General features: G+C 60.2%; 39 protein-coding genes. 33 read left to right on the top strand and 6 right to left on the bottom strand.

Going from position 1 to position 57671, the window contains the following annotated elements:
- On the bottom strand, positions 1 to 3512 hold a 3512-nt coding region (locus tag GIW04_RS02895; protein ID WP_236270228.1), incomplete at its 3' end, for a retention module-containing protein.
- A gap of 336 nt (positions 3513 to 3848) precedes the next feature.
- Between GIW04_RS02895 and GIW04_RS02900 the strand changes: the two genes are divergently transcribed.
- The 11 genes from GIW04_RS02900 to GIW04_RS02950 all read left to right on the top strand — a co-directional run bounded on the left by GIW04_RS02900 (position 3849) and on the right by GIW04_RS02950 (position 19180).
- Positions 3849 to 5204, top strand: a complete 1356-nt coding sequence (locus GIW04_RS02900) for a TolC family outer membrane protein (protein ID WP_034135884.1) — start codon at positions 3849 to 3851, stop codon at positions 5202 to 5204.
- 41 nt (positions 5205 to 5245) lie between these two features.
- A complete protein-coding gene (locus GIW04_RS02905) occupies positions 5246 to 7402 on the top strand; it encodes a type I secretion system permease/ATPase (RefSeq protein ID WP_003187441.1) in 2157 nt (718 codons plus the stop codon).
- Positions 7392 to 8756 carry an HlyD family type I secretion periplasmic adaptor subunit gene (locus tag GIW04_RS02910; protein WP_003187442.1) on the top strand — a complete coding sequence of 455 codons (1365 nt, stop codon included), beginning with the start codon at positions 7392 to 7394 and terminating at the stop codon, positions 8754 to 8756. The genes GIW04_RS02905 and GIW04_RS02910 overlap by 11 nt, the downstream gene beginning before the upstream one ends.
- Positions 8757 to 8971: 215 nt before the next feature.
- Positions 8972 to 9844, top strand: a complete 873-nt coding sequence (locus tag GIW04_RS02915) for a TauD/TfdA dioxygenase family protein (protein ID WP_034135883.1) — start codon at positions 8972 to 8974, stop codon at positions 9842 to 9844.
- Positions 9845 to 9904: 60 nt separating this feature from the next.
- Complete coding sequence (locus GIW04_RS02920) at positions 9905 to 10825, top strand: LysR family transcriptional regulator (RefSeq protein ID WP_003187445.1); 921 nt, start codon at positions 9905 to 9907, stop codon at positions 10823 to 10825.
- 226 nt (positions 10826 to 11051) lie between these two features.
- Positions 11052 to 12587: an MFS transporter gene (locus tag GIW04_RS02925; protein ID WP_120247767.1), complete on the top strand. Its 1536-nt coding sequence runs from the start codon at positions 11052 to 11054 to the stop codon at positions 12585 to 12587.
- A gap of 15 nt (positions 12588 to 12602) precedes the next feature.
- Entirely contained in the window at positions 12603 to 13661 is a 1059-nt protein-coding gene (locus GIW04_RS02930; RefSeq protein ID WP_120247768.1) for an HlyD family secretion protein, read from the top strand.
- Entirely contained in the window at positions 13658 to 15103 is a 1446-nt protein-coding gene (locus tag GIW04_RS02935; protein ID WP_120247769.1) for an efflux transporter outer membrane subunit, read from the top strand. The genes GIW04_RS02930 and GIW04_RS02935 overlap by 4 nt, the downstream gene beginning before the upstream one ends.
- Before the next feature lie 74 nt (positions 15104 to 15177).
- Positions 15178 to 15687 carry a sigma-70 family RNA polymerase sigma factor gene (locus tag GIW04_RS02940; protein ID WP_120247770.1) on the top strand — a complete coding sequence of 170 codons (510 nt, stop codon included), beginning with the start codon at positions 15178 to 15180 and terminating at the stop codon, positions 15685 to 15687.
- On the top strand, positions 15684 to 16634 hold the full coding sequence (locus GIW04_RS02945) for a FecR domain-containing protein (protein ID WP_120247771.1): 951 nt from the start codon (positions 15684 to 15686) through the stop codon (positions 16632 to 16634). The genes GIW04_RS02940 and GIW04_RS02945 overlap by 4 nt, the downstream gene beginning before the upstream one ends.
- A 92-nt stretch (positions 16635 to 16726) precedes the next feature.
- Positions 16727 to 19180 carry a TonB-dependent siderophore receptor gene (locus GIW04_RS02950; protein ID WP_094774276.1) on the top strand — a complete coding sequence of 818 codons (2454 nt, stop codon included), beginning with the start codon at positions 16727 to 16729 and terminating at the stop codon, positions 19178 to 19180.
- Between the two features lie 62 nt (positions 19181 to 19242).
- Here the strand turns inward: GIW04_RS02950 and GIW04_RS02955 are convergent, their stop codons facing one another.
- From GIW04_RS02955 to GIW04_RS02970, 4 genes are all read right to left on the bottom strand, one after another.
- A complete protein-coding gene (locus GIW04_RS02955; RefSeq protein ID WP_236269833.1) occupies positions 19243 to 20499 on the bottom strand; it encodes a type II toxin-antitoxin system HipA family toxin in 1257 nt (418 codons plus the stop codon).
- A complete protein-coding gene (locus tag GIW04_RS02960; protein WP_003187457.1) occupies positions 20441 to 20800 on the bottom strand; it encodes a helix-turn-helix domain-containing protein in 360 nt (119 codons plus the stop codon). The genes GIW04_RS02955 and GIW04_RS02960 overlap by 59 nt, the downstream gene beginning before the upstream one ends.
- Positions 20801 to 21008: 208 nt before the next feature.
- Positions 21009 to 21713, bottom strand: coding sequence for a DUF3142 domain-containing protein (locus GIW04_RS02965; protein WP_120247773.1), 705 nt, complete (start codon positions 21711 to 21713; stop codon positions 21009 to 21011).
- The gene (locus GIW04_RS02970) at positions 21710 to 23872 is read right to left on the bottom strand and encodes an outer membrane assembly lipoprotein YfiO (RefSeq protein ID WP_120247774.1); all 2163 of its coding nucleotides are present in this window, start codon (positions 23870 to 23872) and stop codon (positions 21710 to 21712) included. Before GIW04_RS02970 ends, GIW04_RS02965 begins: the two co-directional genes overlap by 4 nt.
- A 193-nt stretch (positions 23873 to 24065) precedes the next feature.
- Here GIW04_RS02970 and GIW04_RS02975 point away from each other — a divergent pair, with 193 nt between their 5' ends.
- From GIW04_RS02975 to GIW04_RS03070, 20 genes are all read left to right on the top strand, one after another.
- Positions 24066 to 25646 carry a glycosyltransferase family 39 protein gene (locus GIW04_RS02975; RefSeq protein WP_120247775.1) on the top strand — a complete coding sequence of 527 codons (1581 nt, stop codon included), beginning with the start codon at positions 24066 to 24068 and terminating at the stop codon, positions 25644 to 25646.
- 32 nt (positions 25647 to 25678) lie between these two features.
- Positions 25679 to 25972, top strand: coding sequence for a DUF2789 domain-containing protein (locus tag GIW04_RS02980; protein ID WP_120247776.1), 294 nt, complete (start codon positions 25679 to 25681; stop codon positions 25970 to 25972).
- A 49-nt stretch (positions 25973 to 26021) separates the two neighbouring features.
- Positions 26022 to 27494: a Fic family protein gene (locus tag GIW04_RS02985; protein WP_034134573.1), complete on the top strand. Its 1473-nt coding sequence runs from the start codon at positions 26022 to 26024 to the stop codon at positions 27492 to 27494.
- A gap of 211 nt (positions 27495 to 27705) precedes the next feature.
- The gene (locus tag GIW04_RS02990) at positions 27706 to 28125 is read left to right on the top strand and encodes a MarR family winged helix-turn-helix transcriptional regulator (RefSeq protein WP_003187465.1); all 420 of its coding nucleotides are present in this window, start codon (positions 27706 to 27708) and stop codon (positions 28123 to 28125) included.
- Entirely contained in the window at positions 28122 to 30200 is a 2079-nt protein-coding gene (locus tag GIW04_RS02995; RefSeq protein WP_034134574.1) for an FUSC family protein, read from the top strand. The genes GIW04_RS02990 and GIW04_RS02995 overlap by 4 nt, the downstream gene beginning before the upstream one ends.
- Positions 30197 to 30406: a DUF1656 domain-containing protein gene (locus tag GIW04_RS03000; RefSeq protein WP_003187469.1), complete on the top strand. Its 210-nt coding sequence runs from the start codon at positions 30197 to 30199 to the stop codon at positions 30404 to 30406. The genes GIW04_RS02995 and GIW04_RS03000 overlap by 4 nt, the downstream gene beginning before the upstream one ends.
- Positions 30403 to 31293 (top strand): efflux RND transporter periplasmic adaptor subunit, encoded by an 891-nt coding sequence (locus tag GIW04_RS03005; protein WP_120247777.1) that lies wholly within the window; start codon positions 30403 to 30405, stop codon positions 31291 to 31293. Before GIW04_RS03000 ends, GIW04_RS03005 begins: the two co-directional genes overlap by 4 nt.
- A complete protein-coding gene (locus tag GIW04_RS03010) occupies positions 31290 to 32732 on the top strand; it encodes an efflux transporter outer membrane subunit (protein ID WP_003187472.1) in 1443 nt (480 codons plus the stop codon). Before GIW04_RS03005 ends, GIW04_RS03010 begins: the two co-directional genes overlap by 4 nt.
- Before the next feature lie 81 nt (positions 32733 to 32813).
- The gene (locus GIW04_RS03015; protein ID WP_019819550.1) at positions 32814 to 33446 is read left to right on the top strand and encodes a hypothetical protein; all 633 of its coding nucleotides are present in this window, start codon (positions 32814 to 32816) and stop codon (positions 33444 to 33446) included.
- Positions 33447 to 33593: 147 nt separating this feature from the next.
- The gene (locus tag GIW04_RS03020; RefSeq protein WP_003187474.1) at positions 33594 to 35090 is read left to right on the top strand and encodes a YdgA family protein; all 1497 of its coding nucleotides are present in this window, start codon (positions 33594 to 33596) and stop codon (positions 35088 to 35090) included.
- A 336-nt stretch (positions 35091 to 35426) separates the two neighbouring features.
- Positions 35427 to 37907, top strand: a complete 2481-nt coding sequence (gene pgaA / locus GIW04_RS03025) for a poly-beta-1,6 N-acetyl-D-glucosamine export porin PgaA (protein WP_120247778.1) — start codon at positions 35427 to 35429, stop codon at positions 37905 to 37907.
- A gap of 12 nt (positions 37908 to 37919) precedes the next feature.
- On the top strand, positions 37920 to 39917 hold the full coding sequence (gene pgaB, locus GIW04_RS03030) for a poly-beta-1,6-N-acetyl-D-glucosamine N-deacetylase PgaB (RefSeq protein ID WP_034134576.1): 1998 nt from the start codon (positions 37920 to 37922) through the stop codon (positions 39915 to 39917).
- Between the two features lie 2 nt (positions 39918 to 39919).
- Positions 39920 to 41260 carry a poly-beta-1,6-N-acetyl-D-glucosamine synthase gene (pgaC, locus tag GIW04_RS03035; protein ID WP_120247779.1) on the top strand — a complete coding sequence of 447 codons (1341 nt, stop codon included), beginning with the start codon at positions 39920 to 39922 and terminating at the stop codon, positions 41258 to 41260.
- A 2-nt stretch (positions 41261 to 41262) separates the two neighbouring features.
- Positions 41263 to 41739, top strand: a complete 477-nt coding sequence (pgaD, locus tag GIW04_RS03040) for a poly-beta-1,6-N-acetyl-D-glucosamine biosynthesis protein PgaD (protein WP_003187480.1) — start codon at positions 41263 to 41265, stop codon at positions 41737 to 41739.
- Positions 41740 to 42231: 492 nt separating this feature from the next.
- Positions 42232 to 43953 (top strand): ShlB/FhaC/HecB family hemolysin secretion/activation protein, encoded by a 1722-nt coding sequence (locus GIW04_RS03045; protein WP_003187481.1) that lies wholly within the window; start codon positions 42232 to 42234, stop codon positions 43951 to 43953.
- A gap of 30 nt (positions 43954 to 43983) precedes the next feature.
- A complete protein-coding gene (locus tag GIW04_RS03050; protein WP_236269944.1) occupies positions 43984 to 52884 on the top strand; it encodes a two-partner secretion domain-containing protein in 8901 nt (2966 codons plus the stop codon).
- A 140-nt stretch (positions 52885 to 53024) separates the two neighbouring features.
- The gene (locus tag GIW04_RS03055; protein ID WP_120247780.1) at positions 53025 to 53648 is read left to right on the top strand and encodes a hypothetical protein; all 624 of its coding nucleotides are present in this window, start codon (positions 53025 to 53027) and stop codon (positions 53646 to 53648) included.
- Positions 53649 to 53802: 154 nt separating this feature from the next.
- Positions 53803 to 54282: an SMI1/KNR4 family protein gene (locus GIW04_RS03060; protein ID WP_120247781.1), complete on the top strand. Its 480-nt coding sequence runs from the start codon at positions 53803 to 53805 to the stop codon at positions 54280 to 54282.
- A gap of 105 nt (positions 54283 to 54387) precedes the next feature.
- Positions 54388 to 54765: a hypothetical protein gene (locus GIW04_RS03065; RefSeq protein WP_120247782.1), complete on the top strand. Its 378-nt coding sequence runs from the start codon at positions 54388 to 54390 to the stop codon at positions 54763 to 54765.
- Between the two features lie 207 nt (positions 54766 to 54972).
- Entirely contained in the window at positions 54973 to 55422 is a 450-nt protein-coding gene (locus GIW04_RS03070; RefSeq protein ID WP_169913146.1) for a hypothetical protein, read from the top strand.
- 106 nt (positions 55423 to 55528) lie between these two features.
- On the opposite strand, the gene GIW04_RS03075 is transcribed toward GIW04_RS03070, so the two are convergent.
- A complete protein-coding gene (locus GIW04_RS03075) occupies positions 55529 to 55786 on the bottom strand; it encodes a hypothetical protein (protein ID WP_120247982.1) in 258 nt (85 codons plus the stop codon).
- A gap of 344 nt (positions 55787 to 56130) precedes the next feature.
- Here GIW04_RS03075 and GIW04_RS03080 point away from each other — a divergent pair, with 344 nt between their 5' ends.
- Positions 56131 to 56523: a DUF2846 domain-containing protein gene (locus tag GIW04_RS03080; RefSeq protein WP_183043769.1), complete on the top strand. Its 393-nt coding sequence runs from the start codon at positions 56131 to 56133 to the stop codon at positions 56521 to 56523.
- A 73-nt stretch (positions 56524 to 56596) separates the two neighbouring features.
- Positions 56597 to 57289 carry a hypothetical protein gene (locus GIW04_RS03085; protein ID WP_003187502.1) on the top strand — a complete coding sequence of 231 codons (693 nt, stop codon included), beginning with the start codon at positions 56597 to 56599 and terminating at the stop codon, positions 57287 to 57289.
- Positions 57290 to 57671: the final 382 nt, after the last annotated feature.

The following is a 57671-nucleotide window of genomic DNA, read 5'->3' on the forward strand; positions in this document are numbered from 1 at the left end:
CCGATGGTTTCGGTGATCTGGACGGTCTGGGTGCTCTTGTCGATGAACACGTCATCGGTAGGCGCAGGCACGGTTACGGTGCCAACAGTTTCTCCAGCCTTGATGGTGATCGAAGAGCCGTTATCCAGCTTCAAGGTGACGTCAGTACCGGCCTTGTTGCTCAAGGTCGCGGTGTAGGTGATCTGCCCACCTTCGTTCGCCTCGGTCGGAGCGGTCAGTGTCACGGTAGTGGTGTTATCGGTACCCGGTGTATCAGTCACAGTTGTGGTGACGTTATCGGTACCTGGGACCAGATTCTCAAAGTGCTCGCCGCCGGTCACGCCTGTGATAGCAGTAGTGACGGTCTGGTCGCCCTTATACACATCATCAGGAGCCAGAACCGAAACGCTACCGCTCGATTGGTTTACGCCAATGGTGATGGTCTGGCCGTTATCGAGGGTGACGGTCAGCGGATTGGTGATGTTGGTCACCGGCGCACCGTTTTTATCCACAAGGCTGGCGGTGTAAACGATATTGCCGCCTTCGCCAACAGTGTTGGTGGCCGTCAAAACCACATCGACTTTGTCGATGGTGTCGTTGATCGTCGTGGTTGCGCCATTACCTGCAACTTCCAGTTTTTCGAAGTTGCCGCCGATGGTTTCGGTGATCTGGACGGTCTGGGTGCTCTTGTCGATGAACACGTCATCGGTAGGCGCAGGCACGGTTACGGTGCCAACAGTTTCTCCAGCCTTGATGGTGATCGAAGAGCCGTTATCCAACTTCAGCGTGACGTCAGTACCGGCCTTATTGCTCAAGGTCGCGGTGTAGGTGATCTGACCACCTTCGCTCGCTTCGGTCGGAGCGGTCAGCGTCACCGTAGTGGTGTTGTCAGTGCCTGGTGTATCCGTAACGGTGGTATTAACCGGGGTAGTACCAGGAACCAAGTTCTCGAAATGCTCGCCGCCGGTCACGCCCTTGATAGCAGCAGTGACGGTCTGATCGCCTTTATAAATATCGTCTGGCGCCACGGTAGTAACGGTGCCGCTAGATTGGTTGACACCGATAGTAATGGTCTGACCGTTATCCAAAGTCACGGTCAACGGGTTGGTGATGTTAGTCACCGGCGCGCCGTTCTTATCCACAAGGCTAGCGGTGTAGACGATATTGCCGCCTTCACCAACGGTAGTGGTCGCCGTCAGCACCACATCAACCTTGTCGAGGGTGTCGTTGATCGTGGTGGTTGCGCCATTGCCTGCAACTTCCAATTTCTCGAAGTTGCCGCCAGAGGTCTCAGTGATCTGGACGGTCTGCGTGCTCTTATCGATGAATACGTCATCGGTAGGCGCAGGGACAGTTACGGTGCCAACGGTCTCGCCAGCCTTGATGGTGATCGAGGAACCGTTATCCAACTTCAGCGTGACATCAGTGCCCGCTTTGTTGGAAAGCGTGGCGGTATACGTAACCTGCCCACCTTCGTTCGCCTCGGTTGGCGCTGTCAGCGTCACAGTGGTGGTGTCGATCGAATCGGTAATGGTGGTAATCGCTGGCGTGGTGCTCGGCACCAGGCTCTCGAAATTGCCGCCAGTCGCGCTCGCAATCGTCGTACTGACGGTGCTGCCGTTGACGTAGACGTCATTAGCCGGCGTATCAACGACAACGCTGCCTGTCGACTCACCGGCCTTGATGGTGATCACCGAGCCATTGCTCAAGGTGACGTTCACCGGGGTCTGCGCCGGGTTGGTCAATGTGGCGGTGTAGGTGATCTGACCGCCTTCGGTCACGGTCGAACCAGCGGTCAGAGTGACCGTGGTGGTGTCGATCGAATCGGTAATGGTGGTGACCGCAGGCGTGGTATTCGGTACCAGGTTCTCGAAGTTACCGCCCGTTGCACCAGTGATGGTGGTGCTGACCGTCGAACCGTTGTTGTAGACGTCGTTAGCCGGCGTATCAACCACAACGCTGCCTGTCGACTCACCGGCCTTGATGGTGATCACCGAGCCATTGCTCAAGGTGACGTTCACCGGGGTCTGCGCCGGGTTGGTCAAGGTGGCGGTGTAGGTGATCTGGCCGCCTTCGGTGACGGTCGAACCAGCGGTCAGAGTTACCGTGGTGGTGTCGATCGAATCGGTGATGGTAGTAACCGCAGGCGCGGTATTCGGTACCAGGTTCTCGAAGTTACCACCCGTTGCACCAGTGATGGTGGTGCTGACGGTAGAGCCATTGTTGTAGACATCGTTAGCCGGTGTATCAACCACAACGCTGCCTGTCGACTCACCGGCCTTGATGGTGATCACCGAGCCATTGCTCAAGGTGACGTTAACCGGGGTCTGCGCCGGGTTGGTCAAGGTGGCGGTGTAGGTGATCTGGCCACCTTCGGTGACGGTCGAACCAGCGGTCAGAGTCACCGTGGTGGTGTCGATCGAATCGGTAATGGTGGTGACCGCAGGCGTGGTATTCGGTACCAGGTTCTCGAAGTTGCCGCCCGTTGCACCGGTAATGGTGGTGCTGACGGTCGAGCCGTTGTTATAGACGTCGTTAGCCGGAGTATCGACCACAACGGTACCTGTCGACTCGCCAGCCTTGATGGTGATCACCGAGCCATTGCTCAAGGTGACGTTCACCGGGGTTTGTGCCGGGTTGGTCAGCGTGGCGGTGTAGGTGATCTGGCCACCTTCGGTTACGGTCGAGCCAGCGGTCAGAGTGACCGTGGTGGTGTCGATGGTATCGGTGATCTGCGTCACGGCCGGGTTAGGGTCGATGGTCAATACCAGGTTGCCGCCGCCGGTGGTACCGGTAACGCCGACGCTGATCTGGCCCGGGTCGATGTACGGGCTGTCATTAGGGGCCAGAGGTACATTCACGGTGCCGGTTAACTGGCCCGACGGGATGGTAATCACCGCGCCATTGGTCAAAGTGACGGTCAGATCGCTGGTGGAAGGCCGGGTCACGGTGGCGGTGTAGGTCAGCACGCCGCCCGCTTCGGTGATGGTTGGCGTCGCGCTCAGGGTCAAGGTCGAAGGCTGCAGCACTTGGTTGCCCGAGTCCGCCGAGCCTGGTGCTCCGCTCAGGGCGTTGAGTGCTGAAGTGCCTTGGCCGATAGGGGCGGTGGGGAAGCCGATGGTCGGGTCTACACGGCCGGCGGTCGCATCCAGCACCACGAAGCTATGGCCACCCCCGGCGGCACCGTTACCGGCAGCGTTTGCGCCAGCTGCGGTGGCTTCCAGGTCGGTGGTCGGGTCAGCGCCGGCGGCGATGGCTTGTTGCAACTCGGCCACCGATGGCGCGGCTTGCTCGCTGGCCGCCGCCAGGTCGGTGGTGGAGTCCGGCATATCGGCGCTCCACTGGGTGTCACGGCCCAGGTCCAGGATGCGACCGTCGGCCAGCTCCAGGCTCACGGCGCCCGACATACCGGTGTCGATCTGGTCGCCCGCGAACAAGCGATCACCTTCAATGAGGACGCGACGAGTACCTTCCGGAGAAATTACGAAAACTTGACCAACAATGCTTTTGACGGTGGCAACAACACTGCTCATTAAAATTTTCTCCGGCGATCCGTTTCGACAAATCCATTTCGCAGCGCGCTATTAGCGCTGCCAATCTGGGGGCGTAGTCTATAAATGCATTGACGTCAAATATTTGGCTGGATTTTTTAGCTATCTAGTTTGTGCCAAACTATTGACCTTATGGTCGCCATCCTAAACAATCGCCCTAGTAATGTCACATTGATATTTATGCGGCGAACCGTCCTACATGTGTGAAGCAGTTCCGCTTTTCGAACTTTCCGACGTACGGTCATTACGGTAGCCATTATCCGACGCAGCGGTGCCAATCGCTGTGATTTAAGACAAGAAGTCTTGGGGAAATTTTAAATGCGTCTGCACCTGTTCAAGGCAATACCGTTCGCTCTCGCCGCCAGTTTCGTACAAGCCCAGACACTGCCCCAAGCCATGCAACAGGCATTGGACGTACACCCGGAAATTCAGGCGGGTGTTAACAGCCGCATCGCCGCCGATTACCAATTGCGCGCCGCACAAGGTGGCTACCTGCCGCGTGTCGACTTGAACGCCGGTTACGGCCGCCAAGGAACCGACAATGCCACCAGCCGTGCCAATAACCCTGGCGGCAATCACTGGGAGACGCTCAACCGCGGCGAATCCAGCCTGCGCCTGCAGCAAATGATTTTTGACGGTTTTGCTACCTCCAGCGAAGTCGGGCGTCAACAAGCCAACGTTAATTCCCGCGCTTACTCCTTGCTGGGGACTTCCGAGCGCACTGCGCTGACCGTTGCTCAGGTTTACCTGGAAGTATTGACCCGTCGTGAGTTCGTGCGCCTGGCCGAAGACAACCTGCGCAACCACGAGCGCATCTACGATCAGATCAAGTTGCGCACCCAGCGTGGCGTCGGCAACGGTGCCGACCAGGACCAGGCCGAAGCGCGCCTGGCTCAGGCCCGCAACAACTTGATCACCGAGCAGACAAACCTGGCCGACGCGCAGGTCAACTACCTCAGCGCCGTCGGCCAGATGCCCGACGAACTCGAGCGTCCGGCCCCGTTCATGGCCATGCTGCCAGCCGACCTGAACGAAGCGCGCCGTCAGATGCTCGACAACAGCCCGGTGCTGCGTTCGGCCGAGTCGGATATCTCTGCCGCCGAGAAGCAGTACGACGCTGCCAAATCCACATTCTATCCGCGCTTTGACGCTGAACTGGGCACCAACGCCGACAACAACGTCTCAGGTGATCCCAACCACAGCAATGGCTGGGAAGCCATGGTGCGCATGCGCTTCAACCTGTTCGCCGGTGGCAGCAACAAGGCCGACCTGCAATCGAAGTCCTACCAGGCCAACCAGGCGCTCGACATCCGCAACAACGCCTTGCGCCAACTCAATGAAGAGCTAGGCTTGGCTTGGAACGCCCTGAACAACGCCAACGCGCAATTGCCGGTCGCCCAGCAGTACGTGGATCACAGCACCCGCGTACGCACGTCCTACCAGCAACAGTTCAGCCTTGGTCAACGTACTCTGTTGGATTTGCTCGACAGCGAGAATGAATTGTTCACTGCTTCCCGCCGCCTGGAAGAAATCAAGAACATTCAGTTATTTACTCAGTACCGAATCAAGGCGACCATGGGCGAATTGCTCAAGAGCCAGGGAGTGGTTGCACCAATGGCCTCCGTCGTGCAGAACGACGTGAAACCTAAAGTCCAACTGCCTGGGATGAATTGAGCCACCCCAATAGCCCCATCTGTTAGTCGAGAGTGCGCAGCGTGGAACCTGAAGTCAGTCGAGTTCATCTCAGTCATGATCCACGCGCACTGCACGATGACCCGTTACTCGACGGGTTGTTGGCGCTCTGCGCCCTGCATCAGAAACCGGCCAGTGCGGCCATGCTCACCACCGGCCTGCCGCTGCCTTCGCAACGGTTGAGTGCCGAGTTGCTGTCGCGTGCCGCTGCGCGGGCCGGGCTGCAAGGCCGGCTGCTGCAACGCAAGCTGGATCAGATCCCGACCATTGCATTGCCGGCGCTGCTGTTGCTCAAGGACGGTCGCAGTACCGTGCTGGTCGGCTGGCAGGGCGAAGATCAAGCGCGGATCCTGCTCAGTGAAAGCGACGGCGGTGAAGTGCTGATCAAGCGCGAAGCATTGGCCGACGACTACATCGGCAAAGTCTTCTTTGCACAGCCGCAACACAAATTCGACGTCAACCACGGCAGCCTGATTCCACGGGCGCGCTCGTGGTTCCGTGACACCCTCATGCGTTCGCGCTGGCTCTACACCGACGCCATCGCCGCCAGCTTCCTGATCAACATCATCGCCATGGCCGCGCCGCTGTTCGTGATGAACGTGTACGACCGCGTCGTGCCGAACCAGGCCACCGCTACCCTGTGGGTGCTGGCCGTGGGCATCTGCGGTGCCTACCTGTTCGACCTGATCCTCAAAAGCCTGCGCAGCCTTTGCCTGGACCTGGCCGGTAAAAAAACCGACCTGATCATCTCGGCCACGTTGTTCGAGCGTATCGTCGGCATGTCCATGAAGTACCGCCCGGCGCGGGTCGGCAGCTTCGCGCAAAACATCCACGAGTTTCAAAGCCTGCGCGACTTCCTCGCGTCTTTGACCCTCACCAGCCTGATCGACCTGCCGTTTACGCTGCTGATCTTCCTGGTCATCGCCATCCTCGGCGGGCACCTGGTGTGGATTCCGGTGCTGGCATTCCCTCTGGCCCTAGGCATCGGCTACGCCTTGCAAAAGCCCCTGGTCGCGACCATGGAGCGCACCATGGCGCTGGCCGCCGAGCGCCAGTCGAGCCTGATCGAAACCCTCGCCGGGCTCGATGCGGTCAAGGTCAACAACGCCGAGAGCGAGCGTCAGTACGGCTGGGAACAGACCATCGGCACCCTGAGCCGGCTTGAGCTGCGGGTGAAGTTGCTGTCGGGCCTGTCGATGAACATGACCCTGCTGATCCAGCAACTGGCTGGCGTAATCATGATCGTGTTCGGCGTGTACCAGATCATCGACGGCAACCTCAGTATGGGCGGCCTGATTGCCTGCTACATGCTCAGTGGCCGTGCCTTGAGCCCGCTGGCCTCGTTGTCGGGCCTGCTCACGCGCTACCAGCAAGCCAAGGTCACCATGACCTCGGTGGACCAGATGATGGAGCTGCCCCAGGAGCGCAACTTCGAAGAGCGCCCCATGAGCCGTCGCACCCTGCAAGGCGCCATCGAGTGCCGGGGCCTGAACTTCACTTACCCGAACCAGCAGAACCCGGCGCTTAAAAACATCAACCTGGTGATCAAGCCAGGGGAAAAAATCGGCATCATCGGCCGCAGCGGCTCGGGCAAAAGCTCCCTGGCCAAGCTGATCGTTGGCCTTTACCAGCCCGACTCCGGCTCCTTGCTGGTGGATGGCGTGGACGTGCGCCAGATCGACGTGAGCGAGCTGCGTCACAACATAGGCTATGTGGCCCAGGATATTCAATTGCTGGCCGGCACCCTGCGCGACAACCTGGTCAGCGGTGCGCGCTACGTCGAGGATGAAATGGTGTTGCAAGCTGCCGAACTGGCCGGCGTGCACGAATTTGCCCGCCTGCATCCCCAAGGCTACGAACTGCAAGTCGGCGAGCGTGGGCAGAACCTGTCCGGCGGCCAGCGCCAGAACGTCGCCCTGGCCCGTGCGCTGCTGCTCAACCCGCCCATGCTGCTGTTGGACGAACCCACCAGCGCCATGGACAACACCGGTGAAGAACGCTTGAAGCAACGCCTGCAAGCCGTGGTGCAAAACAAGACCGTGGTGCTGGTCACGCACCGAGCCTCACTGCTCTCCCTGGTCGACCGCCTGCTGGTGGTCGACCGTGGGCAGATTCTCGCGGACGGCCCGAAAGCCGTGGTCATGGAAGCGTTGAAGAAGGGGCAGATCAGTGTTGCTTAACTCCATCAAGAGTGCGGTCGGCCGCTACTTCAAAGGCTCCGATTCGCTGCAGGGCCAGCCGCTGCCCGAGGTCAACAAGGCGCTGATCGAAGATGCGCCGCGGGTGATCCGCCTGACCATCTGGGCGATCATCGCGTTCTTTATATTCCTGGTGGTGTGGGCCGGTTTCTCCCAGATCGACGAAGTGACCCGTGGCGACGGCAAGGCGATTCCGTCGTCAAAATTGCAGAAAATCCAGAACCTGGAAGGCGGTATTGTCGCCGAGCTGTACGTCAAGGAAGGCCAGATCGTAGAAGCCGGCGCGCCGTTGATTCGTCTCGACGACACGCGGTTTGTCTCCAACGCCGGCGAAACCGAAGCCCTGCGCCTGGCCATGCAACTGCGCGTCGAGCGTTTGAGCGCGCAGGTGGATGACCGCCCGCTGAACATCCCCGACGACGTGCTCAAGGCCGCGCCGAGCCAGGCCGCCAACGAGCGCTCCTTGTACGAAAGCCGCCGCCAGCAGTTGAAAGACGAAGTCGGCGGCTTGCAGGAGCAACTCGTCCAGCGCCAACAGGAACTGCGCGAATTCACCTCCAAGCAGGGCCAATACCGCAGCCAGTTGTCCCTGCAACGCCAGGAAATCAACATGTCCGAGCCGTTGGTGGCCCAGGGTGCGGTGTCGCCGGTAGAAGTGCTGCGCCTCAAGCGCGCCGAAATGGAAACCCGTGGGCAGCTGGATGCCACCACCCTGGCGATCCCGCGTGCTGAATCGGCGATCAAGGAAGTGCAACGCAAGATCGATGAAACCCGCGGCAAATTCCGCAGCGAAGCCCTGACCCAACTCAACGAAGCCCGTACTGAACTGAACAAGGCAGAGTCCACCGGCCGCGCGCTGGAAGACCGGGTCAGCCGCACCCTGGTTACCTCGCCAGTGCGCGGGATCGTCAAGCAGTTGCTGGTCAACACCGTTGGCGGTGTGATCCAGCCGGGCAGCGACATGGTCGAAATCGTGCCGCTGGATGACACCCTGCTGGTAGAAGCCAAGATCCGCCCGCAAGACATCGCCTTCCTGCACCCAGGGCAGGAAGCGGTGGTCAAGTTCACCGCCTATGACTACACCATCTACGGCGGGCTGAAAGCCAAGCTCGAACGCATCGGTGCCGACACCATCACCGATGAAGACAAGAAGACCACCTACTACATGATCACTCTGCGCACCGACCGCAGCCACTTGGGCACCGATGAGAAGCCGCTGCTGATCATCCCCGGCATGGTCGCTTCGGTGGATATCATCACCGGCAAGAAAAGCATCCTCAGCTACCTGCTCAAGCCGATCATCAAGGCGCGGGCCGAGGCGTTGCACGAGCGTTGATCTTCAGCGCCTGTACCGACCTCATCGCAGGCAAGCCAGCTCCCACATTTGAATGGGTTCACAAATCAAAATGTGGGAGGGGGCTTGCCCCCGATGAGGCCGTCAGCATCACGCTACAGCTCAAACCAAACGCCATATCCATATGCGCTAACGGTATTTAAGCTTCCATCCTTATGCCTATAAATTCACTCCCCTGTCCGCCGGGAATGAATCCAATGTCTGCCACCACCGCCCCCCAAACCTTCGACATCCGCCCCTTCCCCGGCAGTGTAGGCGCCGAGATCATCGGCCTGGACTTGTCCCGCCCAGTCAACGACCAGGACTTCACCCGCATCCATCGCGCTCACCTGGACCACCATGTCATCGTGTTCCGCGACCAACGCATTACCCCCGCACAACAGATCGCCTTCAGCCGCCGTTTCGGTGTGCTGCAAATCCATGTGCTCAAACAATTCCTATTGGCCAACCACCCTGAAATCCTGATCGTCTCCAACATCATCGAGAACGGCCAATCCATCGGCCTGGGGGATGCGGGCAAGTTCTGGCATTCGGACCTGTCATACAAAGAACTGCCTAGCCTGGGCTCAATGCTGCATGCTCAGGAACTGCCCTCTGAAGGCGGCGACACCCTGTTCGCCGATATGCACAAAGCCTGGGAGCACCTGCCAGGCCACCTGCGCAACGCCGTCGAAGGCCGCAGCGCCGCGCATTCCTACACGGCGCGCTACAGCGAGACCAAATTCGAAGGCAACTGGCGCCCAACCCTTACCCCCGAACAGCTCGCTCAGGTTGCCGAAGTGGTGCACCCCGTTGTGCGCACCCACCCGGAAAACGGCCGTAAGGCGCTGTTCGTCAGCGAGGGCTTCACCACCCGTATCGTCGGCCTGCCCGATGACGAAAGCCGAGACCTGCTGGCCCAGCTCTACGCCCACAGCGTGCTGCCGGAAAACATCTACCGCCACCAGTGGCAGCCCCACGACCTTGTGTTCTGGGACAACCGCTCGCTGATCCACCTGGCCGCCGGTTGCCCAAGCCACCTGCGGCGCAAGTTGTACCGCACCACGATTCAGGGGGATGCGCCTTTCTAACCCGATAAAGCCTGCTAGGATTGCGCCCAGTTCACTCTCAACGGACCACGAGTGCTTGGCATGCAATTACCGGACATGAACCTGCTGGTCGCCCTCGACGCGTTGCTCGACGAGGGCAGTGTGGTGGGCGCCGCACGGCGGATGAATCTGAGCCCGGCCGCCATGAGCCGCACCCTCACGCGTATTCGTGAAGCGGTCGGTGACCCGATCCTGGTACGTGCCGGCCGTGGCCTGGTGCCGACGCCCAAGGCGCTTGAGCTGCAAGGCCAGGTGCGCAATGTGGTGGAGCAGGCTGCGTTGTTGTTCCGTTCGGCGGACCAAGTTGATTTGAGCACCTTGCGCCGTCGTTTCAGCGTGCGCGCCAATGACTTTTTCATCGGCGTGTATGGCGGGCGGCTGTTCGACACCATGGAGCGCGTGGCGCCGCTGTGTGAGCTGCGTTTCGTACCCGAAGGCGACACCGACGATGAAGCCCTGCGCGAAGGGCGGTTGGACTTGCGGGTGAGCAACACCATGCCTGCCAGCCCGGAAGTGAAGGTGCAGAACCTGTTCTCCACCACCTTTGTCGGCCTGGCGCGGCAAGACCACCCGTTGTTCGACGAAGAAATCACGGCGGCACGCTTTGCCAGCTATTCCCACATCAGCATCTCCCGGCGTGGCATCGCCCGTGGGCCCATTGATACCGCGTTGAATGCTCAAGGCCTGGAGCGCCGTGTGGCCATGATCGCCCCAGGCTTTCACGGTGCGATGTTCATGCTGCCCGATTCCGACCTGCTGTTGCCGGTACCCAAGGAAGCCCTCCTGAGCGCCAAGCGTCTGAACCTGCCACTGCGCGCATTTGCCCTGCCGATTCCACTGCAAACCCTAGTCCTGGCGCAATCCTGGCACCCGCGCTTCGACAAAGACCCGGCCCATAAATGGCTGCGTGAAACCATGCGCGAAAGCTGTCATGCCACCTGGCTTGAAGCCCAGCCGGTATAAAGCGAACGCAATCAATGTGGGAGCTGGCTTGCCTGCGATAGCGGCGCGTCAGACAACATATTTTCATCTGTCAGGCCGCTATCGCAGGCAAGCCAGCTCCCACAGGGTTCAGTGTTGATGTTCAAAGTTGCGTCTGACGCACTTATAACCTGCCAACAAGTAACTTTTTGTCATGAGAGTGCCCGATTAAACTGCTCAGGTATTTCTCATTCCGAGTTACCTGTTCATGACGTCCCTCGCTGCCCCCGCTATCCAGGCCGCAGCCAAACCTACGGCCCTGAGCCCACCCGTGTTCGGACCGCGCATCATCATCGGCCTGCTTGGCGTATTGCTGGCGGTGCTGGTCTCCGGTCTCAACGAGATGGTCACCAAGGTCGCCCTCGCCGATATCCGCGGTGCGCTGTACATCGGTTTTGACGAAGGCACCTGGCTGGTCGCGGCCTACACCGCCACTTCGGTCGCGGCCATGGCCTTCGCGCCGTGGTGTTCGGTGACGTTTTCCCTGCGTCGCTTCACCCTGTGCGCTATCGGTTTGTTCACCGTGCTGGGCATCCTCTGCCCGTTCGCGCCGAACTACGAAAGCCTGTTGCTGCTGCGCACCGTGCAAGGCCTGGCCGGTGGCGCACTGCCGCCGATGCTGATGACCGTGGCGCTGCGTTTCTTGCCGGCCAACGTCAAATTGTACGGGTTGGCCGGTTACGCACTCACCGCCACCTTCGGCCCCAGCCTGGGCACGCCGCTGGCGGCGTTATGGACCGAATACGTCGGCTGGCAGTGGGCGTTCTGGCAGATCGTCGCGCCGTGCCTGCTGGCCATGGCGGCCGTGGCCTACGGCTTGCCACAAGACCCGCTGCGCCTGGAGCGCTTCAAGCAATTCAACTGGCGTGGCCTGCTGCTGGGCTTCCCGGCGATCTGCATGCTGGTGATCGGCTTGTTGCAGGGCAATCGCCTGGACTGGTTCGAATCGGGCCTGATTACCTTCCTGCTGTGTGGCGGCACAGTGTTGCTGGTGCTGTTCATGCTCAACGAATGGTCGCAGCCGCTGCCCTTCTTCAACTTGCAGATGCTTGGCCTGCGCAACCTGGCGTTTGCCCTGATCGTGCTGGCTGGCGTGCTGATGGTGCTGACCTCGGTGATCATCATCCCGTCCAGTTTCCTCGCCCAGGTCCAGGGCTACCGGCCGCTGCAGACCGCACCGGTGATGCTGCTGATGGCGTTGCCGCAGTTGATCGCGCTGCCGCTGGTGGCGGCGCTGTGCAACCTGCGCTGGGTCGATTGCCGCTGGGTGCTGGGCATTGGCCTGAGTATGTTGGTGCTGTGCTGCCTCGGCAGTTCACACCTGACTTCGGCGTGGATTCGCGACGACTTTTATGGCTGGTACCTGCTGCAGATTTTCGGCCAGCCGATGGCCGTGTTGCCGCTGCTGATGCTGTCCACCGGCAGCATCCAGCCCATCGAAGGGCCGTTCGCCTCGGCCTGGTTCAATACCGTCAAGGGCCTGGCTGCTGTGATCGCCACTGCGGTGCTGGATACATTGACCACCCAGCGCGGGCATTTCCATTCAACCATGTTGGTGGACCGCCTGGGCAATTCGCCCCTTGCCGACGCTGACGCGCCGGGCCTCGCCCACCGCTTGCACGAGCAGACCGTGGTGCTGACCTCTTCGGATCTTTACGTCGTCATGGCCGGTGTCGCGGTGGCGTTGATCCTGCTGATTTTCTGGATGCCCACGCGGATCTATCCGCCTCGCGCTCCGGCCTGACCACAAGGACTTTCCATGAAACGCAAAGACAAAATTGCCGTCTCCGTTATTGCTGTATTTGCCGTCGGCGTGCTGGTTTACCTGGTCGCCCCGGGCGTACTGGGCAGCAAGCACCAGAGCACCAACGACGCCTTCGTCGCGGCTGATTTCACCCTGGTCGCCCCCCGCGTTGCCGGTTTCATCAAGGAAGTGCTGGTGGAAGACAACCAGCGTGTCAAAGCCGGGCAACTGCTGGCGTTGATCGACGACCGCGATTTTCGCGCCGCCGCCCAGGCCGCCGATGCCGACACCCTCGTCGCCCAGGCCCAGCTGAAAAACGCCAGCGCGACTCTGGAGCGCCAAAGCTCGGTGATCGCCCAGGCCCAGGCCACCGTGGCAGCAGATCGCGCCGAAGTGGCCTTTGCCGAACATGAACTGAACCGCTACAACCACCTCGCCGGCGTCGGTGCGGGCACCGTGCAGAACGCCCAGCAAGCCAAGACGCGCATCGACCAGGCCACTGCGCGCCTGGCTAAATCCACCGCCGTGCTGGCCGCCGAACGCAAGCAGGTGGAAATCCTCACCGCCCAGCGTGACGCCGCCGAAGGTGGACTCAAGCGCGTCCAGGCCGCGCTGGAAATGGCCAGTTATCAGCTGTCTTACACGCGCATTGTCGCACCGGTGGATGGCATGGTCGGTGAACGTGCGGTGCGGGTCGGCGCCTATGTGACACCGGGCAGCAAGATCCTTGCGGTGGTGCCACTGGCCGAAGCCTATGTGGTGGCAAATTTCCAGGAGACCCAACTGTCGCACATGCACGCGGGGCAAGCGGTGCAAGTCAGCGTCGACAGTCTTGACGGCGAACTGCTCAAAGGCCATCTGGAAAGCCTGGCGCCAGCCACGGGTGTGACCTTCGCCTCGGTCAAACCCGACAACGCCACCGGCAACTTCACCAAGGTGGTACAGCGTATTCCGGTGAAGATCGTGCTTGAGCCGAACCAGCCACTGACCGAGCGCCTGCGCGTCGGCATGTCGGTGGAAGCCAGCGTCGATATCCGGCCCGTCGAGCAGCAGCGTGAGGTGGCCCAGCAATGAGACACCTCGCCTGGCTCACCTTGAGCCTGATCAGCCTGAGTGCCTGCACGGTCGGCCCGGATTTCCAACGGCCCGATGCCCCGCGCGTCGGCCAGTGGAGCGAACCCCAGGGCCGCCAAGCCGCCAGCCGCGCCGTCAGCGACCCGTTGCAGGAACGCTGGTGGGACGTGTTCCACGATGAGCAGCTCTCGGCCCTTACGCGCCGCGCCCTCAGCGATAACCTCGACCTGAAGCTGGCCAGCAGCCGCCTGCAACAAAGCCGCGCCATCCGCCAGGTGACTACGGCCGAGCGCTACCCCAACGTCGATGCCGGCGGCGCCTACCAGCGCAAGCGCAACAGCGGCAAAGGCTTGAGCGACCCCTCCGGCGAGAATGGCCGCTCGGCCTTCAACCAATGGGACATGGGCTTCTCGGCCTCTTGGGAGCTGGATTTCCGGGGCCGGGTCAAGCGTGAAACCGAAGCAGCCGACGCCACGCTGGAAGTTGCCGAAAACGATCGTCGCGCCGTGTTGTTGTCGGTGCTGGCCGAGACCGCCCAGGACTATATCCAACTGCGCGGCGTGCAAAACACCCGCGCTGTCACCGAGCAAAACCTCGACGTTGCGCGCCACAGCCTCAAGCTCTCGCAGTTGCGGTTGGCCGACGGCGTGGCCACCGACCTGGATGTGGCCGAAGCCGCCGCCCAGGTCGCGGCTATCGAAGCGCGCCTGCCGGATCTACAGCAGCGCCAGGACCAGTTGATCAACGCCCTGAGCCTGCTGATGGGCGAGCCGCCTCAGGCCCTGCACGCGCAGTTGTCCAAAGACGCCCCTGTGCCGCAAACCCAGCGCCAGGTCGCGATCGGCCTGCCATCGGAACTCGCCGAGCGCCGCCCCGACATCCGCCAGGCCGAAGCGCGCCTGCACGCTGCCACTGCCAGCATCGGCGTGGCCAAGGGCGACTTTTACCCACGCATCACCCTGTCCGGCAGCCTCGGCTCCCAAGCCATGCAACTCTCGGATTTCGGCTCCTGGGGTTCCCGCGCCTTTGCCTTCGGCCCGCAATTGAGCCTGCCGCTGTTCAACGGCGGGCGCCTGCAAGGCATGGTGGATTTACGCGAAGCCCAGCAACAGGAGGCGGCCCTGGCCTACCAGCAAACCGTGCTGCGTGCCTGGCATGAAATCGACGACCAACTGACCCGCTACAACGCCAGCCAACTGCGCCGCGACAGCCTCGCGGAAGCCGTGCGCCAGAACCAGATCGCCCTCACCACCGCACAGCACCAGTACGTCGAAGGCGTGGCGGATTTCGTCAATGTACTCACCGTGCAGAGCGCGTTGCTGGCAACGCAGGAGCAGTGGGTGGAAAGCTCCACCGGCGTGTCATTGGCTATGGTCGGGCTGTACAAAGCGTTGGGAGGAGGGTGGGAGTCGGTGTACCCGTTGCAGACCGCTGGGCGCTGAGCAACAAAGAGTTTTTGTCAGTCGCCAAATAAGATGTAATGATAATTGCTCTCAATAACACTTCTGAGCTTTTCATGGGCAGCGCGACTGACGGCCAGCAACAGCTTCACATCCTGTACCGCGACCATCACGGCTGGCTGCAAGGCTGGTTGCGCAAGCGCCTGGGCGACCGCGAACAGGCCGCCGATTTGGCGCAGGATACCTTCTTGCGCCTGCTGGTGGCCGGGCGTTTCCCGGGTGACAAGGAAAGCCGCAGCTACTTGGCGCAGATCGCCCGCAACCTGGTGATCGACCAATGGCGCCGCCTGCGCATCGAGCGTGCTTACCTGGAAAGCATCGCGCACCTGCCCGAGCCCGAGTCGCCGTCCCTGGAAACCCGCGCGCTGATCCTCGAAACCCTGATGCAGATCGACGCCATGCTCGACCGCATGCCCGACAATGTACGCCGTGCGTTTTTGCTGTCGCAGTTCGAAGGCTTGAGCTATGCGCAAATCGCCGAGCGCCTGGGCGTCACCGTCAGCTCGGTGCAAAAGTACATGACCCGTGCCATCGTCGCCTGCTACCAGGTGGTGTACGAAGAATGAAGCACGACGCGCCCATTGCCCCCGCGATTGTTGAGCAAGCCAGCGAGTGGTTGATGCTGCAATGGGGCGGTGAGCTCAAGGGCGAGCAGCGCCAGGCGTTTGCCCGGTGGCAGGCCGCTGACCCGGAGCATCGTCGCGCCTGGCAGCGCTTGCAGCAGCTGCAACACACCCTCGGCGGCGTACCTGCCGACAGCGCTCGCGCAGTATTGCGCGACACCCCGGATACCCAACGCCGTGCCGCGCTCAAACTGCTCGGCCTGTTGTTGGTGGCCGGTGGCAGCGGCTATCTGGTGCAACGCAGCGAGCCCTGGCAAGCGGCCTTCGCAGAGCTGCGTACCGCCACGGGCGAAATTCGCCATATGACCTTGAGCGACGGCACGCAACTGGACCTCAACAGTGACAGTGCCGTAGACCTGCGTTTCAGCGCTACCGAACGGCGTATTCGGCTGATCCGTGGCGAGGTCTTGCTGACCAGCGGCCACGACGCCTCGCGCCCGTTGATCGTCGAAACGCCAGCCGGCGATGTGCAGGCGTTGGGCACGCGCTTTGCGGTACGTGAACTGCCCGACGGCAGCCGTGTGGATTTGTACGAAGGTCGCCTGCGGGTCACGCCGTTGCAGGGCACGCCGGTGCATATGCAGGCGGGGGACAGCCTGTGGTTCAACGCCCGTCAAAGCACCGCGTTGCCGGCAGTGAGCGCCAATGCCAGCAGTTGGACCGAGCATCGTCTGGTTGCCGAGCGCCAGCCGTTGGGTGAGTTCGTGGCGCAACTGAGCCGGTATCGCCCTGGCCTGTTGCGCTGTGATCAGGCGGTGTCGAACCTGCTGTTGACCGGCGTGTTCCCGCTGAGCGACACCGACGCGATCCTGTCGGCCTTGGAGCGTTCATTGCCCGTGCACGTGCAGGCGGTGACCCGTTACTGGGTAACGATCAAGGCGCGGGTCTGAAAATACTTTGTACAGGGCTTGTCGGTTTTTGTGGCCCGTTCGGGATACCTCTTGAAAGCCAATCAAGAAGCGTTCTCACGGGGAGTCATGCAATGTCGCACCACCCAATCCAACCTTTGGCCCGCGCGCTGCGTCGTGGCCTGTTTGCCGGCCTGCTGGCGGCGGCTCCTGTACTGCCGAGCATGGTTCAAGCCGAGGAAAGCACCGAAGCGCTGCGCAGCTATGACATTCCGGCGGGCAGCCTCGACCAGGCGTTGAACCGTTTCGCCAGTGCTTCTGGCATCCTGCTGTCGGTTGACGCTACGCTCACCGAAGGCAAGCGCAGCGCCGGCTTGAAAGGGCGTTATGGCGTAGGTTCGGGGTTGCAGCGCTTGCTGGCGGGCAGCGGTTTGGCGGCGGTGCAATCCCAGGGCGGTTGGTCGTTGCAGGCCCTTTCCGGCGACGGAGCCTTGCAGTTGGGCGCGACCCAGATCAGCGGCCGGCAAGAGCAGGAAAGCGCCTGGGGTCCGGTGGACGGTATTGTCGCCAAGCGCAGCGCCTCGGGCAGCAAGACTGACTCGGCGCTGGTGGAAATCCCCCAGACCATCAACGTGATCACCGCCGCCGAGATCAAGGCACGCGGCGCCCAGAGTGTCACCCAGGCGTTGCTCTACACCCCAGGCATGAGCGCCGGCGGTTTTGCCGACCGGGTCAAATTGTTCGATGAGCCGACGTCACGCGGCTTCTCGCCCACGCCGCTGTACCTGGACGGGCTGCACCTGCCTTATGGCGGTGGCAGCACCGGGGGCGCGTTGCAGATCGAACCGTATTCCCTGGAGCGCATCGAAGTGCTCAAAGGCCCGGCGTCAGTGCTTTACGGCCAGAACCAGCCGGGCGGCATCGTCAATATGGTCAGCAAGCGCCCCAGCGAAACCCCGATACACCAAGTGGTACTGGAAGCCGGTACCTACGAACACAAAAGCGCGGCCATCGACCTGAGCGGCCCGCTGGACGAGGAGGGCCAGTTTCTCTACCGCCTGACCGGCCTGGCGAATGACGCGCAAGACGAAATCAATTACGTCGAAAACAAGCGCCAGTTCATCGCCCCCAGCCTCACCTGGCGCCCCAACGACGACACCAGCCTGACCCTGTTCGCCCAATACCAGAAAGATAAAGGCGTGCCCGAAGCCCAAGGCCTGCCGGCGTCCGGCACGCTGTGGGACAACCCCAACGGCAAGATCAAGCGCGATGTGTTTATCGGCGAGCCGGGCGTCAACCAGTACAACCGCGAGCAATACGTGCTGGGCTACGAAGTTTCCCATCGCCTCAACGACATCTGGACCCTCAAGCAAAACGCCCGTTACGCCGAGGTCGACGACCGCTACACCGCGCCATTGCACGGCTACCGCTTCGTCGCCAACCCAAACACCGGCGTGCAAGACCAGCGTTACCTGCAACGCTTCGGCGTGGACTGGTCGCAGACCAACAAAGTGTTCGGCGTGGACAGCATCGCCCAGGCTGAATTTGACACGGGCGCGCTGTCCCATACCTTCATCGTTGGCCTGGACTACTACCATTCCAACTCGCAGTTCCATGGCCTGTATGACCGCAACCCGCCGATCATTGACCTGTTCAAACCGGTGTACGGCCAGCCCTTGAACTTCGGCCAACCGTACCGCTGGGATCGCACCATTACCCAGACCGGCCTGTATCTGCAGGACCAGATCAAATTGGATAAATGGGTGCTGGTACTCGGTGGCCGCTACGACTGGGCGAATGTGGTGAACAAGGAGCCGATACAGGACACCCGCTTTGCCAGCAAAGACCAGGCGTTCACCGGTCGTGCGGGCCTGGTGTACCTGTTCGATAACGGCGTGTCGCCCTTCGTCAGCTATTCGGAATCCTTCCTTCCGCTGGCCGGCACCGATGCGAACCGAAAACCCTTCGAACCCTCCACCGGCAAACAGTACGAAGTCGGCGTGAAGTACCAGCCACCGGGCCAGAAGAGCTTCATCCAGGCTTCTGTGTACCAACTGGACCAGGAAAACGTGCTGACCACCAACCCGGTGGATACCACCTTCAGCACCCAAAGCGGCGCCCTGCGCTCGCGAGGTGTTGAACTGGAAGCCAAGGCCGTCTTGAGCGATGCCTGGGACGTGGTCGCCTCGGCTGCGCGCAATGACGTCAAATACACCAAGGACAACGATGGCCGCCAAGGTCGCCACCCGGCCGGCATCTCCCCACTCACCGCCTCGATGTGGGTCAACTACACCGTGCTCGGCGACACGCCCTTGGCGGGGCTGGGTGCAGGGCTTGGCGTGCGTTACGCCCGTCAAAGCCTGGGCGACTACTACGAAGGCGCCTTCAACGTGCCGTCCTACAGCGTCTACGATGCAAGCCTGAGCTACGACCTGGGCGCCTCGCCGCTCAAGCTCAAGGGCGTGAAACTGGCGATGAACGTGCAGAACCTCAGCAACAAGACCTACGTCTCGCAGTGCACCAGTGATCTGGATTGCTACTACGGGGAAGGGCGTACGGTGGTGTCGAGCCTGACGTACGATTGGTAACTTAGCGTTTAGGTGATATTGGCTGCGGCGCGCACCCTTCAAGGGTGCGCTCTGTTGCCGTCCTACACCAGGTCCGCTGCAAATCGTGTACACACATTGGAAAGCATGCGCACCTCGGCACCGCTACAGCCTGCCGCTTCGAAAAAGCCGGAGGCTTCTCGCACGACGGCATATATATCCGTGACGATGGACCTTGCTTCATCCGCCCCCAACCCAAAGCGTTCAGGCGTACTCAGCAAATTACTGACAGACGATACCCGGCCTTCATTGCCGATGATGAGCGCCTGCAAGCCTAGTTGGGTAGGGTGGGGCAACACGTCAAATACTGGCGCAAGGGAATAACCCGAGGCGCTGGTCAGCAGCAGCCCGGTTTGTTTCAGGTGGTCGTCGCTATTGCCGATGAGCACGTTGAAGGCCATACGCTTGTAAAGCTCGCGCATGTCAAAGGTGGCATCGTCGCAGACCTTCTTCAACACGTCGGCGATCCTGGAATAGGAAACGGCACCGTCAGCCGCATCAACCCGCATTCTTGGCTTCTCTGTGCTTACCAAAGAGTTGCAGCTGACATAGTGCTCGCGGCCAGCGCCTTCATGTCGGTCAAAACGCTCGACCATCAACACCGGTTTGCCGGCGACCTCTACCAACTTGTGCCCGGCTGCGGGTAGGCCTGCTGCATCCGCCATTTGAAGGCTGGCGAATTCCGCCCGTGGCTGATCGAACACATCGTCGCTACGGCCGAGTTTAGCAATCCATTCCTTGCCTTCATGGGTCACGGTGACCTTCGGCCTGACGCCGCCCATGGAACTCCCAAACTCGAATAACCGTGCGATTTCCGCAGGCAGGTCGACGTCACCCTTCTCGACTCGATCAAGGCCCACCATGATTTTCTCAAGGTCTTCAAATTGCGGGGGGGGGTGCAGGGGTGGCAGCTGACTTCGTGACGCACTGAACAGCAGGCAACCCACTCCTGCTCCCCGCGAGGCAAGTAGCCATTCAACTTCGTTTTGTGGATGCTGTTTGTGGGTCGCCAGCAGAACACGCCGGCCCCAATTGTCGGGCGTTGCGTCGTCGAGCACTCCAAACATGCGCGTTGAGGAATACTGGTTAGGGGTCAGTGGCAAACTCAGCGGGTCAATCGCAAATGCGTCGGGCCGCGCGAGCCAACTGTTGGCGTAGCGAAAAACGAATCCATTCCCATGCATGGCCACCTCGCCAACAGGGACCGGGTCACCGACTAAGTGAGCTGAAAAAACAAAGGCACTACCAATCGGCTTCCAGGACATCGGGTTCTCCTTCAGTGCGAATTCGCTCAGGCTCACGGGCGAGGCTCATGGTAATGCCAACCTGGTCAAGTTCTGGTGACGCAATGCTCGCCATACCTTCTTCCAAGTCCATCGCGCTCAGCACATTCATCAGCACGCCGAGGGAGACGCCGGGCTCGCCCTGTCTCAGCCGCTGATACGTCTGCCGTGTAATGCCCGCGCGGCTGCATATGGTGGAAATTTTCAACCGACGACGAATGCGGGCTATTTCGATACCGTTGCCGATACCTCTCATCAGTTCATCGCTTCTCTCTGAGATGTACCCTTTGTGGGGGTAGGGCTTGGCTGTTTCTTGCATGATATATCACCCTTTAAAGCGGTAGAGGTAACTTATATCATCCAAGTCTCTAAGGCCACCTGCAAAAAATCGGCTCGATGCCCTAATGGCTTTTTGTAGGAGCGAGCTTGCTCGCGAAAAACTCACAGGCGCCGCGTTCAATCAGGAAACACGCGTTATCGTTGACGTTTTTCGCGAGCAAGCTCGCTCCTACAGGTGTTACCAAACTTCAAAGATTCTGCAAAAACACCACATACCCCCGAAACCACTCATTGCACTGCAAATATCCCGGCTCTTGCCATTCCCCGCCCTGAATCAAGCCAATCTTGAACGGCACCCCCAGCCGATTCATCCGCGGCAAATACGCCGCGTAATCCGGGATGCTGTGACGCCCCTGATACGTCTGTACCACCACTTCATCCACCACGCCCTTGAGCTGGGCGATGGCGGCCGGGTCGGCGTTGCTGCTCCAGTCCATCAGGCCGGTGATGCTCAGGCGCAGGTCGGCGGGCAGGCGTTGGCGCAGGTCGCGCAGGAAGTCGGCGTATTCGTGCAGGTATTGGGTGCGGGCATCGAAATCGATCTGGATACCGATCACTGGGTTGCCGGCGTCTCGCCAGCGTTGCACCTGGCCCAGCACCTGGGTGTAGACCCGTTCCGGCCAGCGCAGGGTGTGGGCGCGGTACACCACCCAGACGTGGCCTTGAGTAATGCGCGGCACGCTCATGCCCTGGGCGATGAGTTGTACGCCGCGCTGGGGCGCGCGGCGGGTGGCGTTGATCTGGCCTTGCAGGATGTACAGGGTTTTTGCCTGCTTGATCACTGGCTGCGGCGTGACACCACTCCACAGCCAGAAAGCGTCATAGTCGCGGGCGTCGACGGCGCCAAAAGCCGGGCTTGCCAGCAACAGCAAGCCCAGCCACAGCGACTTCACCAGTAGTACTGCAGCGATTTGCCCCACTGGGTATCGGCAAAACCGGTTTTGAGTTGGCGGAACCAGGCTTTGCGCACCGCTGGCGCAACATCTTCGCCGCCGCAGCTGTTGTAGCCGGCCGGCGCGTAGCAGTTGATGGCGCGGAACAACGCGTAGGCCTTGTCGGTTTTCGGCGCCTTGGCGTTGGCGATCACCTGTTTGTAGCCGTCCAGACGCGAGAAGGTTTCACCCTTGAAGTCCGAGGCGGTGCTGCCCAGGCTGCCGGCGGCGCGCGGTTGTTCCAACGGCATGCCGTCCAGGCCGTTGCGCAGGATGAACTCGCCGAAGCAGTTCAAGGCGTGCGGGTTTTTCGCGTCGTCCTGCAAGGTCGCGGCGGTTTGCGCGATGCTTGGGCAGGCGTAGCCGGATTCGGCCTTGTCGCCGTTCCATTGGAACAGCTTCAAGGTCTGGCCGCTGGTATAGGTGTAGCCCAGGCTGGTGCCGAGCTTGTCGTCAGAGAGCGAGGCCTGCTTGAGGTCATCGGCGAAGGTGGCGTACTGGCCGCGCAGCAGGTCTTTGTAGAGCAGCACGAATTGCGCACTCTGGCGCTCGATCGGGTCGCTGGCGTTGGCGATCTGCTGGCGCAGCAGGTCGGGGCTGGCGACGTTGCGCAGCAGGATGTAGCGCACTTGCTTGGCGCTGATCGGCGAGTCGGCGGCGAACACCTTGGCCAATTGGCCGCTGCGCTCGTAATTCATGGCCAGGGCCAGTTCCAGTTGGTCGCGTTGCAGCGGCTGCTTGGCCAGCGGCAGCAGTTGCAGCCACAGGGCTTCGGCGGCCCTCCAGTCCTGCTTGGCTTCCAGGGCCAGGGCGCGCAGGGTCTGTTGGCTGAAGGCGAAGTAATCCAGGCTCGACGGCACATCCGCCGGCAGGTGCTTCAAGGCCGCGTCGGGTTGGTGTTCGACGTACAGGGCATAGCTCGCTTGCAGGAAGTCAAACAGCGCCGGCTCAGTGGCGAAGGTGCTCTTTTGCTTATCCAGGTCTTCACGGCTCAATAGCGGCGGAGTGTGTGCGCGCATCGCCATCAGGTCGCTGACCACTTGCAGCATGGGGCTGTTCGCGGCTTTGTTGCCGACCATCAGTAACTTGAGGTCGGCCTCTTCCACCAGTTCGTCCACGCTCACATTGCGCTGGGCGTCGGTGGCCTCGGTAAATTGCCAGGTGAAGTCTTCGGCAAGCTTGGCGTCGTCGTTCGCCAGCCAGTGCACACGGCGCAACAGGCCACGGGCGGACGCAACGTAATCGCCCTGTGGATAATGTTTCAGGTAACTGAGAAAACCTTCTTCGGCATCGCTCAAGGCCGACTTATCCACATGCTCGCGCTGCGGCATGCCGTATTCGTCGAAGGCTTCGGCCTGGGCCTGATTCAGCGACGTACGCGCAGTCATGTACAGCGCTGTTTCCTTCAGCCATGGCACATCGCTGGTGGCGGCGGCGGCGAACCCGCGCTCGGCGTAATCGAAGCGCCCGCTGTAGAAATCGCCGGCGGCCTGCAAATAGGTACGAAACAACTGGGCGTTGGCCGAGGGGGTCAGCTGTGCGTCCACCACCTGGCGGCTCCAGTCACAGGTGGTCAGTAATTGCAGGCGTGCTTTGACCAACACATCGCGCTCGGCGGGCGGCATCTGGGCCTTGATCACCTGGCTGATAAACGCCGTGGCGCTGTCATCGTCATTGCTGCGGCAACGGCTGCCTTCGCCATTCAGGAAGGCCTGGCCTGCGGTCTTGTACTCCTCGCGCTTGATACCCAGGGGCTGGAGCAGCGTGTCGAGTTCGGCTGTGCGTGAATCGTCAGCCTTGTTATCTGGCTCCTCAGCCGTGGCCGCAACCGGCACCAGGCGATACACCGGAAACGGCACCGGGCCGAAGCCTTGGGCCAAGTCGTCTTCGCCCAAGGCATTGGGGGCCAGGGGCGCGGCTTTTTTGTCGGCCAGCAACAGGCGCAGGTTCACCCGGCTGTCGTTACCAGGGCTGAGAAACGGTTGGTTGCTGCACGGCTCGTAGCCGTCACGCGATACCCGCCAGTCGGGGTAGCACGAGTCGTCAGAACTGGCCTGGGCCGGTAGGGAAAAACCGGCCAGCAGGGCCAGGGCCAGAGGTGACAGCAAACCGATACGCATAACGTTTCCTTGATCCTGAGTCCTTGGAGAAGGGGCAATAATAGCCTGATCCGACGAGTGCTTCGGTGAAGGCCTACACAAATTGCTGATTTGTCCGATTCCAGCGACGAGGCCAGGGTTTTTGGCCTAGAGTGGCGGTGTTTGCGCATGCGCAGTGTTTGTCCTGTAAGAGGGCAGTAGTAGCGGAGTCGATATGCGTCGGTCTGTGGTAGAGCAACACGAAAAAGTCGGGGCATTGCCTGCCTTCCATCGCTTGACCTGGGAAGGTGCCGGCTGGCTCAGCCGCCTGTGGTGGGTACCGATCCTGGCGCTCGCCATGGCCCTGCGGTTTTACCACCTCACCTCGGCGGCGATCTGGGGCGACGAAGGCTCAAGCCTGTTGCTCAGCGAATACGCCCTGGCCGACCTGTGGTTTCACGCAGCCCATGATGTGCACCCGCCGCTGTATTTCTTGCTGCTGCGCGGTTGGATCGAGGTGTTCGGCGATAGCATCGGCTCGATTCGCAGCCTGAGTGCGATCCCCGGTGTGGCCGTAGTGGGCCTGGGCATCTGGCTGACACGGCAACTGTCCACCCGCCGCGCGGCCGTGCTGGCGGGGATCCTGCTGGCTCTACTGCCCACGGCGGTGCGCTACAGCCAGGAAGTGCGCATGTATTCGCTTCTGGGCGTGTGGCTACTGGGCGCCACGCTGGCACTGGTGTACTGGGTGAGGCAGCCCGAGCGCGCGCGTTATTTGGCTGTATATGTGCTGTTAATGAGCGCCGGGTTCTATACCCACTACTTCACCGCGCTGTGCGTGCTGGTGCATTGGGCGTATCTGGGATTGCAGGCGCCAGCTCAACGCTTGATTACGCGACCTGCCTGGTGGGCCGCCAACATAGCGATAGTGTTGGTGTATCTGCCCTGGCTGCCCAACCTGCTGGATTTGGTGCAGCACGTCGAACAGCTCAAAGTCGGCGGCGACATTGGTTGGGAAGAGCCGGTCAACCTGCTGTCCCTGCCGTCGATGGTCTGGCAGTTTCTGTTGCAGGATGACGGTCTCGGCCTGTGGCCGCCGCTGTTCTGGCTGTTCCCCCTGCTGCTGGCCGTGGTGGTTGTTCTGGAGGCCTGGCGCAACCGCGCGGCGCGCCTGCCTGCCCTGTTTTGCCTGCTGCCGCTGCTACTGGTCTATGGCGTGTCCTTTATCTCGCCAGTGTTTATCGAGCGCTACCTCACGGTGTATGCGTTAGGCCTGCCGATAGTCCTGGCGCTTGCCATCGACCGTTTGCCTTCCCGTTTGTCCTGGCTGGGCTTGGCGTTGTTCGCGCTGTTTGTGGGCGTAGAACTCCTGGGGTTAAAGAACAATTTCGAGGTGGATGAACACGACCAGTTCAACGTGCCGGTGGAGTTCGTCAATCGCAACTATCAGGAAGGCGACCGCATCGTCCTGAGTGACATGATGTGGTACCTCAGCTACGTGTATTACGACCAGACCGACGCCCAACTGCAGCTCTACACGCCGCCCAAGCCCGACGGCACTGCCACTCGCCCGAACGCCTATGGTTTCGGCACACTGGTGGACCAGGACGGTGGCCGCATCTATCTGGACCGCCTCTCAGCACTGCCTGCTCAAACGCGACGGGTATGGTTGATCAGCAGCAACGAAGCCCTGGATGAATTCGCGCCACTGCCCAACGGCTGGCGCGAACTCAGTCGCCAGGACGGCGGTGGCGCCAGGGCCCGGTTGTTCGTGCTATGCAACGCACCGGCGCCGCAACCTGAAGGCTGCCGCTAGACTCACTTCAACCTACTGATGAGGAGCCTTTCATGGAATCGCCACTGCACAGCTTGCCGGCTTTGTTCAAACAGCTTGGCTTGCCGGATGACCCGGTCAGTATTGAGCAATTTGTCGCCTCTCATTCGCCGCTCAAGCCGGAGTTGAAACTCGCGGAGGCGTTTTTTTGGACGGAGAGCCAGAGGGCGTTTTTGCGTGAGGAGATTCTGGACGATGCGGATTGGGCGGTGGTGGTGGATGAGTTGAATTTGATGTTGCGGGGTGGGCGAGGGGTGCAAAAAACTGAGCAGAAAGACCAAAACTTGAAAAAAATTGATGAGGCTTGAAAAAATCTAGGCTTTAATCGCGCAAGTGAACTTTTTCTGAGGTTGCGCGATGTCTTTGGTCGGCTATGCCCATCTTCACCAACTCCTAGGTTTGAAAGCCATTGCGCCTGCTCGTTCAGCGATGGTCAAGCCCGTCACCCGAATCTCGTTGATTGGCGATTGCCTTGCTGTTCCCCAAGCGGTTGCGCCTGCAGCCGATTCGGTGCTCGACCATATTCTTTTTGCCCTCAAGCACGAAGGCATAAATCTCGCAATTCTCGCTCAGGCACTTGACGCGGTCAGCGCAGATCAATTGCTGCAAGAGCTGGATAAAGCACCTAACGGCGTATTCATCCGCAAGGCCTGCTATTTGTGGGAGGGCCTGACGTTGCAACGGCTCGATTACAGCAAACCTATCAACAGCCGAGTTTCTCCCCTATTTGATCCGCAACGCTACGTAACGGGGCCATCTACACGCAATTCCCGCTGGCGTATCGACTTCAACGGTTTGGGCTCATTGGCCTATTGCGCGACAGTCGAGCGTACGTCTGAAATCGACGCTTTACTGAGTCTAGACATACTGGCACGCGCCAAATCCTTCATGGCCATCCTCCCACCCGAAATGATGGACCGCGCCATCCAATGGGCGTACCTGCACGAAACCCGCGATTCATTTGCCATTGAAAAAGAACAACCCAGCGAAGAAAAATCCCGTCGCTTCGTTCAACTTCTGCGCCAGGCCCACGAAGGCCGTTTGCTCACCGAGGACTACTTGGTCGAGCTGCAAAACAGCACCGTCTCCAACCCCTTCGACAAAGCCGTTGCGTTTCGCCACGAACAGAACCATCTGCATAACGGGCTGCGTGGCGCAGCCGGTGTGAGCTACGTACCGCCAGCCCCCGCGCTTTGCCAGGAATTGATGGAAGAGCTGATGGCCTTCGCCAACCAGCCCTTGCGAGACGTCGATCCTTTGGTTGCGGCCGCGGTCACCGCTTTCGGTTTCGTCTTCCTGCACCCGTTCATGGACGGTAATGGGCGCCTGTCTCGCTTCCTGATTCACCAGACGCTCTGCCACTACGGCGCACTGGAAAATGGTTTGCTGCTACCGGTCTCTGTCGCCATGAAGCATGAAGAGCAAGCCTACCTGCAAGCGCTCAAAACCTTTTCCCAGCCAACCCGTGAATTCTGGAACGTCACCTGGCTGGATGCGGACCATATGGCGTTCGACTTCATTGGCCACCCCTCGATCTACCGCTACTGGGACGCCACCCGCTGCGTCGAATTCACCCTGCAAATGGCCCGCCGCGCACTGGAAGTCGAACTGCGCGAAGAAACCGAATTCCTCGACCGCTACGACCGTGTGATCAAAGCGGTGAACCAACGCTACGACGTGCGCGGCAGTGATTTGTCGAAGCTGGTGATGATGTGCCTGGATAACGGTGGGAAGCTTTCCAAGCATCGGCGTAAGCAGTTTCAGTACAGCGTGGCGGAGGAGGTGTTTGGGTTTATTGAGAACGAGAGCCTGAGGTTGATGGGCGAGTAAGAGGTCATCCAGTCACGCCAGATGAGGCGTATGAAAAAAAGGCGGGGGCAAAATGAGCGATGGCTGATGCCCACCCTGAAACGCGCATCCCACCACTCATCTGCGAAATTGTTTCAAAACTTGACGGCGAACCCTTCCTCCACCATATTGATAGTTAGCAAACTAACTGTATGCGAACTATCCAGTGCCTCAATCCCTCGAACAACTCCAGATGAGCCTCAGCAGCAGCATGGTGGTGGGCGCCCGTAATTGGCGCAAAATCTGCCAGACCACGCTGGTGAGCTATGGCATCTCCGAAGCCTGCGCCGTGCCGTTGTTGATGATCGGTCGCTTGGGTGACGGTGTGCATCAAGTCAAAGTCGCCCAGGCCTCCGGTATGGAAAGCCCATCACTGGTGCGCCTGCTCGACCGGCTGTGCGGTGACGGCTACGTCTGCCGCACCGAAGACATCCACGACCGCCGCGCCAAGGCCCTGAGCCTTACCGAGCGTGGCCGTGAGTTGGTGCAAGCGGTGGAAGCGCAACTGGTGCGCCTGCGCAAGGATGTGTTAGCAGATATCGCCCCCGACGATCTGCAAGCCGCACTGCGTGTCTTGCGCGCCTTCGAAGCGGCTGAGGCTGTGTCGTCTTGAACGGATTTTTTACCGGCTTCCCGCCTGCCCGCGACTGGTTCTACGGGGTGCGTACCTTCGCCGCGTCGATGATCGCGCTGTACATCGCCATGCTTATGCAAATGCCGCGTCCGTACTGGGCGATGGCCACGGTGTATATCGTCTCCAGCCCGTTTGTCGGCCCTACCAGTTCCAAAGCCCTGTACCGCGCCATCGGCACCTTGATGGGCGCGGCGGCGGCGGTGCTGTTTGTGCCGATGTTCGTGCAGTCACCCTACATTCTGGTGGTGGTGATTGCGTTGTGGACCGGCACTTTGCTGTTTCTGTCCATGCACCTGCGCACCGCGAATAACTACGCCCTGATGCTGGCCGGCTACACCTTGCCGCTGATTGCTCTGCCGGTGGTGGATAACCCCTTGGCGGTCTGGGATGTGGCGGAGGCGCGTACCGAAGAAATTTTCCTCGGCATCGCGGTCGCGGCGGTGGTGGGCGCGATGTTCTGGCCCCGGCGCCTGATGCCGGTGTTCGATGGCTCGGTGGCCAAGTGGTTCAGCGACGCGCAGGTCTACAGCCAGCGCTTTCTCAGCCGCAAGGTCGACCCCGAAGAAGTCAGCAACCTGCGCGGCGGCATGGTCGCCACCTTCAACACCCTCGAATTGATGATCGGCCAACTGCCCCACGAAGGCGCGCGCCCGCAGACGGTGCGCAACACCAAGGAACTGCGCGGGCGCATGATTCACCTGCTGCCGGTGATCGACGCGTTGGATGATGCGGTGTACGCCATTGAGCACCGTGCGCCGGAGTTTCTCGATCAGCTCACGCCGCTGTTGGAAGAGGCCAATGCCTGGCTGCAAAGCACCACCGAACAAGCGCCCCTGGATCGCTGGCGCGTGCTGCGTGACAAGATCGACGCCGCGCAACCCCAAGGCGAAGCGCTGGATGACCGTCACACCTTGCTGTTCTCCAACGCCCTATACCGCCTGGGCGAATGGGTCGACCTGTGGCAAGACTGCCGCAGCCTGCAAGCCGCCATTCAGTGCGAAAGCCAGGACACCTGGCGCGCTGTCTACCGCCACTGGCGCCTGGGCCGGCTCACGCCATTCCTCGACCGTGGGCTGATGTTCTACTCGGCGTTTTCCACCGTCACCGCAATCATTGTCGCTTCGGTATTGTGGATTCTGCTGGGCTGGACCGACGGCGGCAGCGCCGTGATCCTTGCCGCCGTCGCCTGCAGCTTTTTCGCCTCGATGGACGACCCGGCGCCGCAGATCTATCGGTTCTTTTTCTGGACCGCCATGTCGGTGCTGTTCGCCAGCCTGTACCTGTTTCTGGTGCTGCCCAACCTGCATGACTTCCCCATGCTGGTGCTGGCCTTCGCCGTGCCGTTTATCTGCATCGGCACGCTTACGGTGCAGCCACGTTTCTACCTGGGCATGTTGCTGACGCTGGTCAATACGTCGTCCTTCATCAGCATCCAGGGCGCCTATGACGCCGACTTTCTCAACTTCGCCAACGTCAACCTAGCGGGGCCGGTGGGCCTGCTGTTCGCGTTCGTGTGGACCTTGATCGCCCGACCCTTCGGCGCTGAACTGGCGGCCAAGCGCCTCACCCGTTTCAGCTGGCGCGACATCGTCAGCCTCACCGAGCCTGCCACCCTGGCCGAGCACCGGCACATGGCCGCACAAATGCTCGACCGCCTGATGCAGCACCTGCCGCGCCTGGCCCTCACCGGCCAGGACACCGGCATCGCCCTGCGCGACCTGCGCGTGGCGCTGAACCTGCTCGACTTGTTGGCCTACTCGCCACGCATCCTCGGTGTGCCACGGGTGTTGCTCAACCAGGTGGTGGAAGGTGTGGGCGGTTACTTCAAGGCCTGTCTGAAGGCGGGTGAACGCTTGCCCGCGCCCAGCGGTCTGCTGATGACCCTGGACCGCACGCGTCGCGCCCTCAACGGCCAGGGCCTGCAAAACGAAGACGAGACCCGCCTGCACCTGCTGCACGCCTTGGCCGGCCTGCGCCTGGCGTTGTTGCCCGGTGTGGAATTCATTGGCGGCACGGAAATGGAAGCGCCGCTACCCGATGGAGCGCCTTTATGATCGGTGACCTGGATATCAGCGGGGTGTTCCTGCCCACGCTGCTGGTGCTGATGGGCATTACTTATGTGTTGTTTCTGGTGGTGCACGGGCTGTTGACGCGCATGCACTTCTATCGCCTGGTCTGGCACCGGGCATTGTTCAATGTGGGGCTCTACGCGCTGTTGCTGGGCGCTGTGGACTCACTCAGTCGATATTTGATGACATGAAAAAACCTTTTTTGACTATCGGCCGTGTCGTCCTGACGTTGTTGGTCGTGAGTTTCGCGGTCGTCGTGGTGTGGCGCATGGTCATGTACTACATGTTTGCGCCCTGGACCCGTGACGGCCACATCCGTGCCGACATCGTGCAGATCGCTCCGGACGTGTCCGGGCTGATCCAGCGCGTGGACGTGCGCGACAACCAGTTGGTGAGCAAGGGCCAGGTGCTCTTCGCCGTTGACCCGGACCGCTTCAAGCTGGCCCTGCGCCAAGCCCAGGCTGCCGTGGCCGACCGCCAGGAAACCCTGGCCCAGGCCCAGCGTGAGTACAAGCGTAACCGTGGCCTGGGCAACCTGGTGCCCAGCGAGCAACTGGAAGAGAGCCAGTCCCGCGTCGCCCGCGCCCAGTCGGCCCTGGCCGAAGCCCAGGTGACAGTGGACTCCGCCCAACTCAACCTCGACCGCTCGGTGATCCGCAGCCCCGTGGACGGCTACGTCAACGACCGCGCACCGCGTACCCAGGAATTCGTCACCGCCGGGCGCCCGGTGCTGTCGGTGGTGGACAGCAATTCCTTCCACATCGACGGTTACTTCGAAGAGACCAAGCTCGACGGCATCCATGTCGGCATGGGCGTGGACATCCGTGTGATCGGCGACAATGCGCGCCTGCATGGCCACGTGCAAAGCATCGTCGCCGGTATCGAAGACCGCGACCGCAGCAGCGGCTCCAACCTGTTGCCCAACGTCAACCCGGCGTTCAGTTGGGTGCGCCTGGCCCAGCGGATCCCGGTGCGTATCGCCTTTGATGACGTGCCGGCGGACTTTCGCATGATCGCCGGGCGCACCGCGACGGTGTCGATCATCGACGACAAGGTCAAAGACGGGGACAAACCATGAAGCGGCTTCTGGCAACCGCTTCCCTGGGGTTGTTGCTGTCGGCCTGCCAAGTGGTGGGGCCCGATTACAAACTGCCGGAACAGGCCGCCGTCAACCGTGGCGACCTGCAAGGGCCGATCATGGGCGAGGGCAGCAACGTCGTCTCGGCACCGGTGCCGGCCGATTGGTGGAAGCTGTACAAAGACCCGCGCCTGGACGAACTGGTGCGCCAGGCCATGGCCTCCAACACCGACCTGCGCGTGGCCGCCGCCAACCTGCAGCGCTCGCGTTACCAGGTGCAGCAGGCTGAATCCGCTGGCGGCTGGAGTGCCGGCGTCAAGGCCGAGGCCCAGCGCTTGCAGGAGTCTGGCGAGGCCTTCTTGCTGCCGGACAAAGTCCCGGTCGGCAATATCGGTAGCGTCGGGATTACCACGTCTTATCAATTCGACCTGTTCGGCACCTTGCAGCGTGGCATCGAAAGCGCCCAGGCCAGCGCCGACGCGACCCAGGCCGCGGCGGATATCGCCCGCATCACCCTGGTGGCCGATGTGGTGCGCTCCTATACCCAGGTGTGCGCGGCCAACGAAGAACTGGCGATTGCCAACGAGTCCCTCGACCTGCAAGCCCAGAGCACCAAACTGACCCAGCGCCTGCGCGATGCCGGGCGGGGCGATGAGACTCAGGTGACTCGCTCGCAAACCCAATACAAATCCTTGCGCGCCGACATACCGCGCTATGAAGCCTCGCGTCAGGCGGCGCTGTTCCGGCTGTCGATGTTGCTGGCCAAACCGGTCGACCAACTGCCAGCCGGCACGGGCACCTGCGCTGAGCTGCCGCATATCGCTCAATTGCTGCCAGTAGGCGACGGCGCCACGCTGCTCAAGCGCCGCCCTGATGTGCGCCAGGCCGAACGCCAATTGGCCGCCGCTACGGCACGCATCGGCGTGGCGACCGGCGCGTTGTACCCGGATATCAGCATCGGCGCCACGGTCGGCACCGTCGGCTTGCTGGAAAACCTCGGCACGCCTGCTACCAACCGCTGGGGCTTTGGCCCAATGATCAGCTGGACTGTACCGACCAACGGCGCCCGCGCCCGCGTGCATGAAGCTGAAGCCGCGACCCAGGGCGCCTTGGCCCACTTCGACGGCGTGGTGCTCAACGCCATCCGCGAAACCCAGACCGGCCTGGCCCAATACACCGCCGTGTTGCAACGCCGCGACGCCCTGGCCGACGCCGAACAGTCGGCGCGAGAAGCCGCCGGCCAGACCCATCGCTTCTTCCAGGCCGGCCGCGAATCCTTCCTGGCCGACCTGCAAGCCACGCGCACCTACACCGATATGCGTGCGCAACTGGCGGCGGCCAACACCCAGGTTGCCATGAGCCAGATCGATCTGTTCCTGGCCCTGGGCGGCGGTTGGGAAAGCGGACGAACGCAAGGGGTAAAACCCGGCAAACCGTGAGGTGATTGCTATGCTTTGTCAGGTGAGGCGTCGTGACGCTTCACCCGACAAAGCTCGCGTTTGCTCATGGGGATTCCAAGAATGAAAAACCCTTATGCTCCCGCTTTCTGGTGCGTGCTCTTCGCACTGGTTTTGTTATCGGCCGCGTATTTTTACGGCGTCATGCTCGCCCATCAACTCGACAAGGCCATGGTGTTCCTCGACAGCGCCTGCCTGGTGATCGGCACCTTGTCCATCGGCGTGGTGGCCTGGGCGTCGTATCAAAACCAGCGGGTGAAGAAAAAACTCCTCGAACAAGGCAAGACCCGCGTGGCGATCTGGGACACCAAGGTTGCCCTGCGCCGCGTCGAAACCGTATTCGACCGCTATTTCTGGGGCAGTTACTGGCAGCCGGGGCGCACGTTCCAGGAAGTCATGGGCGACCTCACCGGCACGCCGCTGGAAAAAAGCCTCGAAGTCCTGAAAAAACAATGCGTGCTGCTGGACCGACAGGTTGCTGACGGTAGGCACTGGCTGGATAACGCGCGGGAATTGTCCGACGTGGCCACTCAAATGGCCCGCGAGCGCTACCAGCTGGACTTTTGCGACCCCAAGGCCGACACCCCCGGCAATGCCGTGATACACCGCGAGTTCGAGGTGCTGGTGTACACCTGGACCGCGCGCTTGAAGAGTTTTGATCACCAACTGGATGAAGTCGAACAAGAGTACTCCTGAACTCCTGCTGAACTGATCCCTCTGAAAGGCTGGGCCGTTTACGCCCGCCAGTGCTAATCTTCCCCCGTTTTCGGCGGGCTTGAGCCAATCCCCTCAGGGGTTCAAGGAAGACAGCCCACTTCTCACAGGATTTGATCAGGTCACTTCATGAATAAGCCAGCCGTTGTTTTCTTGGGTTTTGTTGTCGCCGTCGGCGCCGTCAGTGCGGGCGGTGCCTGGTACACCGGTAAACAACTGGAGCCGGTCCTGCAAACCGCTATCCAGAGCGCCAATAAAGAACTGCAGACCTCCATGGCCGGCGTCGATGGCAGCGTGACCCTGGAGCTGGTGTCCCTGGACCGTGGCGTGTTCAGCAGCACCGCGCATTATCGCCTCAAGGGCCAAGGCAGCGTGTTCGGCGAAGACAACCCGAACCCTGAATTGCTGTTCGTCGACCATATCGAACACGGCCCGCTGCCGTTCTCGCGCCTGGTGACCCTCAAGTGGTTGCCGGTCATGGCCACCAGTCACTACGAACTGGAAAAGAACCCCACCACCGAAAAATGGTTCGCCGCCAGCAAAGACGTGTCGCCGCTCAAAGGCGTGGCGAATATCGGCTATAGCCGTTCGGTCAGCGGCAACATCGAATTGCTGCCTCTGGAATTCAAGGATGCCACCTCGTCGGTGAGCTTCTCCGGCGCCAACCTCAACTTCGACAGCAGCGCCGAAGGCCAGAAGGTCAAGGCCGAAGGCTTCATGAACAGCCTCAAAGTTGCCGCAGTGGACGCCGAAGGCGCACCGTTCGAAGCGGAACTGGCCGGCCTGACCGTGGCCAGCAACCTGGAAAAAACCACCTTCGGTTTCTACACCGGCCAGAACACCGTGGAGCTGACCGACACCAAGGTCACCTTCGGCCCGCAGAAAGCCGTGTTGACCCTCAAAGGCTTCGAGCAGAAAGACTCCAGCGAGACCAAGGACAACAACCTGGCTGGCCGCGTCGACTACAAGATCGACGAGATCGGCTACCAGGGCAAAGCAGTCGGTTCGGCCGCCATGGCCGTGAGCATGAAGAACGTCGACATCCCGGCGATGCTGGTGCTGACCAAGCTCTACCAGGACAAAATGCAACCGGTGCAAGCCGCCGCCGCTGCCGGTCAACCGGTGCCGGAGCTGCAAATGACCGAAGCCGAGCAAGCCCTGGCCGAAGCCAACGTCAACCAGGTGCTGGCCGCCAAGCCGCAACTGGCCGTGGAAAACCTGTCGCTCAAAACCACCCGTGGCGAAAGCAAGTTCAACCTGGTGGTGGACCTGACCAAGCCAACGTCCATGGAACTGCCACCGGTTGAGCTGGGCAAGCAAATGGTGTCGCTGCTGGATGCCAACCTCACCCTGTCCAAGCCGATGATCAGCGACGTGGCGGCCCTGCAAGCCCAGGTGGGCGGCGTGACCGACCCGCAAGCCATCGAGCAGCAATCGCAGATGGCGGCCGAGATGGTCAGCAGCATGGCGGTCGGCACTCAACTGGCGACCCTGGTGGGTACCGATGTGGTCTCCAAGCTGCACTACGCCAATAACGAAGTGACCTTCAACGGCCAGAAGATGACCGTTGAGCAGTTCCTCAGCTTTGTGATGTCCAAAGCCGGTGCGGTCAGCGGCGCCCAATAAACCTGAAATGCAGTAAAAAATGTGGGAGCGGGCTTGTGTGGGAGCTGGCTTGCCTGCGATAGCATCGCCTCGGTCTGGCTGAATAACCGAGGTGCCTGCATCGCGGGCAAGCCCGGCTCCCACCCGAATCCGGCTCCCACATTTGTTTTTTGTGAGGGGCAAAAAATATTAATCGTACAATTCTGAACAATTGTTCGAAATTGTGCTTCCCCCTACTTCGCTAAGAGATAGTTCCTACAGGAAAGCTAGGTCGGGTCCCGAGACGCCGACACCCTGATGCGTTTCGCTCAGGACCATCTATCGTTAGGGCTTTCCGTGTGTAAGGAAGCTCACGATATGCTGCGAAACCACCCCTACAGTGCCTCAGGCCGGTTGCGTCTGCTTATCGGGGCCGCCCTGTGCAGCCAATTGCTGGTTCCAGGCCTTGCGTTTGCCGACCCAGCCTACGACGCCCTGATCATCCAGGCCCGCAACGGCCACTTCACGCCGGCGCTGACCCAACTGCGCCAACTCTCCGCCGAGCGCCAGACCCCAGGTCAGGTCAGTGACCACCTGGTGATCGCCGGTTGGGCCGGGCAAGACGCCGAAGTGCTCAAGGTGTACGAAGCGCAAGGCAAGCATCGCAACCTCACCACCCAGGCACTCGCCACGGTGGCGCGCACTTATCGCAATCAAAAGCAGTGGGCTCAGGCCGAAGCGGTCTATCGCCAGGCGTTGCTGCGTGAACCCAATAACATCGACCTGCAACTGGGCCAGGCCCTCACCCAGGCCGATGGCGGTAAAGCCAACGAAGCGGTGCAACGTCTGCGTACGCTGGTGGCGGCCCAACCCAATGACCCCAACCGCCGCATGGCCCTGGGCTATGCGCTGACACGTGCCGGTTTGAACTACGACGCGCTGTTCGAATTTGACCAAGCCTTTATCCGCGCCGGTGACAAGCCCGAAGTGGCCCGTGAATACATCGTCGCCCTGCAAAAGGCGCGGCTGCCGGAGCCGGCACTGCGCCTCTCAGCCAAGCGCCCGGGGCTGGTGGACGCCGTCACCCAGCGCCGCCTCGAAGGCGACCTTGCCGCCGAGCGGGTGCGCATGGCCGAGTTCGCCACGCGCAGCGAAAAGGAACGCTACGTCATCGCTGACCGTGCCCTGCAGGACTACGACAAACTGATCAGCCGCTGGGCTCCCGACGCCACAGCCAAGGACGACGTCATCCGCTGGCGTATCGACCGCTTGGGCGCGCTCAAAGCGCGAGCACGGCATGCCGAGGTGATCCGCGATTACCAGACCCTCACTGGCGAAGGCGTGCAACTGCCCACCTACGCCTTGCGTTGGGTCGCCGGCTCTTACCTGGAACAGCGCCAGCCGGAAAAGGCCGAGCCGTTGTATCGCCAGGTACTCACCGCGCCCGACACCGACGCCAGCTATCGGGTCGATGACAGCACGGCGCTGTTCTACGCCTTGTTGGAAAGCGACAAGGTCGAAGAGGCCCGCCAGGTCGCCAACAACCTGGCCAAGGAGCAAAACCCCCGCGTTGAGCTCAAGGGCTTGCCCATTGGTAACCCCAATGACAACTGGATGGACGCCCAACAATTATCCGCCCAGGCCGGTACCTATGGCGGTGACCTGCCCGGTAGCGAGGCCAGCCTGGAAGCGCTGGTGGCCAAGGCACCGGGCAACGTGGGTCTGCGCCTGGCCCAGGCCGACATGTACCGCGCCCGCGACTGGCCGCGCCGCGCCGAAGGCACGCTCAAGGAAACCGAAACCCAGGCCCCCCGCGACATCGGCCTGGAAGTCTCCCAAGCCTATACCGCCATGGACTTGCAAGAATGGCGGCAGATGGACGCGCTCACCGACGACGTGCTCGCCCGCAACCCGGACAACCGTCAGGTGCAGCGCCTGAGCCGCCTGCGCGATGTGCACGACATGGCCGAGCTGCGTGTCGAGGCCTACACCGGCAAAAGCTACGGTGGCGGTAATAACAACGACGCCGGTGCCGTCTCCGGCAGCCGAGACTGGGGCATTGAAAGCGTGATCTACACGCCGCCCATCGACGAAGACTGGCGCCTGTTCGCCGGTGCCGGCTATGCCACCGCCGACTTCGAGGAAGGCACTGGCCAACATCGCTGGCAGCGCGTGGGCGTGGAGCGTCGTACCCGTGACATGACCATCGAAGCCGAAGTGTCCAACCACTCCTATGGCGACGGTTCCAAGCAAGGCGCCAGCGTGTCGATTGCCCGCGACATCAACGACCACTGGCAATACGGCGGCAGCCTTGGCTATTTGCTCAGCACCACACCGTTGCGGGCCCTGAATGACGGCGTCACAGCCAACGGCGGCAGCGGTTTTATCCGCTGGCGCGCCAACGAAAGCCGCGAATGGAAGCTGACCCTCAGCCCGTCCCATTTCAGCGATGGCAACGACCGCTTCGAAGCCTTGCTCACCGGCCGCGAAGGCCTCTACAGCTCGCCCCATGTGCAAGTGGACCTGGGCCTGGAAGTGGGCGCCAGCCGCAACAGCAAGGAAGACACCGTGTACTTCAACCCGAAGTCGGACTTCACAGTGTTGCCCATGATCAACGTCAATCACGTGCTCTATCACCGCTACGAAACCCAGTGGAGTCAGCAGTTCCAAATCGGCGCGGGTACCTACAGTCAGCGTGACTATTCCACCGGCGGTATCGGCTTGATTGGCTACGGCCAACGCTATCGCTGGAACGACGTACTGGAAATGGGCGCCAACCTCAGCCTGATCAGCCGACCTTATGACGGTGATCGCGAACGCGATCTGCGCCTGCTCGTCGACCTCACTTACCGTTTCTAAAAGAGCCTGACCATGACCGTCCTCAGCCGTTGCTTGTTGGTCCTGGGTGTAATGCTGGCCGCCGCCTGCGCCCAACAACCCGCGCCCTACACCCCACCCGCCGAACGGCCGATAGCGCCCAACGAAGCGCCGTGGCCGAAGAACCACTTTTTGGGCATTGCCTATCACGACGTGGAAGATCGCGACCCCGATCAAGCCGTGGTGGCGGTGCGCACAGAGCGATTGATCGAGCAGCTGGCCTGGCTGCGCGAAAACGGCTACCAGGCGGTCAGCGTCGACCAGATCCTGGCAGCCCGGCGCGGCGGCCCGGCATTGCCGCCCAAGGCGGTGATGCTCAGCTTCGATGACGGTTATTCCAGCTTCTACACCCGCGTGATGCCGATTCTGCGCGCCTACCACTGGCCTGCATTGCTGGCGCCGGTGGGGTCCTGGATCGACACGCCGTTGAATCAACCGGTGGATTTTGCCGGTACGCCACGACCACGGGGAGAATTCCTGACGTGGCAGCAGATTCGCGAAGTGTCCCAGTCGGGCCTGGTGGAAATTGCCGCCCACACCGATGCCAACCACAAGGGCATCCTGGCCAACCCCCAGGGCAACCTGGAACCGGCCGCCACCACGCGAAGCTTTGACCCCAAGACCAACGGCTACGAAAGCGAAGCGCAGTTCCAGGCGCGCATGCGGGCTGACGTCGCCGCGATTTCGAACAAAATTCGAACCGTCACCGGCAAGGCGCCGCGTGTGTGGGTGTGGCCGTACGGGGCCGCCGATGGCACCTCGTTGGCGGTGGTCGGCGAGCACGGCTATGAAATGGCGTTGACCCTGGAGGATGGGCTCGACGACCTCGGCAACCTGATGAACAGCCCACGCTTTCTGGTGGCCTCCGACCCGGACGGCGAGCATTTTGCCAACAGCATGGTGGCCGTGCAGGCCAAGGCGCCGATGCGCGTGCTGCACGTAGACCTGGACAACGTGTACGACCCCGACCCGGCCCAACAGGCGCGCAACCTCGACGTGTTGGTTCAGCGCGTGGTGGACATGGGCGCCGGCACCGTCTTCCTGCAAGCCTTTGCCGACCCCAAGGGCGACGGCCTGGTGCATTCGCTGTACTTCCCTAACCGTCACCTGCCGATGCGGGCCGATCTGTTCAACCGGGTCGCCTGGCAGTTGCACACCCGTGCCCATGCCAGTGTGTACGCCTGGATGCCGGTGCTGAGTTTTGCCCTGGACCCCAAGCTGCCGCGTGTCACCCGCTGGGACCCGAAAACGGGACAGGTCGGCCCCGACCCGGATCAATACAAGCGCCTGTCGCCGTTTGATCCCAAGGTGCGGCAGATCATCGGTGAGATCTACCAAGACCTGGCGCGTGTAGGGCCGATCGACGGCATCCTTTACCACGATGACGCGGTGTTCAACGACTTCGAAGACGCCAGCCCCGCAGCGCTCAAGGCCTACGCCGCCCAAGGCTTGCCGAACACCATCGCCGCCCTGCGTGCCGACCCGGTCGTGATGCAGCGTTGGACCCGCTTCAAAAGCCGCTACCTGATCGACTTTACCCATGAGCTCACCGCCAAGGTCCGCGCCATCCGTGGCCCGCAGGTGCTGACGGCGCGCAATATTTTCGCCGAGCCCATGCTCAACCCTGGCAGCGAAACCTGGTTCGCGCAGAACCTCGATGACTTCCTCCAGGCCTACGACTGGACAGCGCCGATGGCCATGCCGTTGATGGAAGGCCAGGAAGTGAAAACCTCCAACGCCTGGCTGGAAAAACTCATCGCCACGGTCAAGACGCGCCCCGGCGCGATGGAAAAAACCATCTTCGAATTGCAAGCCAAAGACTGGCGCACCCAAGCCGCGCCGGATATCAGCGCTGAGCAATTGGCAGAGTGGATGGGTGTACTCAAACGCCAGGGCGTCACCAGTTTCGGCTACTACCCGGACAACTTCCTGGAAAACTCCCCGGACTTGAAGACCATACGTCCGGCCCTTTCCAACCAGTGGAACCCTTGATCATGGTTGACAGAATCCTGGCTATATTCGTGCTGGCACTGGTACTGGGCTTGCCCCTGGGCCTGATCTTCCTGGTGACCGGGCAGTTCCTGATGGACTTCGTGTTCTTCTACCCGTTGTTCATGTCGGCGTTGTGGATCGCCGGTGGCCTGTATTTCTGGCTGCACTGGGAACGCCACTGGCCGTGGAAAGAAGACACGCCGGCGCCGACCCTGGCCGGCGAGCCGCTGATCTCGATCATCATCCCTTGCTACAACGAGGGCGATAACGTCGCTGACACCATTGGCGCGGCCCTCGGCCAGGTGTACCCGAACATCGAAGTGATCGCGGTCAACGACGGCTCCAGCGACAACACCGCCGCAGTACTCGATGCCCTGGCGCTGCAACACCCGCGCTTGCGCGTGCTGCACCTGGCGCAGAACCAGGGCAAGGCTGTGGCCCTGCGCATGGGCGCCGTGGCTGCCCGCAGCGAATACCTGGTGTGCATCGACGGCGATGCCTTGCTCGACAAAAACGCGGCCGCCTATATGGTTGCGCCGATGCTCGACAACCCGCGCCTGGGTGCCGTCACCGGCAACCCACGCATTCGTACCCGCTCCACCCTGATCGGCCGGGTGCAGGTGGGCGAGTTCTCCTCGATCATCGGTTTGATCAAGCGTACCCAGCGGGTATTCGGTCGGATCTTCACGGTCTCCGGTGTGGTGGTGGCGTTTCGCAAGAAGGCCCTGGACCGCATCGACTACTGGAGCACCGACATGATCACCGAGGACATCGATGTCAGTTGGAAGCTGCAACTCGATCACTGGGCGATCTTCTACGAGCCGCGCGCGCTGTGCTGGATCCTCATGCCCGAAACCGTCGGCGGCCTCTGGAAACAACGCCTGCGTTGGGCCCAGGGCGGCGCCGAAGTGCTGTTCAAGAACATCCGTGGCATCTGGCAATGGCGCCACCGCTACCTGTGGCCGCTGCTGTTCGAGTACTGCCTGTCCACCGGTTGGGCCTTCACCTTCCTGCTGTCGGTGATCTTCTGGGCCTTGGGTAAATTCGTCACGCTGCCGGCGGCGATCACCGTGAGCTCTTTGGTGCCGCCCGCGTTCACCGGCCTGGTGCTGGCGATGGTGTGCCTGCTGCAGTTTGCGGTGAGCATCCTGATCGACCGGCGCTACGAAAAGGACCTTTGGAAAACCCTGTTCTGGACCGTGTGGTACCCGATGGTGTTCTGGCTGGTGAGCCTGCTCACCACCCTGGTCAGCTTTCCCAAGGTGTTGTTCAACCAACACCAGAAACGCGCCCGCTGGGTCAGCCCGGACCGCGGTATCAAACCTGCACAAGAGGAGGCGTGACTATGAAACTGGTCAGAACTCGCCAAAACACACTGATGTGGATCGTCGATGTGCTGCTGACCCTGCTGGCCTGGGGTGGGTTGATCTGGCTGCTGGCGCGAGGCATCAGCGCCATGCTTGAAACCCACGGCGGCCCACGCATTGAGGCGCCTATCTTTGCTGCGCTCAACACCTTGCAGGTTTACCTGTGGATCGCGCTGTTCAATGCGGTGATCCTGATCAGCTGGGCACGCTATCAGCAGCATCGCGGGCGCAAATTCGCCCAGCGCCGCGCCGAGGCGAATGCACTGAGCGACCAGCACCTGAGTGAAAGTTTCAACCTGGGCGATGGCGACCTCGAACAACTGCGCCGCCCTGGCGTGCTGGTGATCCACAACGACGAAGAAGGCGGCGTCGAAGAAGTGAAATCCCACGTCTCCCGCGACGTCGAACGCCCCGGCCTGACCCTGGTGCCCGACAAAGACAAGGGCATTGGCTAGCGTTAAGCGAATGCAATGCTCAAAGCAATGAAGATCCAATGTGGGAGCTGGCTTGCCTGCGAAAGCGGTAGTGCAGTAAGAGTTTTATTAACTGACACACCGCCTTCGCGGGCAAGCCCGCTCCCACAGGTAGTATTTCCACCCATCGCTTGCAGTGGTTCCCTCCTCTTGTTGGAATTCCGATAAATGGGATCCAATTCACAAAACCCCCGCGAACTTTTCCCCCTTCTCCGGTACTAACCTAACTCGACGAACACCTGATGGCTAAGTAATGGCAGTCAGAAAGTCATTCGTCGAATCGCCATCAAAACAGTTGCCGCTTGTCGGAATAATCACCGCAAGTGCCCGACTTAAACTCTTTTGGTGAAAAATTATTATTAATAATCAACAGGTTAGAAAACTAATCAGTCGAACGGCCCCACTTCGCCCGTTTCTAGGCGAGCTGGAAGTTCGATGTTAGTTTCGCGGCCCTTGATTTTCGATGGATCGAACATGTCTTCGTTATTGCCATGGACCCGGTTATTGCTCTGCACCTTCCTGCTCACCTGCGTGGGCCTGAACAGTGCATCCGCCGCCCCCACGCCTGGCGATCAGGATTTGATCCGCGACCGGCAGAACCGCTTGCTTGAAGAGCAACAGCGGCGCCTCCAGGAACTCCAGGACCTGCCCGGCAAAGCGGACAAGTCCCAAGCCCCGGCAACCCCGGCCGACACCCGTTGCTTCCCGATCAAAACCATCGAACTCAAAGGCGCCGACAGCCTGCCGGCGCCCGACCGCGAGCGCCTGCTAAAGCCCTATATCGGCCAATGCCTGGGCGTGTCCCAGCTCAACGAGCTGCTCAAGGTCATCACCGACTACTACTTGGGCAAAGGCCGCGTTACCAGCCGTGCCTACCTGCCACAGCAAGACCTCTCCACCGGCCATCTGCAAGTGCTGGTGGTGGAGGGCAAGCTCGAAGCCCTGCGCAGCGCCGATGGCAGCACAGTGACCGACCGCGAACTGGCCATGGCCTTTCCCGGCAAAGTCGGCGAAGCGCTGAACCTGCGTGAAATCGAGCAACTGGTAGACCAGCTCAACCGCCTGCCGTCCAAACAAGCGCAGATGGAACTCACCCCCGGCAAGCAAATCGGCGGCAGCGATGTGGTGGTCAAGAACACTGCGCAAAAGCCCTGGCGCGCCAGCCTGTCGCGCAATAACGACGGGCAGAAAAGCACCGGTGAGCAGCAATGGGGCGCTGGCCTGGAGTGGGACAGCCCGCTGGGCCTGGGTGACCAACTGATGCTGCGCGGCGGCCACGACGCCATCAGCGACCACCAGAAAACCTCGAAAAACACCATGCTCTACTACAACGTGCCCTGGGGCTGGTGGAACTTCAGCTATACCTACAGCGAAAGTGACTACCGCACCTACGGCGTGACCGACGGCTTCAAATACAAGCAGGACGGCGACAACCAGAACCACCAACTGCGCGCCGAGCGGGTGATCCACCGCGATGACGTCAGCAAGACCTCGGTCAACGTCGGCTTGGCGCACCTGCGTACCAACAACTACATCCTCGACGTGCGCACCGCGCCCAGCAGCAACCGCCTCAGCGAACTGCAATTGGGCGTCAACCACGGTCGGCGCATCGGCAGTGCCTTCGTCAACCTGGACCTGGGCATGCAAAGCGGCATCGGCCTGCTCGACGCCCAGGCCCAAGACGAGCGTGACCCAGCAGGCCGTCGCCAGCCGAATGCGCGCTACCGCAAATACACCGCCACCGTCAGCTACCTGCAGCCTTTCAGCCTGTGGGGCGAGTCGTTCAGCTTCAGCAGTTTGGCCACCGGGCAACGCAGCGAAGACCCACTGTTTTCGCCGCAGCGCATGAGCCTTGGCGGCTCGGCCTCGGTGCGTGGCTTCAAGGACCAATTGCTGACCGGCGACAGCGGCGGCTACTGGCGCAACGAAGTGCGCTGGGCGCGCCCGGTGACCCTCGACTGGATGCGCCCAGCCTTCGCCGAGTACGGCGCCAGTGTCGGCTACGACCAGGGCGTGATCCGCAACGACCGCTACAACGACAACGTTCATGGCCGGGTGTCCAGCAACTCCCTGGAGCTGTTCGCCCGTGGCAAACACGTCAGCACCAGCGTGACCTTTGCCCATTCGTTAGAAAGACCCGGTGTGGTGACCGAGCGCGAAGCGCCGATCTATTTCCGCATGGATTTTTTCCTGTAATTCAACGCCCCGCTGCATGAGAGCCTGACAATGGATGTTCGCCAATTCGCCTTCCTGGCCCGCCAACCTTCTGCCGCCCTGAAGCGCCGGGATGCGTTCTTCGGCCTGCCCAAGCGCGGGCTGGCGTTGATCCTCGCCAACGCATTGTTCTGGCAGCCGCTGCTGGCCCAGGCTGAGGGCATCGTGGTCAGTGCGCCGGGCACCACTGTGGGCGCGGCGGGCAATGGCGTGCCGGTGGTCAACATCGCCACCCCCAATGGCGCGGGCCTGTCCCATAACCAGTTCAAGGACTACAACGTCGGCCCCAACGGCGTGATCCTCAACAACGGCAACAGCGCCATGGTCAACACCCAACTGGGCGGGATCATTGTCGGTAACCCCAACCTCAAGGGCGGCGCGGCGAACGTCATCCTCAACGAAGTCAACGGCGGCAGCCCCAGCCAGTTGCGCGGCTACACCGAAGTGGCGGGGCAGTCGGCCAAGGTCATTGTCGCCAACCCGTACGGCGTGACGTGCAGCGGTTGCGGCTTTATCAACACCCCCAACGTTACCCTCACCACCGGCAAACCGGTGCTCGACGCCAGCGGCCAATTGCAGCGCTATGAAGTGGATGGCGGCGCCGTGACCATCGACGGCGAAGGCTTGAACGCCAGCAACGTCGAACGTTTCGACATCATCACCCGCTCGGCCAAGATCAACGCACAAATCAACGCCCGCGAACTCAACGTGATCGCCGGGCGCAACGACGTCGATGCGCAAAGCCTGAAAACCACCGCCCGTGCCGATGACGGCAGCGCCAAGCCCGAGTTGGCAATCGACTCCTCAGCCCTGGGCGGCATGTATGCCGGCGCGATCAAACTGGTGGGCACCGAGGCCGGTGTGGGCGTGAAGCTCGACGGCACCCTGGCCGCCAGTGGCGGCGATATTCAGCTCGACGCCAACGGGCGCCTGAGCATGGCGCAAACGGTGGCCACCGGTAACGTCAAAGTCACCGCGCAAAACGTCGACCTCACCGACAAGGTCTACGCCAACGGCAATGTGCAGGTCACCAGCGCCCAGGCCCTGGTCAACCGCAAGAGCATCGCCGCCGGCCAGCGCATCGAGATCAATGCGGCCAGCGTGAACAACCCCGGCATCATCGAAGCCGGCGTCGCCGCCGATAACAGCCGCAACACCACCGGCGATCTGGTGGTGAACGCGCAAACCGTCACCACCAGCGGCAACCTGTTGGCCAGCCGCGCCCTGGCGATTACCGCCGCACAAGCGCTGACCAACCAGGGCGCGATTATTCAGGCCAAGAGCGTCGAGGTCAGCAGCGCCAAACTCACCAACCAGGGCGCCACTGCGCGCCTGTATGGCGAGCAGAGCCTGGCGATCAACTCGCCGGCCATCGTCAACCTCGGCGGCCTGATCCGCTTCGGCGAAGGCCAGGCCGCCACGCTCAACAGCGCCTCTCTGGACAACCGCCAGGGCCGTATCGAAATGGCCGGTGGCAGCCTGGTGCTCACCAGTGCCGACCTGATCAACAGCGGCGGGCAAGTCATCGCCAACGACCTGACCGTCAACGCCGGCAGCCTGAACAACCAGAACGGCGTGCTGGTGGCCAAGACCGCGACCGTCACTGCCAGCAACCTCGACAACAGCCTCAAGGGCCTGATCCAGGCTGACGGCGGCGCGCTCAACCTCGCCGTTTCCAACACCTTCAACAACAACCAGGGTTTCGCCCAGGCCAGCACCGATCTGAACGTTACGGCCGGCACCCTCAGCAGCAACGCAGCCGGCGTACTGAGCGCCGACACCGGCAAGCTCACCCTCACCGCCGCACAACAACTCAACAACGCCCAGGGCCGCTTGCAGGCCGGGCAGGGCGATATCGAACTGCACGCCGCGAACCTGGATAACCAGAGCGGCACGATCGTCGGCAAGCAACTGCTGCTCGACGTGGCCGGCGGCGACATCGACAACCGCGCCGGGCGCGTGTTGGGTGACCACCTCGACGTGCGCGCCTCGGGCCTCGACAACCGCAACGCCGGCCTGCTGGCCGGTGGTGCCCAGGGCGTAAGCCTGCTGCTCAAAGGCCCGGGCCAGTTGCTCAACGCCCAGGGCCGCATCCAGAGCGAGGGCCTGCTGCAACTGCAAGGCGAGCGCTTCGACAACAACGCCGGCATCCTGCTGGGCCAGACCGTCGACGTCACCGCGCAGACCTTCACCAACAGCAACAAAGGCGCGCTGGTCAGCGACGGCGGCGACGTGGTGCTCAAGGTCAGCGACCTGCTCACCAACGTCGGCGGCCAGATCGACGCGGGCGAACGCAGCGTGCTGGTCAAGCAGCTCACCACCCTCAACAACGACGGCGGCACCCTGCGCGGCAAGCGCCTGGACATCGCCGCCCAACACCTGAACAACGACAACGGCCAACTGCTGGCCGGCGTCGAAGGCCTGAGCTACAGCGGCCAGGATGTGAGCAACCGCAAGGGCCTGATTCTTAGCGGCGGCGCGCTCACCGAACTGAACACCACCCGCCTGGATAACCAGGGCGGCACCGTGCAGGGCGACAGCCTGAGCGTCACCGCCAACAGCGTCGACAACGCCAGCGGCGGCCTGATGGCCAGCCTGGTCGGCAACCTGCAACTGACCGTAGAGGCCCTGGCCAACCGTGGCGGCAAGCTGTTCGGCAAAGAACAAGTGACCGTCAGCGGCGCCACCCTCGACAACAGCGCGGGCGGCCAGATCAGCGGCAATCAGATCAACCTGACCTCACGCAACACGCTCACCAACCAGGGCGGCCTGATCGAAGCCAACCAGGGCCTGACCCTCACCGGCGGCAACCTCGATAACAGCGCCAGCGGCCAACTGCGTGCCCTGGGCGGCGCCAGCAGCAAACTCAACCTCAGCGGCGCGTTGAACAACCAGAACGGCACCCTCGAATTCGGCAGCCAGGCCTTCAGCCTTGACGCCGCCAGCCTCAACAACCAGAGCGGCATGCTGCAACACGCCGGCACCGGCCTGTTCCGCCTCAACACCGCCAGCCTCGAAGGCAGCCAGGGCAATATCCAGGGCATGGGCAGCGCCGACTGGGCATTCGGTAAGGTCGACGGCCTGGGCCGTGTGCAACTCAACGACGTGCTTACCTACAAGAGTGACCAAGGGCTGGCCCTCAAGGCCGGCGACCGTATGGCCAGCGCCAAGGGCTTGATCCTCAACGTGGCCAGCCTGGACAACGGCGGCGAACTGCTCAGCGACGGTGACATCAGCATCACCACCGGCGATATCACCAACAGCGGCCGCGTCTCGGCGCTGCAAACACTCACCGTTGCCGCCAACAACCTCAGCCAGAACGGCGGCCGCCTGGCGGCCACCAATACGCGCCTGACCCTGGGCGGCACCCTGGACAACCTCGGGTTCCTCACTGCCCGCCAGCAACTGGACATCGCCGCCGCGCAAATCAACAACCGCGGCACCCTCGGTGCCCAGGGCGCAGTGAACCTCACGGCGGTCAACGGCATCACCAACGCCGCCGACACGCTGCTGTTCAGCGGCGGCGACATGACCCTGCGCAGCAATGGCTTCAGCAACAGCTATGGCGATGTCTACAGCAAAGGCAACCTGAGTTTCGCCGCCCGCGATGGCGGGCGTGCCGTGCTGTTCAGCAACCGCTCCGGCACCGTGGAAAGCGAAGGCTCGATCGGCATCAATGCGGGCTTTATCGAAAACGCCAAAGATGAATTCGAACTCGGGCAAACGCTGACCACCGGCAGCTTGAGCTGGATCTGTGGCCAGCACTGCGGCGAGAGCGACAACTGGGAACGCGGCGAGATCACCATCTACGAAACGTACCTTGAGGCGGCGACCAAGGACTCGGTAGCGGCGCGCCTGGTGGCGGGCAAAAACATGCTGCTGCAAGGCGACAACGTGCAGAACCGCTACAGCCTGATGGCCGCCAATGGCGACCTGAGCATCACTGCCGGTGACCTGCTCAACCAGGGCGCCGCCACGCGCACGGGCCAGCGCAAGCTTGTCATCGGCACGCCAGGTCACGTTTCCGACGATTTGTTTGAACGCATGCAATATGTCGACGTGCCCGCGTTCAATGCGGCCACGGCGGCCGGGAATTTCGACAAGGCGCGCTTCGAAGAACTCAAAAGCCGCTCACCCAATAGCCTGCCGTTCGCCTATGCAAGTGACGTCACCACCTGGACCAACAACAGCGGCCCCGGCTACGACGCCACCCTGCAAGCGGGCGGCACGGTCAACCTCAACGTCGCCCGCACCCTGCAAAACGGCACGCTGCACAACAACACCCTGGCCCAGTTGACCGGCACCCTCGGCGACGATCAGACCGGCATCCCCGTCGGCGGCATCAACATCAACCTGAGCAAACACGCCAACGACCCGAGCGCCCAGGCGCCTGGCAGCGTATTGCCCGTGGTAGGCGTGGCCCCTGGTGGCGGCTTCGTGCCCGTGGACTACACCGGCACCGCCTTCGCCCCGGTCGATCCCACCACCTCGCCGACCTTCCAACTGCCCAAGGGCGAGTACGGCCTGTTCGTCAAAAACGCCGACCCCACCAGCCACTACCTGATCGAGACCAACCCCGAGTTCACCTCGGTGTCGGGCTTCTTCAGCTCCGACTACATGCTCGGCAAACTCGGTTTCACCGCCGACAACGCCTGGCGCCGCCTCGGTGACGGCCAGTACGAAACCCGCCTGATCCGCGACGCCGTCCTCGCGCAAACCGGCCAGCGCTTCCTCGCCGGCGGCCTGTACAGCGACGCCGACCAGTTCCGCTACCTGATGGACAACGGCCTCGCCAGCAAAGACGCCCTGCGCCTGAGCCTGGGCGTGGCCCTCACCGACCAGCAAGTCGGCGCCCTGACCCACGACATCGTGTGGATGGAAAACCGCGTCATCGACGGCCAGACCGTGCTCGTGCCGGTGCTGTACCTGGCCCAGGCCGACTCGCGCAACGTGCGCGGCAACAGCCTCATCCAGGGCCGCGACCTCAACCTGGTCACCGGCGGCGACCTGATCAACGTCGGCACCCTGCGCGCCAGCAACAACCTCTCCGCCATCAGCAGCGGCAGTATTTACACCGGCGGCCTGGTCGAGGCCGGCAACAACCTCAACCTGCTGGCCCAGGACAGCATCCGCAACGCCATGGCCGGCGAAATCCGCGGCAAACAAGTCAGCCTTACGACCCTCAAAGGCGACATCACCAACGAAACCACCACCATCCAGGTGCGTGACGGCGCCGGCATGCGCACCCTCACCGACACCAGCGCCGGCACCATCGTCGCCCGCGAAAACCTCGCCATCGACGCCGGGCGCGACCTCACCAACCGTGGTGCCCTCACCGCCGGCAACGACGCCAACCTCACCGCCGGCCGCGACCTCAACCTCATCGCCGCCAGCGACACCAGCGTCAAACACGAGACCCGCGACGGCGGCGAGAAATCCAGCATCACCACCGACGTCAAAAACCTCGCCGCCAGCGTCACGGCGGGCGGCAACCTCAACATGCAGGCCGGGCAAGACGTCAACATCATCGGCAGCACCGCCACCGCCGGCAAAGACCTCAACATCGCCGCCGGCCGCGACCTCAACGTCGCCTCCGTCAGCGACATGCACAACGTCGAGGGCAAGGAAAAGGACGGCAAAAAACGCATCAAGACCTCGGACGACCAGACCACTCAAGTGGCGAGCGTGCTGACGGCGGGTGGGGATTTTGTCAGCCAGGCGGGGCGTGACACCACGATCGTGGCGAGCAGGATCAGCGCGGGGAATGAGGCTTATCTGTATAGCGGGGATAAGTTGAACCTGCTGGCGGCGCAGAACAGCACTTACAGCCTTTACGACATGAAGGAGAAGGGTGGCTGGGGCGCGAAGAAGACCAAACGTGATGAGGTGACCCACGTCACGAATGTGGGGACTGAGATCAAGACTGGTGGTGATCTGTCACTGGTCAGTGGCGGTGATCAGTTGTATCAGCGGGCCAAGCTTGAGAGTGGTAAGGACCTGGCCATCACCAGTGGCGGCGCAGTGACCTTCGAGGCGGTCAAGGACCTGCACCAGGAGAGCCACGAGAAGAGCAAGAGTGACCTGGCGTGGACCAGCGCGAAGGGCAAGGGGAATACCGACGAGACGTTGCGCCAAAGTGAGTTGAAGGCACAGGGTGAGTTGGCGATCAAGGCGGTTAACGGGCTGAAGATCGACATTAAACAGATCGATCAGAACACGGTTAGTCAAACGATTGATGTGATGGTCAAAGCAGACCCACAGTTGGCTTGGTTGAAAGAAGCCGAGAAGCGTGGGGATGTGGATTGGCGGCATGTGAAGGAGTTGCACGACTCCTTTAAATACAGCCACTCCAGCCTCGGCCAAGGCGCAATGCTGGCAATTATCATCGTTGTCACCGTGTTGACGGCGGGAGCGGCCAGTGCGCTAGCTGCTTCGGCAGGTAGCGCTGTAGGGGCCGGCTCCACTATGGCTGCCGCGACAGCCGCTACCGCTGCGACGTCGACCACCGCAGCAGTCGCAGGAACTGCAGCAGGGTTGGGCAACGTCATCGCGACTGCCTCGTTGACCTCGCTTGCCAGTACCGGCGTCGTCAGCACCATAAACAATAAAGGCAACTTGGGGGCCGCATTCAAGGAAACCTTCAGCAGCGACAGCTTGAAGCAGTCACTGATCGCGGGCGCTTCTGCGGGCTTTGTGAATTACGCCAGTGGCAATTGGTTTGGCGCGCAGAGCGACCCTGTAACTAACAAGGTAAGCGGACCAAGCGTCGTACCCCATTGGAATGACCCCGCAGCGATTGGCCGTTTTGGAACGATTCAATTGGCTGGCGGTGCCGTACGCGGGACGCTCTCTGAAGCTCTTGGACAAGGCAGCTTCAAGGATGCAATGAAGGGCAGCCTTTTCGATGTAATGCAGGCGACCGCGTTCACCGGCGTTGGTGATTTTGGTAATGCCTTCAAACTTCAAGACAGCGGCCTGAGCAAAACTGCACTGCATGCTGTTGTAGGTGGTTTGCTTTCAGAAGCAATGGGCGGCGACTTTAAAACGGGAGCGATGGCTGCGGGTGCTAACGAAGCCCTTATTGTGGCGTTGGATAAGTCGCCTTTGCTCAGTGGCAATGATCCAGCGGAACACGATCGTCTGGTCAATGCGGCTTCGAAGCTGGTGGGATTGCTCGCTGCCGCGAGCGTTGATGGCGATGTCGCCATGGGCTCGGAAATCGCCGGGAATGCACAGTCATACAACCGCAAGTTGCACGTTCAAGAAGAGAAACGACTGGCCCAAGAGGCCAAGAGTTTAGATGCCACCAAAGGTCAAAGCCGATCTGGTTTTGAGTGGGATGCGCTCCTAACGTTTGTTGCCGGAGGCGAGGTCGATCAGAAAACCAACAATGAGCTTCAAGGGATTCTGGCCGGTTACGGTCCTTCTAACCCTGAAGGGCAAGCATTAGGTGACGACCTGACTGTTGCGCGGGGAGTTATCACCAAGCTGCAAAACGAGAAAGTCCTGCTGACCTGGGGAGATGGCAGCCCCATTGTTGCCAACGGGGATCAGGTCGTTGCGTTCAAGTCCACAGAAAAGCAGTACAAGGATGCGCTGCTGTTCAATCCTTCAAGTAACACAACTTACAACAACGAACCTGGTGGCATGGGTGTTGTGCCTGATGCGTGGTCCGAGCAATACGGAGAGCGTACGGCTATCACGAAACTCCCTGAGATCGCCGCGCTCAGTTCTGACGCCGCCTCCCAAGCAGAGCAAATAGACCGGCTACGTGTTTTGGCAAGTGGTGGCATTAATTCAGATATTGATCTCAAGCTGCTTGCTGAGCTTATGCCCATAGGTGGAGTAGGCAAGGGAGCATTGTTAAGCGCAATCAAAGAGTTGGCAGCGCGCGACGCATTAGCGGTTAAAGGTACGGAGGCTATCGCTGGCAAGGCTGCAGAGACTGTTGCCGGAAAGGGTCTTGAGTCAGCAGCTGGTAAAGGCTTGGATGCGGCGGCGGGTAAGGGGACTGAACAGTTTGCCAACCAAGCACAGGCCAAATTAGCAGGCTATAGCCCATGCTGTTTTGCAGCCGGGACTATGGTCGCCACCCCTGATGGTGAACGAGCCATTGACGCGCTCAGGGTGGGCGACGTCGTCTGGACCAAACCTGAAGAAGGCGGTGAGCCGTTCGCGTCGAAGGTCTCAGCAACCCACATTCGCACGGATCAACCTATCTATCAGTTGACGCTTGTGAAGAACGGCAGTGCCGGTGAAGGTATCACTGAGACTCTGCAAGTGACGCCGGGTCATCCGTTCTACGTGCCTAAGCGCAAAGGCTTTGTGCCACTTATAGAGCTCAAGCCGGGTGATCAACTGCAGTCGTTGGGGGATGGGGCGACGCAAGAGGCTTCGATCTCCGTTGTATCAATAAAGCTGCTGCAGTCGCAGGGTAAAACGTACAACCTGACGGTGGATATTGGACATACGTTCTATGTTGGCAAGCTAAACACGTGGGTACATAACGTTGGGCCTTGTTATACCTGTAATGCGGGGAGCTGTTCGATTCATGAGGTGCCTTCTGCCGGATCGCCTGTAAGCGAAAGCCACACTGACCGGACGTTTCAAGAGCTTGTGCCTGACGGCAAAGTGCCTAGCGTTCGTAACGGCGCTTTCACACGTTGGTTTGACGACCTGTCGCCAGCAGAGCTAGACGTGCTTTGGGAAAATAGGGCTACCCGAGAGGCAATTGAGGCGAGAATTCGTCAGCCAGGGGGTTTGCATGAATGGTGTATGGTTTGTCGCGCTCCTGAATTCAAACAATGGGGGGTGCCGATGAGTGAAATTCAGCGTTTCAGAACAAAAACATCCGAATTGACATGGGTCAACCCTATTGATGGGGTACCAGGTGGTCACGGTGGGAATGCTTAAGGTGCTTTCCACAATGAGCTAAAAGCTGTTATTGATAACAGTAAGTCCCTAAACGAATTTAATAAGGGCGTAACGGCATTGCGTGATCGATGGAAAATCGATCCTTCTCTTTTGCCGGATTTACCAAGAGGAAGAAATTAATGCCTACCCTTTTAAATGACTGGTGCGCTTTTTGTGAGGGAAGAACTTACTTCGATAAGTCGCACTTTTTAGCGCTGTTCAAAGTGCATTCTTCTCTAGCTGAAATTACTGAAGCGTTAAGCTATTTTCCTCAAGCTGACAATTTGGTATCGCGCGTGAATGAGGTGATCCAAGCTGGTACGCTTGAAGATAAGTTATATCTATGCCCGACGATTGAATCTAGCGACTTTGAATTGATGCAAAAGGCAAAACTCTGGTTGCAAGCTCAGGCAAGTTTCTGTAAGTCTCTTGGAGACGACGAGTTGTACGGGATATGCCAACGTGCAAAATTGTTGTATGTAAGCAAAGATCAATTTAACGATTATGATAAATTAGACATTCCCAGCAATTGGATACTTGAACTGGTGGGGGATCAGGTCAGGGATTGCAGGTTGCTAAAAACAGAGCAAGAGTATGCACTGTTTGAGGCCCTTTACGGAGTTGCCGCTGATTATTATTTGGCTTGGTATATGGGGCAGCCTTTAATAAATCTGGATTTTGACTTTCGTTCATATTTTGAATTTTGGTGCTTGGGCGGTATTGGGTATCTCAGTGAAGATAAGTTCTTTATTTGTCGAAAATAAAAGAGTGGGGGAAATGTATTTAGAACTGTTATGGCAGTACAAGACCTATTAGATAATATCTATCCCCCTTGCTCTGTAAGTTGCAACTGGTTTCCGAGGTTTTTCAGTGGTGAGCGTCACGTCGGGTGGGAATCGATGAGTAAAGGGGAATAAAATGATCGCAGGCGTAAGTTTTAACTCTTATTTTGGCCAAGGTGATTTTACTGATATCGACGCTTTTGAAAAAATGGCGGGGATAGTTTTTCCAAAAAAATATAAAGAAATTTCAATAGGGTTCAATGGCGCGTTTATTTTAAATAAGCCTGTTTTCAAGTTTTATAATCGCCTACTCGGCGAAGATGTTATGAGCAGCGCTGGCATGTTTTTGCCTTTCGGTGAAATCGAAGGAACATTTGAGACAATGGAGATGAAGTACCGTTATCCGCCAGAAGGCTTTGTTCAAGATTTAATTATCTTCTCAGTGTTAGGGAATGGAGACGCGCTCTGTTTTGACTATCGTGAAAGTCGGTTTCCTGACGATCCAGGCGTGGTGATGTGGCATCATGAAGCTACACCAGATAGTGATTCAGAATTATCATTTGTTGCTTCCTCATTTTTAGAGTTTTTAGAAAAATTATTTGAACGGTTATCTTAACAATAAATAAGTAGGAAAAATGGGCGGGTTTGTTTAAATTCGAGTTACAAAAGCGTATTAAGTAATCGCTTCTTTTTTCATAGATGGGAGCTCCGAGGACGGAAAGTGATTATAGAAAAAACTGATCGTTACAGTGATGAGCTTTTAGGGTTTGTAATTGCCTGTCTGTTTTGCGAGGCTATTAGCAGGTCAGAATTTCAATCGTGGTGCTTGGAGCTTTTAGGGTTGGAGGAAACTCCAAGCTTCTTATATGATTTAATTGAATTTGATGAGCCTGCTTTTAAAATCTACAAAGTGATCGGCTATGTTCCAAATTGGAGGCACTCTAAAAATGAGGAATATGCTTTATATGGAGTGGCATTGCTTCGTGGCACGGTACCCTATGATATGCCGCTTTCGGCTGCTGAAATGTTGGGAGAACTAACACGCTTGCCGGCGATACAGTCTATGTATCGCAAAGTATTTCCAAGTATTATTTTTTAAAGCGAGTGAGAAAGGGGGCGGGTTTATTTAAAATTAGAGTTTAAAGGCGCATTAAATAAATTTGTCCCCTTTATTCCCTTTTGTTGGAGCTTAGAACTATGGATTGACAGAACTAAAAATTAAAAAAGGCTGAGAAAGTGGTGCATATTTATTTGATTCGGTAGGGTAGTAGAACATTCAACTAATGGTAGAAGGAAGCTAGACATAATGACAGAGGAATCAAAAAAAGGATTTTGGCGCTGGGGTTTTGCACTGTTGTTTGTTGGTATAGCGGCGGTCTTGATAAAACAAGCAACAGAAGAAACGCCTGAGCCTAGCAAGCCAACTTTCCTTAGTGACTTGATAATCGTCACCGCGAGGACGCACGCGCGTAATTGGAAGGTTGACGAAAATACAGAGCTTGTTCGTATGGAGGCGACTAATAGTCATACTATAACGGTTTATTATTCTTTATTGAATTATGATTCTGATGTTTCTAGTTTTAACTTGGAAGCTACCAAATCAGCAGTTGTAAATATTTTTTGTGATCCCAAAAATTTTGAAAAACAATCCATTTTTTCGCTGGGCGGTACTTACGTTTATGTTTTTGGTAGCAAAAATGTAAAAGAAATTGGCCGATTTGAATTTAACAAAAAGAATTGTGAAGGTTCTTTGTAAACGCTTGGTCATCGAGGCGGAGCAGTGCGAAAGGGCAGGTTTATTTAGCCTTTACCCTCCCCGCACGAGGCCAAAGCGGGCGACACAAAGGCCGCCCGATTTTCACTCAGCACGGATCGGCATTGAGCCTGCGACTGATGACATCCAGCAAGTCACACCCATCGCGCAGCGGAATGGCCAGCAAATGGGCGAAGTCTGAAAGTACTACGGCATCGCTGCTGAGTTGTTCGCGGAAGGCCAGGTTTTCCAGCAGTTGGGTGACGGCCCGAATGCGGTGCACGGCGGCGTCGTGAAGGACGTCGAGAGGTGCCTGGGTGTCGATGATCAGGGCTGGGATGGTGCAGTCGTGGCCGGTTAGGGGAATGTATCGATTCATCATTAAGCTCTCTGGATTATTGAGGGCTCGTTCTTCGGGTCGCCAAACCCGGTCACCTTTTGAGCGACGACCGGACTATAAGCGCCTCAGCTAAAACCGCGCAAGGCGTCACACTGATGGCACACATTGCTCATGTCACGCCATCCATTGCCGACACAACGGCGATGACCAACGCATCAAAAAAATGAGATCTCGCCATCATCGGCACTCTCAAAACCGCTCCACCGTTACCCACAAGGAAGAAATACATGATCAAGTTGTTCTGCAAAGCCGCTGTCGTTCTGTCCCTTGCCACGCTGTTTGGCTGTTCCTCGACGCCGTCGGTGGAGAAGATGCAGGCTGACGTGGCGAACTATTCGCTGCCCAAGGCTGCCGTGGCCGATAAAGGCCTGGTGTACGTCGTGCGCCCGAGCAACGTAGGGATGTTGGTGCGGTTCAACGTGTTCCTGGATGACAAGGAAGCCGACTCGGAGATGGGTTACAACCGTGGTAACCAGTACATCTATTTTTTCGTGACGCCGGGCAAACACGTGATCAGCTCCAAGGCTGAAAACTGGGCGGACATGCCGATTGATGTCAAAGCGGGTGAGGTGGTTTACCTCAAGCAGGAAGTCGAAATGGGCTTCGCCGTGGCGCGTAACAGCCTCAAAGCGCTGAGCGAAGTCGAAGGCCGTTATCTGGTCAAGGATGCGTCCTTGGGCACCATTGCCAAAGAAAGCGAATGAGTTGAGCCAGTGTGTCGGCAGGGCCCAGGCTCTGCCGACTTCTCGTATTCACTGCAAACATTAAAGGACTGATGTGAAAAACCTCCTCCTCATTCTCCTCACCACCCTCATCCTCGGCGGCTGCGTCAGCCACCCCCTCACTCCCGAAAACCGCGCGCAGATCAAGACCGTCAAAGTCCTGCCCGTGAAGTGGGAAAAGAACATGGTGTACTTCGGCCGCGAACAGGCCTGGGGCGCGGCCCTGGGTGCCGGGGTTGGCGCCGGTGTTGGCATGGCCAGCGGGGCGTCCAAGCTGGGTACTGCGGCGTTGAGCGGTGCCGGGTTTGCCGGCGGCATGAAGCTTGGGCAGTTGGCCGAGATGCCGACGCCGGTGGCTATTCTGACGGTGATGGAGGCGGAAAAACTCGATGTAGGCGTGTTGCTCAAGCAGGGCTTTGTCGATGAGTTGGGTAAGACGTCGACGCTCAAGGTGGTCGGCGACGATGAGCCGGCTGATGCGCAGATTCAGCTGACCGTGTCCGAGTGGGGCTTTCGCCTGACCCAGGGTTTCAGCAGTGTGATTTATCCGACCCTTAACGTGTTAGCGCAGATGGATCGCGGCGATGAGATGATCTGGCGCACCTTTGAGGCGGTCACGCCGTTTAATGGTCAGAACGTTTATGGCTATACACCGTTAACCTACCGCACGGACCCTGAAGCTTTGCGCCGGGCGTTGACCGGGATTACGCAGATTTCTGCGCAGTACCTGGTGAAGGAGCTCAAGTAGGGCTGTGCGAAGGCTGGCGGCTGTTGGTGGGCGGGCTTGGGCTAATGCCAGTGAGTTAAGGATTTTTTTGTAGGAGCGAGCTTGCTCGCGAAAAACTCACAGGCGCCGCGTTTATTCAGGAAGCACGCGTTATCGTTGAAGTTTTTCGCGAGCAAGCTCGCTCCTACAGTAGGCGTGGCGATAGGGCTTGCTTGTGAAGGCGGTGTATCTGTTGCTGTACTGGCGCTTTCGCAGGCAAGCCAGCTCCCACATTTGATCTTTGTTGCTTTGAGTATTGCGGTCGGCAGTAGGGTAAGCCCCCCACCTATGGCCGAAACAACTTGAGAACGGCTCTCAACCCCGTAAAATGCCGCAGCCGTTGCATCACCGTCTTTCAGGGAAG

This window comes from Pseudomonas sp. PA-4-8C (genome assembly GCF_021606625.1).
GTDB classification, from domain to species: domain Bacteria; phylum Pseudomonadota; class Gammaproteobacteria; order Pseudomonadales; family Pseudomonadaceae; genus Aquipseudomonas; species Aquipseudomonas lactis.

Excerpts from the sequence above, each read along its gene's own strand:
- GIW04_RS02900 (WP_034135884.1), top strand. The coding sequence starts at position 3,849 with ATGCGTCTGCACCTGTTCAAGGCAATACCGTTCGCTCTCGCCGCCAGT.
- GIW04_RS02915 (WP_034135883.1), top strand. The coding sequence starts at position 8,972 with ATGTCTGCCACCACCGCCCCCCAAACCTTCGACATCCGCCCCTTCCCC.
- GIW04_RS02920 (WP_003187445.1), top strand. The coding sequence starts at position 9,905 with ATGCAATTACCGGACATGAACCTGCTGGTCGCCCTCGACGCGTTGCTC.
- GIW04_RS02925 (WP_120247767.1), top strand. The coding sequence starts at position 11,052 with ATGACGTCCCTCGCTGCCCCCGCTATCCAGGCCGCAGCCAAACCTACG.
- GIW04_RS02930 (WP_120247768.1), top strand. The coding sequence starts at position 12,603 with ATGAAACGCAAAGACAAAATTGCCGTCTCCGTTATTGCTGTATTTGCC.
- GIW04_RS02935 (WP_120247769.1), top strand. The coding sequence starts at position 13,658 with ATGAGACACCTCGCCTGGCTCACCTTGAGCCTGATCAGCCTGAGTGCC.
- GIW04_RS02940 (WP_120247770.1), top strand. The coding sequence starts at position 15,178 with ATGGGCAGCGCGACTGACGGCCAGCAACAGCTTCACATCCTGTACCGC.
- GIW04_RS02945 (WP_120247771.1), top strand. The coding sequence starts at position 15,684 with ATGAAGCACGACGCGCCCATTGCCCCCGCGATTGTTGAGCAAGCCAGC.
- GIW04_RS02950 (WP_094774276.1), top strand. The coding sequence starts at position 16,727 with ATGTCGCACCACCCAATCCAACCTTTGGCCCGCGCGCTGCGTCGTGGC.
- GIW04_RS02960 (WP_003187457.1), bottom strand. The coding sequence starts at position 20,800 with ATGCAAGAAACAGCCAAGCCCTACCCCCACAAAGGGTACATCTCAGAG.
- GIW04_RS02970 (WP_120247774.1), bottom strand. The coding sequence starts at position 23,872 with ATGCGTATCGGTTTGCTGTCACCTCTGGCCCTGGCCCTGCTGGCCGGT.
- GIW04_RS02975 (WP_120247775.1), top strand. The coding sequence starts at position 24,066 with ATGCGTCGGTCTGTGGTAGAGCAACACGAAAAAGTCGGGGCATTGCCT.
- GIW04_RS02980 (WP_120247776.1), top strand. The coding sequence starts at position 25,679 with ATGGAATCGCCACTGCACAGCTTGCCGGCTTTGTTCAAACAGCTTGGC.
- GIW04_RS02985 (WP_034134573.1), top strand. The coding sequence starts at position 26,022 with ATGTCTTTGGTCGGCTATGCCCATCTTCACCAACTCCTAGGTTTGAAA.
- GIW04_RS02990 (WP_003187465.1), top strand. The coding sequence starts at position 27,706 with ATGAGCCTCAGCAGCAGCATGGTGGTGGGCGCCCGTAATTGGCGCAAA.
- GIW04_RS03000 (WP_003187469.1), top strand. The coding sequence starts at position 30,197 with ATGATCGGTGACCTGGATATCAGCGGGGTGTTCCTGCCCACGCTGCTG.
- GIW04_RS03005 (WP_120247777.1), top strand. The coding sequence starts at position 30,403 with ATGAAAAAACCTTTTTTGACTATCGGCCGTGTCGTCCTGACGTTGTTG.
- GIW04_RS03010 (WP_003187472.1), top strand. The coding sequence starts at position 31,290 with ATGAAGCGGCTTCTGGCAACCGCTTCCCTGGGGTTGTTGCTGTCGGCC.
- GIW04_RS03015 (WP_019819550.1), top strand. The coding sequence starts at position 32,814 with ATGAAAAACCCTTATGCTCCCGCTTTCTGGTGCGTGCTCTTCGCACTG.
- GIW04_RS03020 (WP_003187474.1), top strand. The coding sequence starts at position 33,594 with ATGAATAAGCCAGCCGTTGTTTTCTTGGGTTTTGTTGTCGCCGTCGGC.
- pgaA (WP_120247778.1), top strand. The coding sequence starts at position 35,427 with ATGCTGCGAAACCACCCCTACAGTGCCTCAGGCCGGTTGCGTCTGCTT.
- pgaB (WP_034134576.1), top strand. The coding sequence starts at position 37,920 with ATGACCGTCCTCAGCCGTTGCTTGTTGGTCCTGGGTGTAATGCTGGCC.
- pgaC (WP_120247779.1), top strand. The coding sequence starts at position 39,920 with ATGGTTGACAGAATCCTGGCTATATTCGTGCTGGCACTGGTACTGGGC.
- pgaD (WP_003187480.1), top strand. The coding sequence starts at position 41,263 with ATGAAACTGGTCAGAACTCGCCAAAACACACTGATGTGGATCGTCGAT.
- GIW04_RS03045 (WP_003187481.1), top strand. The coding sequence starts at position 42,232 with ATGTCTTCGTTATTGCCATGGACCCGGTTATTGCTCTGCACCTTCCTG.
- GIW04_RS03050 (WP_236269944.1), top strand. The coding sequence starts at position 43,984 with ATGGATGTTCGCCAATTCGCCTTCCTGGCCCGCCAACCTTCTGCCGCC.
- GIW04_RS03055 (WP_120247780.1), top strand. The coding sequence starts at position 53,025 with ATGCCTACCCTTTTAAATGACTGGTGCGCTTTTTGTGAGGGAAGAACT.
- GIW04_RS03060 (WP_120247781.1), top strand. The coding sequence starts at position 53,803 with ATGATCGCAGGCGTAAGTTTTAACTCTTATTTTGGCCAAGGTGATTTT.
- GIW04_RS03070 (WP_169913146.1), top strand. The coding sequence starts at position 54,973 with ATGACAGAGGAATCAAAAAAAGGATTTTGGCGCTGGGGTTTTGCACTG.
- GIW04_RS03080 (WP_183043769.1), top strand. The coding sequence starts at position 56,131 with ATGCAGGCTGACGTGGCGAACTATTCGCTGCCCAAGGCTGCCGTGGCC.